Source organism: Streptomyces sp. NPDC059787 (genome assembly GCF_042732315.1).
GTDB lineage: Bacteria > Actinomycetota > Actinomycetes > Streptomycetales > Streptomycetaceae > Streptomyces > Streptomyces atrovirens.
Map to the genome: position 1 here is coordinate 54,431 of NZ_JBHWHX010000017.1, position 57,089 is coordinate 111,519.

Below are 57,089 nucleotides of genomic sequence, written 5' to 3' on the forward strand. Positions count from 1 at the left end.
ATCTCGTTGGCCTTCTGCAGAGCGGTGCTGTAGGCGCGGGTCTGGAGAAGGCCTGGGACGTAGACGCAGGAGAAGTGGTCCTCGCGTACGGCCTCGTCCTCAAGGGTGAGCAGGAGGTTCATGCTTTCCGGGATGGAGTCGGCGAACGAACTCCACCAACCCTGCTGTTTGGCGTCCTTCGCCAGGCGCACCACGGCTTCCCGCTCGGCATCCGTGGCTCCGTACTCACGGCACAGTGCGTCCACGACGATCCACTTCACCGGTCCCGCCTGCGTCTCGTACCGGCTGACCGTTGCCTTCGATACGCCGACCAGCCCGCCGGCCTCCTCCAGGGTCATCCCTTTGCGGGCGCGCAACTTGCGCAGCATCGCTCCGAGTTGACGGCGGCGTGTGGTGGTCCGTACGGACATGGAACTCCTCAAGCGCTCACCCGGGCAGGCGCTCGGGGTGTGAACAGGCTAGGTAGCGCGGCTGTCGACCCACCATGCGATTCACTCGATAGAGGTTTATGAGAAGTTACACAGTGAGAGTTCTCTGTGTCATTCTCGGTGACGGATAGCTACGCAATGCAGCCGTTCGGACACGGCAGGCGCAGCATGCGCGTGGCACGGGAGGGAGAACCGCTTATGCCCGGTACCGACATCGAGAACCGTCAGCGCCGTTGTGTCCTGCCTTTTGAGGCGCTGCCGGCGGAAGTGCGCCTGCTACGGCGGGCCGCCGCCACGCAGCTCGGCCAGTGGGGCGTGCCGACCGCTGGTGACGCGACGCAGCTCGTCGTGACGGAGCTGGCGACGAACGTCATCAAGCACGTTGGCGAGGGTTCGCCGGCGACCCTGATCATGGAGTGGAAGCGCGAGCGACTGCGCGTCGAGATGCACGACAAGAGCAGCGCGCTGCCCGCACTGCGCACCGCCGACTGCGAGGCGGAGTGCGGCCGCGGCCTGCACATGCTCGCCGCCATGGCCGTGGACTGGGGGACCGCCGTCACTGCGCTGGGTAAAGCAGTGTGGTGCGAGATCGAGCTGGGCTCGGACGCCGTGTGCCTGCGCATGGAGCGGGCCATCGACGTGCTGGAGAGCTACCGGGAGCGCGGCGGGTCCGTCCTGCACGGGCGGTGCGAAACAGTCCTGGAAGAGACAGCGGTCGAGCTGATCGCCGACCTGCTGCACTGGACGTCCGCACGGGGCCTGGACCCGGACGACGTGCTGGATCGGGCGCAGATGCACTACGAGGCTGAAGCGGACGCTGCCTAGTGAGTGGTCGTCTCGACGGGCTTTCGTATCAGCTCCCGGATGGCCGACGGCGTGCGCCAGGATTCTCCTGGGCGGGTCCTGTGACACATGCGGTGACAGTTGGCGCAGAGACAGGCAAGGTCCGCGAGCCTGGTTTCTCTGGGGCCGGAAACGTAGAGAGGGGTGATGTGATGCACCTCTATGTACCCATCACCGAGTTCACCGTAGGTGAGGGCGAAGTCGAAGCCGCAGGCTTCGCACCTGAGTGGCTGTCCGCTGTCCCTGACCTGCTTGATCTTCAGCTTGCGCAGGTGAGGGTCCCGTTCCCGGGCGAGCGCCCAGCGGGTGAGGAGCCGTCCCTCAATGGCCATCGAACCATCGTCATTGACTTCGTCGGGCTGGTGGGGGAGGAGATGCAGTTCACCGGAACTAATGCCGCCCCTGAGCGCCTCGACTGCCTGAAGCATCTCCGTCTCGCGCTCGGTGAACGCTTTGATCATCCGGAGTGTGGGGCTGCCGCAGCGGGTGCGTTTCCCCCGATAAGGGCCGTAATTGGTGGCGAAGTCCGATGTCTTGCGGCTCACGCTGCCGGGCGAGCGGAACCCAGGAAGCTCCAGGATCGCTGGGTCGTGCAGAGGCAGCGAGCGCAACAGCTCGGACAGCTCCTGCACTTCTTGATCGCTAGTTCTCAGCTCGTGCCAGTCGTTCTTCACGACCAGCGCTCCAACCAGCACGAGTTCGTCTTCGGTCCATGCAGGGCTGCGACGCACAGGCCATATCGTATGCGTGTTCGGCGTGTGTTCGGTGACTGCCGGTGCATTGCTGCACACTTAATCAGTCTGTCAGTGAGTTGTGTCACCCTCAGTGACGGTGGATAGCACAGCGTTTCTGCCGCAGTGCGATGGTAAGGAGGGGCATGGCCCACATGGACGAGGCTCTGGTGGCCACGGAGGAGACTCAGGAACCTGAGTTCACCTCGATCGAAATTTGCGCTGGAGCTGGAGGTCAGGCGCTCGGTCTGCACCAAGCGGGCTTCGGACACCTCGCCCTGGTGGAGTTCGATCCGTACGCGGTGGCGACTCTCAGGAAGAATCTCGCGGAGCGGAAGTCGTGGGCCTGGGAGAGGCGGCATTGTGATCTGCTGCCGCCAACGGACGTACGCCAGTTTGTTCCTGGAAAGCATCTGGCCAGAAGCGGAGCGCTACTCAAAGAGCGTGGCCTGGATCTTCTTGCAGGCGGTGTCCCATGCCCCCCGTTCTCACGTGCCGGTAAGCAGCTAGGCAGGGACGATGAACGAGACCTCTTCCCGCGCATGCTGGAACTGGTGGGAGAGCTGAACCCCCGCGCGGTGATGATCGAGAATGTGCGAGGAATTATGGACCGTAAGTTCTCGGATTACCGGTCGTGGATCGTGTCCGAGCTCAAGCGGCGCAAGTACGGTTCGGAGACGAGGCCCGGCTACACCGTCTGCAAGTGGGGTCTTCTAGAGGCCAGTAAGTTCGGCGTACCCCAGCTTCGTCCTCGCGCTGTCCTGGTGGCGGTCCGTAACGACATCCTTGATGGGCTCAGCTATAAGTGGCCGGAGGCTACCCACAAGAAACCGGTGACCGTGGCCGACCGCCTGAAGCTTTCCATGTACGAACGCTTTGAGCCGTACTTTGAGGGTGAGTACGCCGACCTGGCGCACGAATGTCACGACCGCTGGCTTGACAAGGATGGGACACGAGCTAAGAAGATAAAGGAACTCAAGATTCAGTTCAGCGGCATTGCGCCGACTCTTGTAGGCGGCTCCAAGAAGCACGGTGGCGCTGATCTAGGACCGAGTCGTGCCAAAGCGGCCTGGGAGCTGCTGGGCATCTCCGGAATGGGAGTCGCTAATGACATCAAAACATGCCGTGAGAAGGGGACTGAAGGCCGGGACTTGTTCGGGCCTAGCGGACCCATGCTCACGGTAAGCCAGGCGGCCCTCATCCAGGGTTTTCCGTCAGAGTGGGATTTCTCCGGAGGAAAAACAGCCCAATATCGACAGGTCGGCAATGCCTTCCCGCCGCCTGTCGCCAAGGCAGTGGGCGAGTCCATTGCCAATGTGCTAAGGGCAGCCCGCGAACGTGACCGGGCGAAGGAGTGATCAGTCGCTACTGTCCGCCGTGTGAGCAGGTTTCGCTCTGCGCTTTTGTACCTCAGCCATGATGCGAGCTGCGCAGTCAGCTGAAGGTTCATGCTCCCAGAACCTGAGTACGGTCCAGCCGGCCTCTGCCAGCCTCCGATCGGTGTCACGGTCCCGAGCCATGTTCCGGGCAACTTTGTCCGACCAGTAACCGGGGTTGGTCTTCGGCGGAACGTAGTGTTCGGGGCAGCCGTGCCAGTAACAGCCATCGACGAAGACGGCGACCTTCGCTGGGCGGAAGACCATGTCAGCCGTCCGGCGAAGATCAGGCAGTGGCTTGGCCGCGACCCGGTATCGCAGCCCTTGCGCATGGACAAGTCTCCGGATCAGCCACTCCGGCTTCGTATCCCGGCTGCGGATTGCCTGCATGTTCCTGCGGCGGGCAGCGGAGGACGCCCAGGAACCAGTCGGCGGAGACCAGCTCTCCGCGGAGTTGGACGGCTGAGCTGGGGAAGTACTCATCACCATGCGTGACTACCAGATTTCCAGGGCCGGGCGAGTTCCCAGGGGCTGAGGCGCCCCGACCAATACCTTCATGCGCTGGGTCGTTCTGCTGCTTGTGGCTACTCCAAGGGTAGGGATGGCGGTGCGGCAGCATCGGCTTCGCTGACCCAGCGGATGACGGTTGTGATCCGCCTTAGCAGCGGCCTTCGCCGACTGGAGGCAGACGCTCCCTCTCACGACGGGTTCACCGGGATCGTGGCGTCGTTGATGTAGCGCGAGTCCTTGGCTCGGAAGCGCACCAAGCGGCGGTCCGCGCTAGTGGCTGACTTCGGCGGGATGAGAGTGAAGGCCATCACGATCTTCGACGGATCTGCGGTACCGTTACGGACGGCTGCCCGGACGCTGTCCGGGTTGTTTCCCTCCACTACCGGATAGACCAGCGCGACTCCGGTCCTAGGACCGATCTTCGCTTCTGTTCCAGCGGCAGCCTCGTTGATAAGCCGTTGCGCCGCAGTGCGGTGCTCGACGCTGGCGATCCGGCCGAAGGAACTTTTGCCGGCCTGAATGCTTCGTCGGACCAAGGACAACGGGGCTGAACCGAGGACGCTGGCGTCGATACGGTTGTCCGAGACGAGTCGGGGCGAGATGAGCAGCCAGTCATCGACCTGTGCAAGGGTGCCGTCAAGCTGACGGAGGTAGGTCAGGTGGGGGTCGAAGTACCGGGGACGTTCCCATTCGAGCTGGGACAGCACGCTGACAAGCTCACCATGTGTAGCGGTGCCGGTGAGTGCCGTAAAGGTCCGTGTGAGCGTGCTTGAGTTGTCCGGAGGGTTGCTGAACGACACGGGGGCGGTACTCAGGGCGTGCAGCAGCGGTCGCCAGCGCTCGGTGTTGCGCTTGGTGACGGTGCTGTTCAGCGGATACGAGGCGGGCTCGATGGGACGGCCTGGAGACCTTATCTCGACGAGTTCCGCATTGAACATCTTGTTGCGGGCCGAGGGCTTGAGCCAGGGCAAGTGCTGCGCCACCAGAGGTGGGATCTGCACAGGGGTGACCTGAGGCTCCCCGTCGACCATCACGGAGTACTGGGCCAACTGCTCCCGGAAGGTTTCTTCGTCGCGGCAGACGGCTTCGTACGCTTCGTAGAGGTCGACGAACTTGTCACGGCCGAACGGCTCCTCCCGGCCGATGTACAGCCGGACCAGATCCCGGTATCCGGGACGGAAGCCGAACCACCGCCCCATCTGCATCAGTGTGTCGCCCTGTTGGGTGGTGCGGCGGTAGTAAGTGACGGTCAGACCTTCGACGGTGAAGCCGCGGGAGAGTTTCGTGCCGCCCACGAGGATCTTCCAGACGTTCGGTGTCCGGTCGAAATCTAGGTCGAGCTGGGCGAAGTAGCGGTCGGTGTCACCGTTCACGACGATGACCGGCTGGCCTCCGCTGCCGATGCGCTGGCGTGCGGAATGGACGTAGGGCCGTAGTTCGTCGTAGGAGGACGGCGACGGGAGGCTACTGGCTTGTGCCTCACTCACTGGTGTGAAATCTGCCTCCCAGAGCGCCGCGAGACGCGCATGCCCCACAGCGGAGCTGTAACCGGCTTGGTGCCACATGGAGTTGATGCGTAGAGCCAGATCAGCGTGGTCATCCTGGCGTACGGACTCGTGGGCGAGCATCGTGTGATGCCGGAAGGCAGCCTCGGCTACGCCGTGGTCAGCCCGGTAGAGCTTCAGAGCACCAGACAGGACAAAGGCGTCCATTGCCTCCTGGAGCCTGTCTCCCGTGGAGTCGTAGATTCCCCGCACGTGAGCCTTCTCCTGGGAATTGGCGTACGTACGCTCCTTCACCGGGACAGGCGAGTTCAGGTCGTGGAAATCCTGGACGCCCATGTAGCCGGCCGGGCGGGGAAGGGAAATCAGGAAGTCGGTGGGGAAGAGGTCCATGTCGTCACCGGGATCGATGAAGACGTTGGCGAAGGGAGTCGCCGTGTAGCCCACGTACTGGGCTCGCGGCAGCAGACCCAGGAGCTTCGAGATCAAGCCGTTGATGGCCGTGCGCTCGGTGCTTCCCCGTTCCCACTTCTTCGGGTCCGAGGTGTTCACGGAAGCCTGGTCGGACTCGTCGTCGATGATGAGCGTCGGCAGCTCGCCCAGGATCCCATGGATCTGCTTGAGGTCCTTGACGAGCTTCGTGAGGACGGCCTTGTTCTTCTTTACCACGAGGATGCGTGCCGCGGCGTGGTGGAGGTTCGCCGGATCGTGCAACGGGCGGGTGGGGACGCGCTTCTCGAACTCCAGCGCCCGGATGCCCTGGGCCAGGCTCTTGTAGTCGTTGTCGCGTGTCGTCAGGCGCTCGATGTCGAACGCGCCGAGAGTGGAGGGACGGCCGCCGTGCCGGACGAATTCCGGCCAGTCCTCGTCGTCACCCACGTAGTCCACACCGACCAGGGAGTCGATGTCCGTGACGTCGGCCCCCCGCAGGATGTTCTCCTGGCCGATCAGCTCCATGTCCAGACGCCGCTGGGTCTGGGCGCGCAGCAGGTTGAGGGTGCCTCCCAGCACGATGACGAGACGGTAGCCGGCATCGATAGCCTTGGCGGCCACGCCCGTGAAGTTCGCCGTCTTGCCGGACTGGACGTAGCCAACGACCAGGCCCTTCGCCTGGCGGGCCGAGGGCTGTTCCGGGTCGGTGAGACGTTCGACCACTGCCCGGCTCGCCTGGTCGAGGCCGGCTATGGCGGCCTCGGACCACCCCTTGTCACGGAGTTTCTGCTCGTACGCCGTCCAGTAGAAGGGCCGGGCGGCCGCACGCTCAGCGGTGTACCACGGGGTGAAGTCCCGTGTGATCACCGTCGCGCCGGGCACCTGTGCCACGGGTACGGCCTCGTCCAGGGCTTTGCGGAGTTCGGTCCCGAACCGGAGCCGTTCGTACACCACGGCGCGCCGCTCGTCGGTGCGAGCTCGAGAGCCCGCTCCCCAAGGCGGGTCCTCCGCGAAGTCCCAGGCGGTCAGGTGGCGGCTCCAGAGAGCGGCCAGCGAGTCGTCACCACCGACGAGGAGGGAGCGGAACAGTTCCTCGCTCAGGTCCGCGTCCGGGTGGTAGTCATCCGCGGCGAGCGCCGCCCAGCGTTCGAAGTGACGCGGCATGCTGCCCATCCCCGCCAGCGCGGAGGTGTGTATGTCGAGGAGCACACCGGACGGAGTGATGGTCATCTCTTGTCCTCGGTCAGGGGCCGGAGTGAGTGCGGTACGGGGTCAGTCGGCTGTCTGCGTACGGCGGTCGCGGTGCACTCCTGCCGATGCCAGGAGGATGGTGTTCCAGTAGTCCACCCGGTCCTGGCGGCTGCGCTCCCAGCGTCCGAGGCCGAAGCAGTCCTCCAGCAGCAGGTACAGCAAGGCCTTCGTCACGGGCGCGTCGTTGCTCCCGCCGCGCCTTCCGTCGTTGAAGTCGTTGCGGAAGGCCTTGTTGAGGAGGACGACGTTGTTCTCGCGGTCCAGGTCGAAGAACTTGTCCTGGGGCAGCGTGGCCCAGGTGAAGGCGATCGGCTCCTCGCCGGGCTTCTCGGGCAGCTCCTCCTTGATGACCCGCTTGATCTTCGGGTCCATGCCCTTCCCCGGAGGCGTCACCGGCTTGCGCACGATCTCCGTACGCTTCGCGCCTTCCCGGTACGTGACCTCGGCGTCACCGAGGTACTGGTGGAAGGCGTGTCCGGAGGCGTCCACGGCCTGCTCGACGCCGAGCGTGAAGGCGGGCGTGACGGTGACGCTCTCCTTCTTGACGTCGAGGCTCAGGACGCTGTTCCCGTGAGCCGGCAGGTCCACGGCCACACGGGCCAGGGCCAGGTGCCCCTCGGGGTTGCGGAGACCGTTCCAGCCGCCGGCCTGGACGAGGCGGTCGTTGCGGTAGAAGTAGAAGCCCTGGCGGTCGGCCAGGGAACCGATCTGCCGGAACCCGGCCTGCTTCGACTTGGCGGGCCAGATGTGCGCGGTCAGCCGGACGTCTCCGAGTCCCTCCACGGGGGCCGTGAACGTCCGGGGGTAGCGCGCCTTCCCGGGCACCTTGTAGCCGAAGGGGTCGAGCGCCTCGACAGCGATGTGGTCCACCTCCTCGCCGAGCTCGCCTTCAGCGCTGCTCACATCCCATACGGCGATGTCGAGCTTGAGGCCGTTCTGAAGGAACCGGTGCAGGTAGAGGCCGAGGTGCGTCTCCAGGCGGGCGATCGCCTTCGACAGGTAGTGGTCGCTCTGGCCGGTCGTCACGGTCTCGAAGGCCCGTACCTGGTCCCACCGCACGATCGTGCCGTGCCACTCGATGACACCGTCGTACCGGTCCACGAGTTCCTGTGCGTAGCGGTGATCGACCGTGTCGCAGCGGAAGCCGTCCTCGATGCCCTCCGCCGTGAGACGGCGTCCCGCGGCGCGGCTGCGCTTGGTGCGGCTGACCACGGTCAGCGAGGAGGCGTGGGAGAGCGAGGCGGCCTTCAGGCCCGTGCCGTACATGCCGAGGGCGCTGTCGCCGTAGTCGCGGCGCCGCCCCACCGTCATCGCGGCGTCCAGGCCGGCGTCGTCCATGCCCTTGCCGTTGTCGATGACCAGCAGGGTGAGGATGCGCTTGGCGTCCCGCAGGAAGTGCACGACGATCTTGTCGGCGCCGGCGTCGATCGAGTTGTCGACCAGGTCGGCGATGGCGACCTCGAAGCCGTACCCCTGATTCGTCAGAGCCTTGGCGTAGCCGGCGTCCGGTGGCAGGTGGGTGCTGCCGGTCGTGGGGACTTCGTACTGCCAGACAGTGCCGGGCTCGTAAGGCATGTGCTTCCTTTAGACACGGGTTTGGGCCTGCTGCATGAGCGGCGGCCCTGCGGATCGATTGGCCTGTGTGACGGTACTGCAAAGGTCGGACAAAGGGGTGGCTAGCTTATAGGATGGAATTTTTTATCCAAAAATGTCCTGAAAGTGAACTGGTTGCTGTACGGAGCGGATAGTCCCGTGTCCTCTGCGCAACGCAGAGGCGGGGCGCCCCTGCCCCGCCAAGCCTTCGGCGTTATCCGGCGTACTACGTGCTACTCCGTATCAAAATCGAAGAGCAGCGCTGTGACTCTCATAGGAGCCTTGTCGAGCAGGAAGTCGTCGACGAACACCACATCTGTGACGTCGGGGCTGTGTTCTGCGACAGCGGCGCGGACTTGGGAAAGGCGCTCAGCCTCCATGCCCGTGTCTGCGGCCTCGAACGGGCTCTTGGCCGCTACCCATACCCGATCCTCGAAGAGGACTACTGGTCCCGCGCCCCCGAGGTCGTCAATGAACTCGCTGTCTTCAGCGTCAGAGGCCCAGTTCTCCAGCAGACCGGCGGCTGCGCGGGGCTGGATCAGGCCCGGTTCCTCACGCTGAAGAATCGACAGCAAGTCACCGGCGAGGCGCCAGTCGAGCAGGCTGTGGTAAGCCATGTTCGTGTAGTCGCGGAGACACTCGTAGCAAGAACCGCGGCACTCCCGGCTGTGCGTGCCTGATCCGTATGCATTGAGCAAGTCATGGGCGGTGTCGATAAGTTCGTTGAAGACGCCCGGCTCAGCGAGGTGTGTGCAGTAGCCGGCGCCGTTGTCGAGGGTGTCAGAGAGGAACGCGAACGTGCGGGCTTCCCTGTGGGACGACCCCGCCCCGTGGATACCAGAAGCGATCTCGGTGGGCTGAACCTGGAGAAGTGATCCCGCGGCAGTCCGGAGAAGGGCGGCGAGCGAGTACCAAGCGGCGCGTCGGCCTGAGCGGTCGTCGGGGAACCCCGTCTTCTGCGGTACTGACGCGAGATTCAGGCGCAGTCCGGCCTCGGGCAGCTCACCAGCCCTGGGGCCGAGGAGGAACAGATCCGTGTGCTGCGAAGCGCCGATGGCAGTCACCACAGCGTCAGACCCGGAGGAGATGTCCTTGGCAAGCCACGGGAACTGCTCTACCGCCCCTGCTTCCAGGTACGCCCCCGACCAGCGGGCCGCCGGGCTCACCTTTGAGAAGGTGAAAAGCCGACCGCCGTTGTCATTGACGGCGTAGCGTCGGCCCTTCCCTGAGTGAACGACCAGACCTCGTTCTGCGAGTCGCTCCGGGGCACCGTGTTCCAGGTCAGCCGCTGTCCTAGGGGCGAGTGACCGAGCACGCCAGGCGAAGTTGCCGTCGAAGTCACGTGCTTTGCCTGCGCAGAAGAAGCCGGCCGGCTCCCGCAGTCCGATCTCTCGGTATGAACCGTCAACGGCCCCACAAGCCGGACACGGCTGGGATGGGCTGTCCTCGGCCTGAGGCGGTTGTGGCTGAACGTGCTCGGCCAAGTGGCCACAGGCGCGGCAGATGCCGATGAGGGCATCCGGGCCAAGCGGGTTGTCCACCGTCCGGGGACGGTGCCCTGTGGGTTCGAAAGCCACAACCCCCGTCGCCGTGTGGACCTGCCCGTCCTTGACGGTCTCCGCACCGGGAGCGAACTGTGAGATGGCGATGTCCAGGGACCGGTCGACCACACCCTTTGGAGGCCACGGGTACGAGTCGTAGGGACGTTTGGTGTACAGATACCGGGCCGATGTGGGAAACCCGAACATGGGCAGCAGACCTGCTTCGGCCAGCCGCTGACTGAGCTCGGGGTGCCCATGCGAGGCTTCGGCGATCTCGGACACTCGCAGGATGAGCTTCTCCGTCACCCATGCCGTCATCTCGTCCGGAGACCATGTACCGCGAGTGCGCTGAGCAAGAGCTTCCGCGAGTGCCCTGACTTCTGACTGGTGAGAAGTAATCCACTTATCCACCGCTCCACTGACAGCGGACCAGTCTGCACAGCGTCCGAACTGGCCGTGGACGTTGCGGGTTGGATCGAGTTCTTCACCGTCGTTCTTGTCCGGACGTACGTCGGAAAATGCTTGCCGAAGTACCTCAGCAGCGAGGACCCGCTCGTAGATGTCCCGCATCTCGGTGGACAGGTAGGGCGGCGGTGTCGCGTCGTTGGTGATGCGCTGGGGGTCCTGGAAGTAGTGCTCGTCGTGACTGCGACCCCGGCACACGGTCAGTGCGAGCGCGACTGGTGAGGTGCGCCGGCCGGCCCGTCCGACGCGCTGCTGATAGTTGAACCGGGTCGGCGGCATGTTAGCCATCAAGACCGCGGAGAGCGGGCCGATGTCGACGCCGGCCTCCATGGTCGTGGTGACGGAGAGCACGTCGAGCGTATCGGGCTTCTTGTGTTCTTTGCCGTCGAGGAAGATTCCCTGGAAACGGGCTTGGCGGTTCTGCGCGTCAATCCGGTCGGTCTGTCCGGTCAGCTCGGCGGTGTTCAGCCGGAAAGCACCCAGTTGCCTGCGGGCCATCCACGCGTAGTAGTCACTGTCGGTGTTGTCGAACGGTGCCGACTCTGCGGGGAGGAGAGCACCGCACTTCGTGCAGAGACCCACGCCCGGATGAAGGTGACGCCGACGGCACTTGGGGCACGTCCATGAGGCGGCGTGGCCATGCCGCAGAGCCACCTGTTCTGGTTGAATCAGGTACTTGATGACCGCGTTTCCCCAAGTCCGCTCCACTGCCGACCGGATGTCATCGCTGTCCTGGCCCAGATGCTGCGCGGCCACTTCCCAGAAGGCTCGGAGCTTGCGCGGAGGTTCGTCGGCAGGGCTGCGGAGGCCGGCGAAGCGGCGCATGTGGCCTAGGACGCGCAGACTGGCTCGGGCCAGGGCGACATGGGACGCACGGTCGGCTTTCAGTGGAGCCTGGTCTGAGGTCTGCGTAAGCCAGCCCAGCCCGAGCGACTCGAAATCGCGTCCGGCACTGCCGAAGAGTCCGCCGAGCAGTTCGACGCGAAGGGTTTCCTGGATTTCCCCACGCAGATGTTCCTGGCGTTCGTTTAGCTGCAGTCCTGAGGTTTCCCTGACTGGACCATCGCCATCAGGCCACTGATACAACGTGGTCCAGGGCTCTGGGTCTGTGTCCTTGGGGTGATTGGCTGTCTCCTGAAGCGATGCCTTGGGGCCGCCGGGATTGACGCCTTCCTGCACGAGACGCTCGGCGATGGTCGACGCGTGACTGTCGAGGCTGGGCACACGGCTGAGGATGGCGCGCAGCTCAGCCTCTTCCTCTGGGTCCGGCTTGGCCTCGTGCAAGTCGGAGAGGCTCAGTCCCGTAGAAGGCTTGTGGTGCTTCTCCCACCGGTCGTACGTCTCGGGGTCCCGCGCGCGAAGACGCTTGTGTGCGGCCATGGCGGCGGCGGGATCAACCTGGTCGCCAACCGCTGTGCGGGCGTAGTAGTGGGTTACGGCCTCAAGATCCTTGACGGGATCACCTTGATTCGTCACCTCGTCGGCAAGCAGGAGACGGAGCAGGTCTTGGTAGTGACGCAAACCCAGACCCGCGGAGAGCTTTGCCGCGTCCTGTCGGCTGTCCGAGAAGACGACAGCTTGCCGGTGCGGCAGCAAGGAGAGCAGCCCTGTGGTGAGCACCTGATTGATCTTCTCGAAACCCGTTCGCATACTGCGGACAGGGGTACGCATGCGACGCGAATCGCTCAGGCTGAGCTTTTCAGTACCCAGCTGGCGTACCTCCCAGTCATCGCCGCATGAAGGGCACTGAGTGGGAGCCGCAGGGAGGTTTTCGAGTTTGAGTCGGTTGCTGCCTCGTTTGGACTGCGGGACGCTGACATGGAACGACCAGCCGGTGTAATCACGGTGGTTACGGAGAATGCCGGTGCGCGGATCGTACTTGCTTCGCTTGAACTCGAAGCTAGCGCTGAGAGACCCCTTGTCTGAGGTAGGGGACCAAGCAAGCTGGTTTATGGCGGGCTTGTCCCGCCTGGGCCAGTAGACGACATAGTTAGCCGCGCTGGGGCCGAGGGCGGCAGCGTCCGGGAGTGCATCGAGATCCGGCAAGTCCGCTAGCAGACCTGCTTCAAACGCGCCCTTGGAATCTGTGAAGGCTGACTCGGGCGCGTATCCGCCGAGGTAGACGTCACCGCAGCTTTGGCAGTAGAGCAGTTCGAGCACGCGCGCTCCGCAGTCGCACCGTGGAGTCGGGCGGGAGTACAGCTTGCCGACGGTCCGTTCGTGGCCCTCCGGGCGCTTGGCCTCACGGCAGGTAGGGTCTGAACAAGCCCATACACCCGGAATATTACGGAAGAAGAGGTGCCCGCGAAGCTTGGGAGTAGCTGCGTCCTTCGAAGTGCGCAGAGCGGCCAGAACACCTCGCAGGGCCTTCATGCGGAGAGGCGGTTCGGCTGCGGGGAAGAGCCGAGCAGCTACGTTCCGGTCGAAATCCGCGATCAGCCGGTCACCCTCACGAAGCGCGTTGACGAAGGCTTCGCGCCCTCCGCTTTCCGTGAGTGTCTTGTCAGCCGTGGACGAATCAGGAGCCGTCTCGTCGAAACGTGCGTAGGTGTCAGCAGAGGAAGAAATATCAGTGTGCGTGTGTGCAGGCAGGAGGAGTTGCCCGCCCAGGACCTCGAAACGATCGCGATCCGTACCGAAGAACTCTTGGAGGAAATCCAGGTCTCGCGGAGCTTCTAGGGACGCCGAAGCGGCCAGGATTCGGAACTTTTCCGGCTTGTCGTCCAGCCCCAGTCGGTGCCGGAGGTTGCGCAGAAGGTAGGCGATCTCGGTGCCGGCGGTTCCGCGGTACATGTGCAGCTCGTCGACGACCAGGGTGAAGCAGGCCTCGGGCACCTCCTCCAGCCAGCGACGCGTCTTCTCGAAGATGCTTCCTTCGCGCGACCGCATCAGCATCACGTTGAGCATGCTGTAGTTCGTGATCATGATGTCTGGCGGAGCCTGAATCATGTCCCAGCGGCAGCGCATCTCCGCACCGTCAAGTCTGGGAATGAAGAACCGGCCGTCTCCGCCCGCCTTGTGCGCCTGCCGCGAGCGTTCCTCAGTAGAAGCGAACTCCTTGCGCAGCGTTTTCACTCCAGACCGGGAGCCGATGTCCCCCGGCACTGGTGTGGCGCCCGTGTATCGCCCGAAGTAGAAGCGGTGGCCAGGACGGTTCCGGGCGAACCAGTCCCGTACCTCGTCACTGTCCAGCGCCTTGCGCAGACGCATCATCTGGTCGTCAACCAGAGCGTTCATGGGGTAGAGCACGAGAGCCCGGACAGCGGCATGACGTCCGCGTTCTCCGGCCCGCTGCGGCTGGTACTCACCGTGTGGTGAGCTCCACCAGCGATTCACCGGGAGACTCGTAGCTGTCCAGTCCGCTGACTCCTGGACCAGGCCAGCCAGGATCGGAAGCATGAAGGACTCGGTCTTGCCGGAGCCTGTTCCCGCGGTGACGACCACATTCCGGCCGTCGCGAATGGCTGAGACGAGAGCCTGGTGCTGGTGCTGGTATAGCGATGGAACGCCGCGGAGCAGACCGAGCTGTGCCAGTTCCGACAAATCCGGATGGGCGCCCGCCTCGCGGACGGAGCCAGCGAGATCGGTGCCTACCGAGGCGTACTGAGGTCGAACCTCAAGGAGGGGGTCACGCCATGCGCCCCCATCGATGTCAAAGAGCTGCTTTCGCTCCCTCTCCAGGAGTTCGTTAGCAAGACCGAACGGGGTGTTGTAGTAACGGAACAGCGCATCCTTGAGGTGGTCAAAGGTCCCCAGGATATCGAGTTCCCGTCCGGCGGCTTCGGGATGGTCCGCGGCCGTATCAGTCATCGTTCTCCCCGAGGCTTTGTCCCAGTGACTCTGCGATCTTCATGGCTACTGTTTTGGGCACGTTGTCATATGCCAGGTTCTGGGCCGGTTCGTTGATGCGCGGTGCGAGCCCGGAGCACATGACCGCTACACGTCGGTGGAGATCCGGCAGCGGATAGCCCCAGTCGACGAAAAGAGTGCCGAACCGCTCCCGCCCGCTGTCCTTCTCAGGCCGCCAGCGCAGAACATCCGCGTCTGTGCTCTGGAGCGCGAGTGCGGAGTAGACCCCTGCCTCGTGTCCTGTTTCATACCATTTGCCGTCCCGCAGGATCTGGCATACCCGCTTACCTTCTCGCTGCTTGAACCGGTACAAGCCGTCGGACTGCGGCCGGACCACGGGTTGGTACTCACCTCTCTCCAGGTCGTACTGCTCCAGCGGTTTGCCGTACTCCGGAGCGGAACCCCGTGCCCCGAACTCAAGAGACGGCAGCAGGGCAGCGGCCTGTAGAGCGAAACAGGGCGTATAGGTGATGCCGAGGTCTGCTGCCCAGGCTTCAAGGTCATGCTCATCGTTGAACTGCGCGATCAACGAGACCGGCAGCGGAATATCCCGGGGAGGCCGGACACTCGGCACCCGGAACAGTTCAACCGGGCTGTCCTCCATGGTCTGCTCAAGCCGCCGCTCAAATGCTGCTGTCCTGCTGCCAGTCAGTACGGCCAGCCCTCGAGCTTGCGGAAGCTGGGTCAGCACGGGAGGTGCGGCGCACCAGCGCCTGTTGCGCCAGTCGATATCCAGCATCGCGAGAGAAACAGCATCCCGGAGCCACCGGCCCGGAGCGCCGGGCTCGACTTCCTGGCAACGGGCGCCGGCGAGCCACCATGCCCCCTGCTTGGCTTCAGAGAGCGACCCCGCGCCCTGCTCACTGACCCAGCGCAAGAGCAGGTCTCCTGGCTCGATCATCGGTTGTTCCTCTTTCCGGTGATGGCCTCAGCCGCTGTTACGTAGTCCTGCCATACCGGCAGCTGCGACCGCTGGGCTGCGCTGATCACGGCGTACGCCCACGAGAAGTCGGTGCCAGAAGGACGAGGTGCGGGAATATCCGCCGCTTCCAGCAGGGGGCGGACTGACCACCGCGAGGGCGTTCTGTAGATCAGCCAGACGTATCCGGCGGGTGCTTGGACCTCAAGGCAAGGGCCGAGGGTCCCTGCCGGTAGACGTGACGTCATCCAGGCAGGCGGCGCGCTCTGTCTGATCTTGCGTACGCCCCCGTCCGGGGTGATCAGCATGGCTTCCAGAACCGTGCAGCGCAGGATTGTGGTCCGCGGAAGCCGGATACTCTCGGGGGCGTACGCGCCACGGATCGTCGGCTGGCTGTCCTCGGTCTCCAGAGGTTCACTCCGTGCGGTTCCATTGCAGGGATACCCGAGCGTCCCGGTCTGGGGCGGCAGCCCTTCGTGCAAACCATCGTGCACAGTGAAAGTCTGACTGCTGAGCGTGGTTCCGACGGTGTGCTTGCCCTCTTCCAGAGGGACGACCCATAGAGGGAAGGGAATCCGCGGATCTGTCCGAAGAGACTGTGTATGACCGTCAAGGACAACGTCGACCTTACGGTCAGGGGTGTCACCGGGAGGCAGAAGCAAGTCCGGTGCTGCGTGCCGCAGATAGTGGCCGACGACGCCGGCACCAGCCCGGTACTCGGGAGCTATCCGAAGGCCTCCGGAGAGCTTCGTCTCCTGCCTGATCTGAGGTTCCAGCACATGCGTGTGCTTTCCCCCCTGGTCCAGGGTGCGGGTGAAGGCCGCTCCGTTGACCGCTCGTACCCCCTTGAAGAGCTTCCAGCCCGGTACGGGAGATGGTGTCTCCCGGATGGTGCGGCCGCCCAGCGTTCCGACCATGGCACGGACTTCACTCACGGCTGAGTCGGCCGCGAGGAGCCAGTGCTGCTCTCCGGGCTCGAAGTACTCGGTGCTTACCCAGTCGCCCAGATGCGGATGCTTGCGGAGCAGTACAACTTCCTGGGGAGCCCATTCGATGACGAGGTCCTTGCCCCCTAGACGGACGCCGTTGGACAGCTGTTGGGCCGAGGGATGCAGTGTCTCCAGCCCGCTGTAGGTGTTGGCGTAGTCGTGGTGGAGCTTGAACGTCCGGCCGTCAGGCAGCAGGCTCACTTCCGTCTCGGGAAGTTCTTCGACCGACTCTGCCAGCCATTCCAGCCGCTTACCGCGATCTGCTACTACGAGGCGGAGGCCGAGGGCTCGGCGCCTGTGCTCGTGCTCTGGTTCGTGGAGCCTGCCGTCCCATTCATCGGCGAGTCGTTTCAGGAGACTGACGATGAGCGTGTCACCGCTGTCACCCGCGTTGGCCAGTTCATCCATGAGCCGGGGCGAAAGCCGCCGGTCCCTGCCAGCGGTCCAGACACGAAGCCGCCGAAGCAGCTCTCGGCCGGATACCTGAGCCGGGTTGTTCGGCCGTAGGCGGGTAGCAGCGAAGAACCTGGTGAGAATCTGCCGGTCTGAACCTCTCACCAAGGCCTGGGAGATGGGGTAGCCGATCTTCCAGTAGTGCTCGTCCGTGCTCACTGTGCTGGTGCCACAGAGGCCGCCTGTGCTGTCGAGCCACCGGTCAAGCTGCTCCCACATGGTGGCAACGTCCTCGAAGGCGCTCTTGAGCCTGTTCGCGCGGTAGGTTCCTGACTCCTCGCCGAACAGTTGAACCCAACGGCCGTAGAAGTTGGACTTCAGCATGCCGTCAGAGGACGTCATGCGAGTCGCGGCGAGTACCGAAAGTGCCAGGAGGGGCAAGCTGGGAGGGGGCCCAGAACTACCGCCGTTCTCCCACGCAAAACATGCGTTCTTGATCCGATGGAGCAGCGGTCTGTCTGGGTCCCAGTTCAGTTCTCCAGCGACGGCGTGGGCAAGCGTCGTGTTGAGATTGTTGTCCTTCGCCAGGTCCCGGGCTACCTCGTCATCGACGTACAGGACCGCACTGTGAAAAGCCTGGCCTGCTCCGAAGAACTCCCCACCGAGAACTTCCTGCCAGCGCTCGTATGCCCCCCTCATTGCCCTGCCTGATCCCCTTCCGTGCAACGCGCGCCCTGTTGATGCTGGGCATGCTCGCTCAGCGGGCAGGCCTATGGCTGGTCGCCCAGGCGGGCGGCAGCCGATCTCCGCGAAGCAGGGCAGGCGGAACGAACGCACATGGTGCGTATACAGCAGAATCACAATACTCAGGAAGTAGTTGGTAAGACAGGTGTAGACCGAAGGTATTTGATCTAGCAACCTAAGCGGGCTCTTGTTGGCCGGCCTGGTGATCGAGCCTGGTAAGCGCGGTTCTGCCCCAACTACCGCAATACCCTCCCCACATGGTGCAAAGCGCGGCGAAGGACGCCGACGTCTACCTGGTCGAGGCGCCTGGGGAGCGCCGGGACGTACTGGCCAGTCTGTGCCGCCTGTGCCAGGCCAAGCTCAAGAGGGTCGGTGAGGCCGTGACGTACGGCATGCCCGTGTACCAACGGGACGGGACTTCAGAGATCGCCTTCGCGAGTCAACGGGACGTGTGATGTCGGCGGCGGTGCCGCCGACATCCGTGTGGAGGCCGTCGGGACCGGCGTCAGTGGACCGGTTCGGGGCGGTCGGCGCCCAGGTGGGCGGTGAGGAAGCGGGCGGCGCGGTCGAGTGCGGCGTCCGCCTCGTCGAGGCGACCGTAGTGGTGCTGGAAGACGTGGGGGAGGCCGGGCCCGATTTCGAGCGTGACCTCGACGTCGTCGGCGCCCGCGCGGCCGGCCAGCCGGACCGCGTCGTCGAGCAGTATCTCGTTCGCCCCGACCTGTACGAGGAGTGGGGGCAGTCCGGTGAGGTCGGCGAAGACCGGGCTGGCCAGGGGATGCGCCCGGTCGCCCGCGCCGACGTAGAGATCGGCGTAGACGCGTATGTCGGCCTCGGTGAAGATGGGGTCGGCGTCCTCCTTGGACCGGATGCTTTCTCCGGAGAGGGTGAGGTCGGTCCAGGGGGAGAAGACGACCACGGCGGCCGGTTGCGGCAGTCCCGCCTTCCGGGCCGCGAGCAGCGTGGCGATGCTCAGGCCGCCACCGGCGGAGTCGCCGGCCAGGACGAGGTCCCGGGGGTCGGTGCCCGCCGCCAGCAGCTCGCGGTAGGCCGCGAGCCCGTCGTCGACGGCCGCGGGGAAGGGGTGCTCGGGCGCCAGCCGGTAGTCCACCGACAGCGCTCGCAGCCCGGCACGGCGGGCCAGTTCGCCGACCAGTCCCGCATGGGTGTCCGGTGAGCCGATGACGTAGCCGCCGCCGTGCAGGTAGAGCAGCCGACCGCGGCCGGAGGCTTCGGCCGGCTCCAGCTCCAGGGTCGGCCGCCCGCCCAGGACGGTCCTGCGGGTGACCACGCCTTCCGGCGCGGGGCGGGTGATCGCCGCGCTGAAATCGCCGCGCTGCTCCTCGGGAGTGGGCTGCTTCTCGCTGCGAGGGGCGGAACGGAGTACGGCGTCCAGGGCGTCGCGCTGCTGTCGGGACATGCGTGGCCTCCACGAGTCGGGTGCGAGGATGGATTCCTGGGAATCCATCTGTCCGAGCCCAACCGGATTCCGAGGAAGATGATTCCCAGGAATCTACTGGAGGCTGGCGTGAGCCACATCACTTCGATCTTCACCGATCTGGTCCGCGTCGAGACCCGGCTCTACAACGCGGTGAACGCCCGGCTGCGCGCCGAACGGGGACTGGGGCTGGGGCAGTTCGAATTCCTGGAAATCATCGACCGCGTGCCGGGGTGCCGCGTGCTCGACATCGTCGGCGAACTGGCGATCACCGTGGGAGCCGTCAGCAAGGCGGTCGACCGACTGGTGGCCGCGGGCTGGTGCCTGCGGGTCGCGCACCCCCAGGACCGTCGCTCGTCCGTCCTCCGCCTTACGCCCGAGGGCGAGGAGCAGCTGGCCGCTTCCCGGCCCGTCGTCGAGAGCGAACTCGTCTCACTGACCGGGGTGGTTCCCCCTGACGACCTGACCCGCGTCGCCTCGGCCCTGGCCGCCCTTCGCGCGACCCTCGAGGCGGGCTCCCACGGCCGGCCGGGCTGAGAGTCGCGAGGTCGACTGCGTTCAGGAGGCGACGAGGAAGAGGGCGGCGTCAGGGGAGAATGAGGGCATGGCGAAGTGCAAGAAGTGCGGTGCGCGAAAGCGCAGTTGGCCCCGTTCCTGTTCCCGCTGCCGCTCCGGGGCGGACTGGACGCAGCCTGCCGCGGACGCCGCTGACCTTGCTTCGGCGGGAGGGCTGTTCGGTTGGCTCTGGCGAGGGGTCAAGGGGGTCGTGCGGCTGGTGCTGCGTACGGGCGACTGACCGGACCCGGCGGACGCGTTCGGGGCAGGAGGCATCTGCCGGAACGAACCTGGTGGAAGCGGCCTCCGGGTGACTCCCGAAGTCGTCGACATGGATCATGGCACGGGACGCGCAGCGACCCGGGAGTCGGTGGCAGACGGCCCCGTGCTCGCGAACGGAGCCGGTGCCGGGCCGTGGCCTGCTTCGGCGGCAGTCAGCCGGGGCCGCGTCCTGGATGCCTCGCCCCGAAGCCACTGCGGGAACGCCGCCACCCGCGTCCCCACCCTGACCACGGGGCGGGCCCGGACCGCACGCCCCGGGAGGTGTAGAACCGCCCCCACCGCTCACCCGGCCCCCACGGAACCCGCGTACGACGGAGGGAGCCGGCCGTGCGGCAGCATCCGCCCGAGGGCACCGCGGAGATCCTTTTCATCGGCAACGCCACCCTGCTGATCCGCTACGGGGAGCTGACGTTGCTGACCGATCCGAACTTCCTGCACCGCGGGCAGTTCGCCCACCTCGGCTACGGGCTCCGCTCGCGACGGCTGACCGAGCCCGCCGTCGACGTGGCGGAGCTGCCCCACGGGGACCTGGACGCCGTCGTGCTGTCGCACCTGCACGGCGACCACTTCGACCGGGTGGCCCGGCGCGGGCTGGACCGGGGGCTGCCGTTCGTCACCACCCCGCACGGTGCCCGCCTGCTGAAAGGGCTGTACGGGTTCCGGCGCGCCACCGGGCTGCGCACCTGGCAGAGCCGCACCCTGCGGCACGGGGACTCCTCCGTGCGCGTCACCTCGCTGCCCGGCCGTCACGCGCCCGGGCCGCTGCGGGTCCTGCTGCCGCCCGTGATGGGCAGCCTGCTGGAGTTCGGCGACCGCTCGGGGGAGGTCCGGCTGGTCCTCTACCTGTCCGGCGACACCCTGATGTACGACGGGCTGCGTGAGATCGCCGTGCGGTACCCGGACATCCACCTGGCCGTCCTGCACCTCGGCGGTACGACCCTGCCCGGGGGCCTGGTGGTCACCATGGACGCCGGGCAGGGCGCCGACCTGCTCGACCTGCTGCGCCCGCGACGCGCGCTGCCCGTGCACCACAGCGACTACACGGTCTTCCGTTCCCCGCTGGAGGACTTCCTCGCGGAGGCGGGGCGCCGGGGGCACGGCGCGCGCCTGGTGCGGTGCGCCCCGGGTGAGCGGGTGACCGTCGGCGACCGGGCGGCGGCCTGACCCGCACGCCCCGCGGTCGCTACAGGAACGCCCCCACCCCCATGGCCAGCCCGAAGAGCACGAAGAAGATCCCCCAGGTCATGTTGGCCGTGGCCGAGTACGACACCTTCCCCGGGCGTCCGTCCTTGGTGTGGACGACCACCACCCTGCGCGGGTCCCCGGGGTCGTAGCGCAGGACGACCGGGATGCCGGCGTGAAGGGGGTGGGACTCGTGGTTGAGGGGGGTGCGGCGGTAGGTCTGGGTGGGTGGGGCGTCGAGGTTGTTCACGGGTGGGGCCTGGTAGCGAACCTGCGGGGGGTGGACGGTCGGTCCCTCGCGGCGGGCGCCGCGGGCGACCTCGCCGCGGATGCGGACGCCGCGGACGCCGAGGCGGCGCAGGGCGCGGCGCTGGGTCAGGGCGCCGCGCAGGATCGCGATGCCCAGGGCCAGCGCGCCGGCGGCCATGACGAGCGTGATCGTGAGCCATGGCTGGTCCATGTGGCCTCCCCCGGGGCCGACTTCAGGTCTTCACGGAGACGGACGCGGTCGTGCGGCGGTTCCCCGTCGTGGGCGTACTGGGCGTGCCGGCCTCGCCCGGCGACGGAACTTCGCCGTCCGTTTAAGTTGCGTACAACTTAGTTGTGCACAATCAAATTACGAGCTATGTTTTCCGCAGTGCTCGACACCACCGGAACACGGAAGGCAGCAACCACCATGCCGTTCATCACCGTCGGCCAGGAGAACTCCACCGACATCGAGCTCTACTACGAGGACCACGGCACCGGGCAGCCGGTCGTGCTGATCCACGGCTACCCGCTCGACGGCCACTCCTGGGAGAAGCAGTCCGCCGCCCTGCTGGAGGCCGGCTACCGCGTCGTCACCTACGACCGGCGCGGCTTCGGCCGCTCCTCCCAGCCCACCACCGGCTACGACTACGACACCTTCGCCGCCGACCTGAACACCGTCCTGACCACCCTCGACCTGCGCGACGCGGTCCTGGTCGGGTTCTCCATGGGCACCGGCGAAGTCGGCCGCTACCTGGGCACCTACGGCTCCGCCCGCATCGCCAAGGCCGCCTTCCTCGCCTCCCTGGAGCCCTTCCTGCTCAAGACCGACGACAACCCCACCGGCGTCGACGGCAGCGTCTTCGCCGGCATCAAGCAGGCCGTCACCGCCGACCGCTACGCCTACTTCACCGCGTTCTACCAGGACTTCTACAACCTGGACGAGAACCTCGGCACCCGCATCAGCGAGGAGGCCCTGCGCAACAGCTGGAACGTCGCCGCCGGTTCCTCCTGGTACGCCTCCCTGGCCGCGGTGGACACCTGGACCACCGACTTCCGCACCGACATCGAGAAGATCGACGTCCCCGCGCTGATCCTGCACGGCACCGCCGACCGCATCCTGCCCATCGAGTCCACCGGCGAGCCCTTCCACCGGGCGCTCCCGCAGGCCGACTACGTCGTCGTCGAGGGCGCCCCGCACGGCCTGCTGTGGACCCACGCCCAGGAGGTCACCGACGCCCTCCTCGCCTTCCTCGCCAAGTAGACGAGCCCCGCTCCGTCAGGCGCCCGGAGCACCTGTGAGCCGTACGCCGAGGACCGGCGTACGGCGCACAGCCGTGTTCGTCAGTCCGCGCCGTGGCACTCCCCGTACGCCCGACCCGACCCGCACCAGCACGCCGCCGACCGCTCCGGGGGCCACGCCACCGCACGGCCCCGGGCCGCCAGCGTCGTGGCGTACTGCGGGAGCAGGGCCGGGTCGGCGGGGGAGGCGAGCTCCGAGGCGGCGAAGGCCTCGTACGACGGGACCGTGCCCGTGACGATGCCCAGGTTCGGGGTGCCGGACGCGGCCAGTTCGCGCAGGGCCGCCTCTATCGAGGCCAGGTGCTCCTCGTGCGACGGGTACTCCTCCGCGAGCGCCGGGTACGCCGACAGCAGTTCCGTCAGCTCGCCGGCCGGCCAGTGCAGCACCGCCACCGGGAACGGGCGGGACAGCGCCTCCCGGTACGCGCCCAGCTCCGCGCGCAGGCGGATGATCTCCGCCTCCAGCTCCACCGGGTTCTCCGAGCCGAGCGACCACACCCGCTTCGGGTCGTGGAGCTCGTCCAGGGTGATCGGGAGGGTGTGGACGGTGTCCGCGAGCGCGTCCCACTCGTCGTGGGCCGCGCCGAGCATCCTGCGCACGCGGTGGCGGCCGAAGAGAAGCGGGTGGGTGGCGCGCGGGGGCTTCTCGGCACCGGTCAGGAGGAGGAGCACCGCCTGTGTGAACGTCTCGTGCGCCTGTTCCAGCTCGTCGTGCGCCTCCAGGGACTCCGCGACGATCACCCAGGGGGCCGCGACGCGCGGGGCCGCCGTGCGGATGCCTGTGATGATCGCGCGGGCCTCCGCCTCGTGGCCGTACTCCCAGAGGTTCGAGGCCTTCAGGGCGCGGACCAGGTACGGGTCGTCCAGCTCCTGGGAGGAGGTCAGCAGGCGGTCGTAGAGGGCGGTCGCGGTGGGGCGGTCGCCGGAGAGTTCGCGGTGGGCGGCGGCTCGCAGGAGCAGGGCCTCGGCGTCCTCGGGGTAGAGGTCGGCGGTCCGCTCCAGGCGGTCGGCTTCGGCGGCGTGGTCGACGTTTTCGGCAGGCGTGTCGGGGCGCATGGGGGACACCGTACTGCCGGTGGGTGACAAAGGGTGAGACGGCCACGGGCCGGTACGGGGTGCGGGGCGGGGAGGCGAGGGGGGTGGCGGAAGGCCGGTGACCGTCGCCGCGTGGCCGGCCGCCAGTCGGTGACCGGCCAGAAGTTGGCGCGTTCGGACGGGTTCCTTCATATCGTTCTCACAGAGAACGCCGTTAGCGTCGCGGGCATGACAAATCCATTACATGAGGAGCCCGACAACGCCGTCGTCTCCCGCCTCCTGCCCCGCCGCCGCATGCTCGCCCTCGGCGGAGCCGGGGCCGTGGCCCTCACCGGGCTCGGGGCGGCGCACGCCCTCGCCCGCGACGCCTCCACCGGTGCCGACGCCGTCGAGCGGGCCAAGGCCGCGGCACTGGCCGCCGGCGCGTGCATGGAGCTGACCACCGAGCAGATGGAAGGCCCCTACTACCTCGACTACGAGCTCTTCCGCGCGAACGTCGTCGAGGACCGCACCGGCATCCCCCTCCTCCTCGTCCTGCGCGTGGTGGACACCGTGACCTGCGCGCCCATCCGCGACTCGGCCATCGAGATCTGGCACTGCGACGCCTCCGGCGTCTACTCCGGCTACACCGAGAACGGCAACGGAGGCGGCGGCACGCCCCCGACCGAGCCGCCGGGCACCCCGCCCACCGACGCGCCGACCGGTCCGCCCGGCGGCGGGGGCGGCGGCCACGCCACCCCGACCGACGACCTCACCTGGCTGCGCGGCATCCAGATGACCGACCGCCACGGCTTCGTCACCTTCCGGACCGTCTTCCCCGGCTGGTACGCCGGACGCGCCGTCCACGTCCACACCAAGGTGCACACCGGCGGCACCCGCACCGCCGACGGCTACACCGGCGGACGCACCTGCCACACCGGCCAGTTCTACTTCGCCGAGGAGTCGGTGGAGGCCACCGAGACCGTCGCCCCCTACTCGGCGAACACCGCGACCCGGGTCACCCTCGACCAGGACGGCATCTACCCGGGGACCGGCACGCAGGGCGGCCTGCTCGAGCTCGTCCACGACCGGCGGCACATCGAACGCGGTGTCGTCGGTCACATCACGATGGCCGTGGATCCCGAAGCCACCAACGACGGCGACCTGCCGCCCGGCGGCCCCGCTCCCACCGCCTCGCCCTCCCCCTCTCCGTCCTCCGGCGCCTGACGCCCCGGAGTCCGGGTTCCCCGGGCCGGGCGCCAGGCCCGGGGAACCATCGTGGCGGTGCCGGACGTTGAAGGGGCGCCGGGACCGGTCCGGCACGAGAGGGACAGAAGACAGAGGAAGACGAGCGGGGAGGGGAGAGCGATGCGCGGACGGACGGTCCGGCTCGTCGCCGTGCTCCTGCCCCTCGTCCAGGCCGTTCTGCTCCTGCTCCTCCTGCCCGCCGCCGGTGGGCTATCCGTGGTCGACGTCGCGCTCGCCGCGACCGCCGCGGCCGGTACCGCGCTCGCCGTCTGCGTGCTCCTCGCCGCCCGCTGCGCGCCCGCCGTGGCGCCCACACGGGTGCGTACGGCCATACGCGACCGTGACCGGCGTACGGCCTTCCTGCCCCAGCGCGACCCCGACGCCAAGGGGCGCACCAGACCCCGGGCACCCGGACACGCCCTCCCGGCGACCGCCGCGTAGGGCGCTTCTTCCGTACCTTCACCACGCCCCGCTGCGGGTCGTCATGCCGTCCTTTCCGTACTTCCGGCACGACGAGACCCCCGGAGGGCTCACCCATGTCCGTCTTCGCCAGCCTGGTCGAGCACCTGGCCGACCTGCTCCGGCCGCTGTTCGGCGTCTCCGCGGCGGCTGCCGCGATCGTTCTGTTCACCGCCTTCGTACGACTCCTCGTCCACCCCCTGTCCCGGGCCGCCGCGCGTGGACAGAAGGCCCGGGCGGCGCTCCAGCCGCGCATCGCCGAGCTGCGGCGCAAGCACGGCCGCGACCCCGAGAAGCTCCAGCGCGCCGTACTGGAACTGCACGCGCGGGAGAAGGTGTCGCCGCTGTCCGGGTGCCTGCCGAGCCTGCTCCAGCTGCCCGCGTTCTTCCTGCTGTACCACCTGTTCTCCAGCGAGACGATCGGCGGGCGGGCCAACGAGCTGCTCGGGCACCGGCTGTTCGAGGCGCCGCTCGGCGGCCGGTGGGCGGACGCGCTCGGGGACGGCGGGGTGTTCGGCGGGCCCGGACTCGTGTACGTCGGGCTGTTCGCGGTCGTCACCGTGGTCGCCTGGTTCGGGTACCGGCTGTCCCGGCGGATGATGGCCGTCAATTCCGTGACGGCCGGTGAGGGGGAGCAGGTGCCGGGGCTGGGGGCGGTGACCAAGGTGATGCCGTTCATGTCGTTCTTCACGCTCGTCACCGTCGCCGTCATGCCGCTGGCGGCCGCGCTGTACATGGTGACCAGTACGACGTGGAGCGTGGTGGAGCGGGCCGTGCTGTACCGCTAGCGCGGGGCGGGCCGGAGACGGGGTGCCGTTGGCCGGTAGCCGGGGGTGTGGGGGCTGGGTGCGCGGTTCCCCGCGCCCCTGGGAGTCGGGATTGCCGTTGGCTGTGGGGCTGTGGGGCTGTGGGGCTGTCGAGGTTGAGTGCGCGGTTCCTCGCGCCCCTGAGGAGTGAGGGCTGTTGGAGCTGGGTGCGCGGTTCCCCGTGGTCCAGTACGTGAACCGGGTCTTGCGGAGTGGAGCGCGGGATCGGAGGATCGACCAGTCCTCCGATGACTGTGCCCCGCCGCATCCGGGCCGTGCTCATCGGAAGGGCCCGCGATCGAGGGAGACGGGAATCATGAAGCTGCTGCGAGTCGGTACGGCGGGACAGGAGCGGCCGGCGCTGCTCGACGACGAGGGGACCCTGCGCGACCTGTCGGGTCTCGTCGCCGACATCGACGGGGCGCTGCTCGCCGACGAGGCCGCGCTCGGGCGGATCCGGGCCGCCGCCGACAGCGGGGAACTGCCCGCGCTGGACGGGGAGGGGCTGCGGGTCGGGCCACCGGTGGCGCGGATCGGGAAGATCGTCTGCATCGGGCTGAACTACCACGACCACGCCCGCGAGACGGGGGCCGAGCCGCCCGCCGAGCCGGTGATCTTCTTCAAGGCGGCGGACACGGTCGTCGGGCCGGACGACACGGTGCTGGTGCCACGCGGATCGGTGAAGACCGACTGGGAGGTCGAACTGGCGGTCGTGATCGGGCGTACGGCGCGGTACCTGGAGTCGGCGGAGGAGGGGCTCGCGCACGTCGCCGGGTACGCCGTCGCGCACGACGTCTCCGAGCGGGAGTTCCAGATCGAGCGGGGCGGGACCTGGGACAAGGGGAAGAACTGCGAGACGTTCAACCCGCTGGGGCCGTGGCTGGTGACCGCCGACGAGGTCGGCGATCCGCAGGACCTGTCGCTGCGGCTGTGGGTGAACGGGGAGCTGAAGCAGGACGGGACGACCGCCGAGCAGATCTTCCCGGTGGGGGAAGTCGTGCGGTACGTCAGTCACTTCATGACGCTCTATCCCGGTGACGTCATCAACACCGGGACGCCGGCGGGGGTGGCGCTGGGGGAGCCGGAGCCGAAGCCGTTCCTGCGGGCGGGGGACGTGGTGGAGCTGGAGATCTCCGGGCTCGGGCGGCAGCGGCAGGAGTTCAAGGACGCGTAGCGCTCCGCTGGGGGAGCAGGGCGACTACGGGGTGGGGAGTTGTGGTTCGTTGTCGGCTGCGGGTTTGTCGTGGCTGGTCGCGCAGTTCCCCGCGCCCCTTTCGGTGGGGCGGTGCCTGGCTTCCCGCGTCCCCTCTTTCCGCATCCATAGCACGGTGTTATCGCCAAGTGTTAGTACCCCTGTTCGGGGTTCCTCCGGGATTCTGGGCGTGCTCATGGCGAACTTGCCGCCGACGGGCGGCGGTTCGTCGTGGGCGCGGTCCATGGGGCCGTCGACCCCCACACGTACACGTCCAGGTGACGTGTCTCCCCGAATCGAGGAACCTTGCGCATAACAAGGCTCGTTCCCGCTCTCGCCGCAGCGGCGGTCTCCGTCCTCGCGCTTCTCGTCCCCACCGCCACCGCGGCACCGGCACCCCCGACCACCGAGGCCCCGCGGCCCATCATCGGCGGCGGGTACGCCTCCAGCGGTCCCTGGGCCGCCCGGCTGTTCTCCAACGGCAGGGAGACCTGTTCGGCCACGATCATCGCCCCGACCTGGATCCTCACCGCCAAGCACTGCGTCACCGGCGGCGGACTGTCGTTCCGCATCGGCAGCCTGGACCAGCACAGCGGCGGCACCGTGGCCAACGGCGTCCAGACCTACACCCACAGCGCGGACCTGGCGCTCGTCCGCCTCGACCGTTCCGTGTCGGCGACCTACGCCGGACTCGGGCAGCCGGGCACCGTGCGCGTCGGACAGAACGTGCAGGTGTACGGCTGGGGCGCCACCTCCCGGTGCGGCTCGGAGGCCAACTGCCAGTCCCGCTACCTGAAGGTCGCCAACGTCACGGTCACCAGCGGCTGCAGCGATGCCTACGGCGGCTCCGCCATCTGTGCCCGCCGGGGCGACGGCATCACCGCCGGCGGCGACTCCGGCGGCCCGATGATGGCGAACGGCGTCCAGGTGGGCGTCGCCTCCACCAGCGACCGCCAGACGACCACGGCGTACACCAACGTGACGGCGTACCGCTCCTGGATCCAGTCGATCGCCGGCGTCTGAGCCGTCCCCGTCCCGGGCGGACACCGGGCCCTCACCGCGTCGCGGCGAGGGCCCTTCACGGCGGGGCGGGCCTCAGCCCGACGCGGCGGGCCCGCGGTCGGCCAGGAACCGCTCCAGGACCTCCACCACCAGCTCGTGGTCCTGGAGTTGGGGGAGGCCCGAGACCGTCACCGCGCCGATGACGCCCACGCCCTCCACCGTGATGGGGAAGGAGCCGCCGTGGGCCGCGTAGGTGTCGGGGTCCAGGCGGGAGGACGCCTCGAACGTCGTGCCCTTGGCCCGGTGGCGGGCGCCCACCAGGTAGGAGGCGGAGCCGTAGCGTTCGACGACCCGGCGCTTGCGGGCGATCCAGGCGTCGTTGTCGGGGGCGGAGCCGGGCAGGGCGGCGTGGAAGAGCTGCTGGCCCGCGCGGTGGATGTCGACGGCGACGGGGGCCTGGCGCTCGCGCGCCGTCTCCACCAGCAGGGAGCCGAGCGCCCACGCGTCGTCGTACGTGAACCGCCGGAAGACCAGGCGGCGTTCCTGCGCCTCCAGCTCCTCCACGCTCGGGGTGGGTTCCGGGGTCTGCTTCGGGGCGGTCACAGCGTCACCGTCACCTTCTCCAGGGCCGAGCGCCGCGCGGCCTCCAGCACGTCCAGGGCGGCGGCCGCCTCCCGTGCGGTCACCGGGTTGGGTGCGCCCTCCAGCAGGGCCTTCGCCACGGCCGCGTAGTAGGCGGGGTAGTCACCCGGGAGGGTCGGCACGGGGTGTCCGCCGCCGGTCACCGGGGACTCCCCGGCACCGATGCGGCCCCACAGCTCCTCGGGTTCCATGCCCCAGCCGGTGCCGGGGCGCAGGCCGTCGCGCAGGGCGGCCTCCTGGGGGTCCAGGCCGTGCTTGACGTAGCCGGCCTTCGAGCCCAGGACGCGGAAGCGCGGGCCGAGCTGGGCCGTGGTCGCCGAGACGTAGAGGTGGGAGCGGACGCCGCCGGCGTGCGTCAGTGCGATGAACGTGTCGTCGTCGGTCTGCGCGCCGTCGCGCCGGATGTCCGCCTCGGCGTGGACGGCGGTCACCGGGCCGAAGAGGACCAGCGCCTGGTCGACGACATGGCTGCCGAGGTCGTAGAGCAGACCTCCGATCTCTGTGGGGTCGCCGGACTCCCGCCAGCCGCCCTTGAGCTGCGGGCGCCAGCGCTCGAAGCGGGACTCGAAGCGGTACACGTCGCCGAGTTCGCCCTCGTCGATCAGCTTGCGCAGGGTGAGGAAGTCGTTGTCCCAGCGGCGGTTCTGGAAGACGGAGAGGAGCAGGCCGCGCTCCTCGGCGAGGTCCGCCAGCTCGCGCGCCTCGGCCGCCGTGCCGGAGAGCGGCTTGTCGACGACGACCGGCAGACCGGCCTTCAGGGCGGTCGTGGCGAGCGGGACGTGCGTCTTGTTCGGGGACGCGACGACGATCAGGTCCAGTTCGCCGGCGCGGGCGAACAGCTCGTCCGGGGTCGCGGCGACGCGGACGTCCGGGAACCCGTCGCGGGCCTGTTGCTGCCGCTCGGGGTTCGAGGTGACCACCGTGTCGAGCGCGAGGCCCTCGGTCGCGGCGATCAGCGGGGCGTGGAACACGGAGCCCGCGAGGCCGTAGCCGACGAGGCCGACGCGGAGGGGAGTGCCAGTCATGCTCTCTACTTTCGCAACGCTGTTGCCAAAGTGCAAGCAGCGGAGAGAATGGCCGGGTGAACAGGACGAACGACGGCATCGGCGGGGCGCACGGGGCGTACGGGGCGCACGGGGCCCCGCTGGGGGTGAACCTGCTCGCCCTGCGCAGCCACAACACCGCGCTCGTGCTCGACCTGCTGCGGACCGCGGGAGCGGAGGGGATCAGCCGGCTGGAACTCGCCGAGCGGACCGGGCTCACCCCGCAGGCGGTCAGCAAGATCACGGCCCGGCTGCGGGCGGACGGGCTCGCGGCCGAGGCGGGGCGCCGGGCGTCCACGGGCGGCAAGCCGCGCACGGTACTGCGACTGGTCCCGGAGGCGGGGCACGCGGTGGGCGTTCACCTGGACCGGGACGAGGTGCGGGCGGTGCTGGTCGACCTGGACGGGACGGTGGTGGACCGGAGGCGGGCACCGCTGGACCTGGGCGCGGGGGAGGAGGCGGTACTGGCGCGGGTGGCCGGGGTCGTCGAGGCGCTCCGGGTACCGGGGGCGGACGGGGCGGACCGGGCTCCGCTCGGGGTGGCGGGCGGGGCGGGCCGGGCTCCGCTCGGCGTCGGGGTCGCGCTGCCCGGACCGCTCGACCACGAGAAGGGTGTGCTGCACCGGGTCACCGGCTTCCCCGAGTGGGACGGCTTCCCGCTCCGGGACGCGCTGGCACGGCGGCTCGGCGTGCCGGTGGTCGTCGACAAGGACACCAACGCGGCGGCGCTGGGGCTGGCGGTCGGCGGCGAGGGCGGCTCCTTCGCCTATCTGCACCTCGGTACGGGGCTGGGGGCGGGGCTGGTGATGGGCGGGAGCGTGTACCGGGGGGCCAGGACCGGCGCCGGTGAGTTCGGGCACCAGGTCATCCAGCTGGACGGGCGGCCGTGCACCTGCGGTGCTCGTGGGTGCGTCGAGGCGCTGTGCCTGGACGCTGTCGCCCGCGGCGATGTCGCCGAGGCGGCCAGGGTGCTGGGGGCGGGGGCGGCGAACCTCGTCGGGCTGCTCGACATCGATCTGGTGCTTCTCGGGGGGCGTACCGTGGCCGCCGCGCCCGAGGAGTTCGTGCGGGGGGTCGGTGCGGTTCTCGCCGCGCGGGCCCGGCGTGAGGGCGGGGGCGACGGGGGTGTGCCGGTGCGGGTCGCGCCCGGTGGGGTGCAGGGGGTCGCGGAGGGGGCGGCCCAGTTGCTCCTCGCCCCGCTGTTCGGCCGGGGCGATGCCTGACCGGGAGGCACCGCCCTCGTGCGGCTGACGGGCGCGGGTGTCGCTCGGCGGCGTTGCCCCCGGGTGCCTCCCAGGCCCTTACCGGCCGTTTCGGACTCGGTCTGCTCCGACTCGCTCGCGGCGACATCCGCCCGCGACGACTCCGGACGTCATGCCGAAACGATCAGCAGGCCACGAGAACGCCACGGCCCGCCCCTTCCGGAGACCGTGATCGACGCCGTCTCCGTGAACCACACGCGCACGGGGGCCGTTGTACGACCGATGCCCTCGAGAAACGACAGCTGGACGCGGCGGCCATGACCGCGCTTTCTCGGGCAACGACGGGAAGAGTACTCATGAAACTGACAGTCAAGACCGCGGTGGCAGGGGCAGTCCTCGCCTCCACCGCCGTACTGGCGGCTCCGGGAACCGCATCGGCCGATGAACCCGTGACCCGCTGTGAAGAAGGCCAGATCTGCCTCTACGACGGCCACAACCTCACCGGGAGCAACCTGCAGCTCCAGTACCGGGTGGACGTCCCCAACATCGGCTGGACGTGGAACGACCGGGCCAGCTCGGTGTGGAACCGCGGCGCGGGGTTCGTCTGCATCTACACCGATGCCGACTACCGGGGCTACCACTACACCATCGAGCCGGGTGAGAAGCAGGAACTCCTGTTCCTCTACGACAACGCGGTGTCCTCCCTCGAGTACGGCGGCTGCGGGGCCCCCTGAGCCGGCTGACCGACCGGACCCGCCGTCCGCCCGCGCTTCGGGGGTGGACGGCGGGATGCGGCCGGGTGGCGTCCCGCGTGGGACTCCGCCGCGAAGCCGGCGGTGGCCGCCGGACGACCTTCACGAGACACGCGCCGGCCTTCACCTCGGTCTCCTCCGACTCGCGTACGGCATCGTCTGCCTGCGACGACTCCGAACCCCATGCCGAAACGACCGGTCGAGGCGCTGGGGAAGGCACGACTGCCCGCAGTCATCTCCCCACCGCGCAGGCGTCCCCGTTCAGCATGAACCTCGGCGGTGGTGTCGCGTCGCCCTCGTGTTCCGCGAGGTAGCCCAGGGTGATGCTCGCGCCCGGTGCGATCACGGCGTTGTGGGTGGCGTCGGACGCCGTGATCACGTTGCTTCCCTGGGTCAGGTCCGTGTTCCAGTCGGAGACGACCGTCTGGCCCGGGGCCAGCGGGAATTCGAGCGTCCAGCCGTTCACCGGGGTGCCGCCGGTGTTGGTGACGGTGAGGTCGACCGTCATGCCGGTGCCCCAGGCCGTCACCGTACGGTCCACCCGGCAGGTGGGCTCCTCCCGCGAGAAGGACACCTTGTGCAGGCCGCCGGGCAGGTCGTTGACCACGTAGAACTCCCCGTCGACGGTCGTGCCGACCGACGTCACCTGCGTGGGCATCTCACCGATCTCGGCCTGCTCGTAGCCGCCCCGCCCGTCGGGCCGCAGCGCCCAGACCGTGGACGAGCAGTAGTCGGTGGCGATGTACGTGCCGCCCACCAGGTCGGCGTACTCCCGGCCCCGGTACACGTGCCCGCCGATGACCGAACAGCCGCCGGTGTAGGGGGAGTAGGTGAAGACCGGCTCGGTGTACTCCCCGCCGGGGCCGCAGTCCCCGCCCGTGAACCTCTCCAGGCCCTCGTAGCAGGACCAGCCGAGGTTCAGTCCGCCCCGGCCGGGGGCGAGGTGGTTGATCTCCTCCCAGCGGCCCTGGCCGACGTCGCCGATCCACATCGATCCGTCGGCCCGGTCGAAGGAGAACCGCCACGGGTTGCGCAGTCCGTACAGCCAGATCTCCGCGCGGGCGCCGGGCGTGTCCACGAAGGGGTTGTCGGAGGGGACGCAGTACGCGAGTGAGCCGCACGCGCGGCTCACGTCGATCCGCATGATCTTGCCCAGCAGGGTGTCCAGCCGCTGTCCGGAACGGAAGGGGTCCCCGGAGCCGCCGCCGTCGCCGATGCTCCAGTACAGGTCGCCGTCGGGGCCGAAGGCGAGCTGGCCGCCGTTGTGGTTGCTGTACTCGGCGTGCTCCTGGGAGAGCAGGGGCTCCAGGCGGGAGTCGTCGAGCCGGTAGCGGGCGAGGGTGACCGCGCCGTCGGGCAGCGCCGTGTACGCCAGGTACAGGTCCTGGCTGTCGGCGAAGTCGGGCGGGAGGGCGATGCCGAGCAGGCCGCGCTCGTTGCCGGACTCGTCGACGGACGGGGTGATGTCGATCAGCGGGGTCCGCTCCAGGCCGGTGTCCGGGTGGTAGACGCGGACGGTGCCGGACTTCTCGGTGATGAACAGCCGGTCCGTGCCGTCGTCGGGGGCGGCGATGGCGGTGGGCCGTCTCAGCCCGGAGGCGACCTGGGTGGTGGTCGCGCCGATCGAGGGCAGGGGGACGGCGGACGCGTCCTCCTTCTCCGCCGCCGCGGTGGCGGACGGGACGAGGGCCGACAGCACCGCGAGCAGGGCGCACAGAACGAATGCCGGACGGAGCCGCACCCTAAGGGCATGTATATGACAAGCCACGATCTCCTTCTTTCCGCGTGCTGTCGGCGGCCGATGAACGGGGCTGTGGGGGCGCGGGCGGTCGTGGGAGCGCTCCCGCCACCTCAGGCTGCGACGCACACGACACAGCGGCAACACATGTTCGCGCCACTTTCGCGCCGCCTGACGCGAACACCGTCCCCGCCCCGCCGCCACCGAACCGCCCGCCCACCCGCCGGCCGAGCCGTATCCGGCGTTCCCTCAAGATCCGGGTCTGTCTAGGCTGGGGCGCACGCAGGACCGCGCACGGCAGGAGATCCCGCACATGGCAGACCGCAAGCCGATCGAATCGTGGCTCACCGACATGGACGGGGTGCTGATCCACGAGGGCGTACCGATCCCCGGCGCCGACGCCTTCATCAAGAAGCTGCGCGACTCCGGGAAGCCCTTCCTGGTCCTCACCAACAACTCGATCTACACCCCGCGCGACCTGCACGCCCGGCTTCGCCGCATGGGCCTGGAGGTACCGATCGAGAACATCTGGACCTCCGCCCTCGCCACCGCCAAGTTCCTGGACGACCAACGCCCCAGCGGCTCGGCGTACGTCATCGGCGAGGCCGGTCTGACCACCGCGCTGCACGACATCGGCTACATCCTCACCGACCACGAGCCCGACTACGTGGTCCTCGGGGAGACCCGGACGTACTCCTTCGAGGCCATGACGAAGGCGGTCCGCCTGATCAACGACGGCGCCCGCTTCATCTGCACCAACCCCGACGAGACCGGCCCCTCCACCGAGGGCCCGCTCCCGGCGACCGGCGCGGTGGCCGCGCTCATCACCAAGGCGACCGGCAAGCAGCCCTACTTCGCGGGCAAGCCCAACCCGCTGATGATGCGCACCGGCCTCAACACCATCGGGGCCCACTCCGAGAGCAGCGCGATGATCGGCGACCGGATGGACACCGACGTGCTGGCCGGCATCGAGGCCGGGATGCAGACGTTCCTGGTGCTCACCGGGCTGACCCGGACCGAGCAGGTGGAGAACTGGCCGTACCGGCCGTCCAAGGTCGTGGACTCCATCGCGGACCTCGTCGATCTGATCTGACACCGACGTTCACCCGTACGGAGTAATCGCCGCGCTCGCGAGGATGCGGCCCCGGACCCCGCGCGGGACCCTCCAGATGTCTGGAGGTGCACGATGGGTTCCGACGAGGAACGCTGCCCGTCCGGCACCGGGCGGCTGCTCGCCGGTGTGGCCTGGGCGGTGCTGCTGCTCGGGCTGTGGCTGTGGGGCCGTGAGCGAAGTGACGTACCCGCCGGGATGTCCGGGACCGCCACCGGTGACATGGCGGCGGCCGGACGGCCTCCCCGGATCGAACTGCCGCCCGCGCACCGCCCCTTGACCGCCGCGGTGCCGCGGCGCCTCGACATCCCGGACCTGGGCCTCCACGTACCGGTGGTGGCCGACGGGTACGGCCGGCCGGACACGGTCGGCCGGCCCGCGGACGGGGTGACACCGGGGGAGCCCGGCACCGCGCTGCTGGTGGGGTCGGCCGCCCTCCGTTCCGTGGACGCGCTCGAACCCGGCCAGGAGATCCGGGTGACCCGCGCGGATGCCGCAGGGACCGCCGAGTTCACCGTGGAGGACGTCCGGGTCCTCTCCCACTCCCCCGAACGGTTCGACACCCGGCGGACCCCCGAGCCGCGCCGCGCGGGACGGGCCGAACTCCGGCTGGTCGCCTGCGCCGGGACCCCCGACCGGACCACCGGCGGCTGCACGGCCGACGTCGTCGTCTCGGCGTATCTGACCGCGACCGGACCCTGAGCACCGGTGCCCGTCCACCTGGCCGGTCCTCGACCGCGCGGGGTCCGGGCCGCGGGAGTGACCCGGCGACCGGTGCGGGAGGCCGCGGCGGTCCGTGGCGCGCACGACTCCGGAACGGAGGACGTGCCGGGCCCAGGGGCGGACCGACGCCGAGTCCGGCCCGGTCCCGGTCCGTGATCCCCGCAGGTGACCCCCGCCGGCGGCCTCGCCGCCGGCCCGTACGGCACGACCGGGAGCGCCTGTGCCACCACGCTGTAACAGCCGGCGGACAAGGTCGGGTTCGGCCTCGTGGGCGTCGCGGGACGTATGTCAGGATTGGGGCTCGGAGCACATGGAACAAGTGCACCCAAGGGGGGCTTGATGTACGGCAGCAGGGGGGTCGGGGCGTTCACCGGGGGGCGGGCGTCCGCGGTGGTGCTGGGGGCGGCGCTACTGATGACCGGGTGTTCGTCCTCGGACGACAAGGGGGGTGCGGACGCCGGCGCGGGGATCACCCAGCAGCCGAAGGAGTCCGACCCGTTCTGGGTCAACCCGGACGGCAACGCCGCACGGCAGGTCGCCCGACTGGTGGAGGACGGCAAGAAGTCGGAGGCCGACCGGATCCGCAGGATCGCCCAGCAGCCCGTCGCCGAGTGGATCAGCCCGGAGAACCCCGAGGAACAGGCCCGCGGCTTCACCGAGGGCGCGGAGAAGGCGGACCGCACCGCGCTGCTGGTCCTCTACAACATCCCGCACCGCGACTGCGGCCAGTACTCGCAGGGCGGCGCCGCCGACGGCGACACCTACCGCGACTTCGTCGACAGCGTCGCCAAGGGCATCGGCGACCGCCCGGCGACCGTGATCCTCGAACCCGACGCGGTACTGCACCTGGTGGACGGCTGCACCCCGGACGAGTTCCACGAGGAGCGCTACGACCTCCTCAAGGGCGCCGTCGCCAAGCTGAAGGGCCTGAAGAACACCAAGGTCTACCTGGACGCGGGCAACGCCGGCTGGGGCGAACCCGACCAGATCCACGAGCCGCTCAAGTGGGCCGGCGTCGACCAGGCCGACGGCTTCTCGGTGAACGTCTCCAACTACTACTCCACCGAGGAGTCCATCGCCTACGGCAAGCAGCTCTCCGCCAAGATCGGAGACAAGCACTTCGTCATCGACACCAGCCGCAACGGCAACGGGCCCTACACCGAGGGCGCGGCGGACGAACGCTGGTGCAACCCCCCCGGCCGGGCCCTCGGCGAAACCCCGACGACGAAGACGTCCGACCCCCTGGTCGACGCCTACCTGTGGGTGAAGCGCCCCGGAGAGTCGGACGGCGAGTGCAAGGGCGGCCCGAAGGCGGGCGAGTGGTGGCCGGAGTACGCCCTGAAACTGGCCGAAGGATCTGAGTAACGGCGAGTTCCCCGTGCCCAAGGGGCGCGGGGAACTGCGCGACCAGCCACGACGGACCTGCGGACGAAGAGACGGCCGAGCCGCGCAGCGCTACGGCACCTGCACCCACTGCGCCTTACTGGGCACACCCTCCCCGTCATTGACGAACAGCATGTACCACCCCGACTGAACCAGGTTCTTGTCCTCCGGCACCGTCACAGTGATCTTGTCCCCGTCCGCCTTGAAGTCCAACGCGATCGACCGCTGGTCCACATCAGTGACGTGCGTCGACGCACTCGGCCGGATCAGCCGCACGCTCTTGACCGACGCCGCGTCCGCGGAGGTGAACGTGCCGGACCCACCGCGTTCGACGGTCTTCGGCCCGCCCGACAGGTCGGGCTGCTCGTCGTCCCCGTACAGGTACGGCGGCGTGTAGATCTCGATGCGCTGTTCGAACTCGCCCGGCTTGGTGTTGGCCTTGTCGGCGTAGAGCGAGTCGGAGCCGAAGACCATCACGCGGCCGTCGGGCAGCAGGATCGAGCCCGAGTGGTAGTTGCGGCCCACCAGCGGGTCGGCGACCTGCCTGAACTCGTTCTTCTCCGTGTCGTAGATCCGCGCCTCGAGGATGTTGGAGTCGCCGCGGCCCCGGTAGTCCTCCGAGCCGCCCGTGACCAGCACCTCGTCGTTCGGCAGGACCGACGCCTGCGGATAGCGGGTGCCCTTGTCCAGTGACGGCCCGTCGACGAACTTAGGGTCGTCCGCCTTGAGGTCGACGATGCGGGTCTTCTCGCTGGAGAGCTGGGACTCGCCGACCCCGCCGCCGCCGATCACCATGTACTTCTCGTCCTGTGCCGGCGGCAGCAGCACCGTGCCGGACGTCTCCATCATGTTCGGGTCGCTCAGCCCGGGGATCTTCTCGAACTTGTTGGTCTCCACGTCCCAGACGCCCGGGTCGCGGCCCACGTCGTCCGGTCCGTAGCCGGCGTTGGAACCCGAGTAGAAGACCTTGCCGTTCTGCATCAGGAACAGCGCCGGGTACGTCGGGAACTGGCGGACCTTGTCGGTGTAGGTCCACTCCTTGGTCTCGGGGTCGTAGACCTCGTTCTTGCCCGGGACGAGCTGGCCGATGTCGTCGAGGCCGGAGACGCTGAGGATCCTGCCGTCGCTCAGGGTGGTGAGCGTCGGGTACCAGCGGGCCTCCTTCATCGGGTCGACCTTGATGTACTTCTCGGCGACCGGGTCGAACTCGTAGGCGTCCCGGATGCCCTGGAAGTCCTTCTTGTCCAGGGCGAGCTTCTCGGCGATGCCGTACGTGTTGCGCGCGTCGGCGCCGGACAGGCCCTGCACCTTGTAGTTGTCCTGGGTGCCGGTCTCGTACGTGGCGCCTTCCTTCTGCGCCTCGACGTAGATGCGGCCGACGCCCGGGGTGTTGCCCAGGAACTCGCCGGTCTCCGGATCGAAGTTCTTCTCGGCGCGCGGCACGAGCACCGGGTCCTTCGAGACGAAGGTCTTGCCGTTCTCCTTGCCGGTGAACTTCGTCCCGGCGGGCAGGGTGATCGGCTCGTCCGGGTTCTCGTTGTGGACGATCATCAGGCCGCCGGCCTTCTTCACGTCACCCTTGAGCTTCTCGTACCGCTTGGTGCCGCCCGCGATCAGCAGGTTGCCGTTGGCGAGCTGGGTGTGGCCGGTGCAGAACAGGTCGGTGGGCGTCGGCACCTTCTTGACGGTCTTCTTGACGGGGTCCCAGATCCGGGTGTCGTACTTCTTCGCGTCGAAGTTGTCCTGGTCGTTGCCCGACCCCGCGACGAGCAGCACCTTGCCGGTGCGCAGCAGCGCCGCGTGGATGGTGTTCTGCCGGTACTCCTCGGGGAACTCGACGATCTCCCACTTGCCGTTCTCGGCCTTGTACTCGGGCTGGTCGATCTTGTACTGGTGGTATTTCTCGGTGCTGAAGCGGTACAGCCACGGCCCGTTCATTCCGGCCAGCGCCAGCACCACCGCCGTGCCTATCGCGATCCGACGGGCGCGACGGCGGCCTGCACGGTCCTTCATTCCTTACGTCCCCCAAGTCCACCAAGGGCGATCTGCATGGTCTGGTCGTTCCCGGGGGCCGCGCCCCCGGTGTCCGCGGCGGGCCCACCGTGCGAGGCGGCCCACTGGGGCCGGTCCTGCGGGGCGTGCTGCTGCTGCGGCATCTGCGGCGGCAGGGCCTGCGTCCGGGGCTCCTGCCCGGCGTCCGGCTGCCCGCCCCCGGCGTGGGCGCCGGGCTTCTTCCGGTCCTGCCGCATGCCGTGCCGCCAGGCGAACATCGGCGCGGCGGTGATCAGCAGGGCGAAGGTCGCCCAGATCACCATCGCCGGGTGAGAGTGCCCGTAGACGAAGCCCGCGGTGATGGAACCGGCGAAGATCAGGATGAAGTACCAGTGGTACCGGAAGGTTCCGAACCAGGTGTCGGGGCTGGCCGAGTCACCCTTGGGCGTGACCACGAACTTGCTCTTCTTGCGCAGGACGGAGTCGATCAGCGCCTTCGCGTACAGCGGCGCCGACAGCGCGGACATCACCATGCCGGCCACACCGCCGGAGCCCTCCGGCTCGTGCGGCGAGACGTTGTGCCGGCGGTTCCAGACGTACAGGCCGATCTGCAGGGCGGAGGCGTTGCCGTAGAGCATCAGCCAGACCACCGGGTCGATGTTCACACCCGAGGCGCCCAGGCCCAGGAACAGCGCGCAGCTGATCGCCGCGAGGATCCAGTTCAGGGCCGACATCGGATAGAAGATGATCATCATCGTGTAGTTGAAGAGCTTGCTCGGCGGGAGCGAGTAGAAGCCCTTCCAGTACTGCCCGATGATCGTCTCGTACGTACCGCGCGACCAGCGCATCTGCTGGGTGAAGAAGTCGGTCCAGGCGTTGGGGCCCTCGCCGACCGCGAGCACGTCCGGGGTGTAGACCGAGCGCCACTTCTTCCCCGTCGCCGGGTTCTTGTGGCGGTGCATCTCGAAGCCGGTCGCCATGTCCTCGGTGATCGAGTCGTACAGACCGCCGATCTGCTTCAGCGCCTTGATGCGCACGGCGTTGGAGGTGCCCACGAACATCGGCGAGCCGTAGCGGTTGCCGGCGCGCTGGATCAGCGCGTGGAAGAGGAACTGCTGGGACTCGGCGGCCTTGGTGACGAAGTTGTCGTAGTTGCCGTACACCTGCGGGCCGATGACGAAGCCGACGTCCGGGTCGCGGAAGAAGCCGAGCATCCGCTCCAGGTAGTTCGGCAGCGGCACGTGGTCGGTGTCGACCGAGGCGAAGAAGTCGTAGTCGTCGCCGTGCGCGTCCAGCCAGGCGTTGTAGTTGCCGTGCTTGGTCTTCGCGCGGTGCGCGCCCTTCTTCTGGTTCCACTTCGCGACGCCCTTGCGGGAGAAGTGGTGCACGCCCAGGCGCGCGCAGACCTCCTTCACCTCCGGGTCGTCGCCCTCGTCGAGCAGCCAGACGTGCATCAGGCCCCGGTGGCGGATCCTGACGGCCGCCTCCAGGGTCTTCGTCACCATCTCCAGCGGCTCCTTGCCGGGCACGAAGGAGGTGAGGAAGGCGACCCGGGTGCCGGTCTCGGGCACCACCGGGATCGGATCGCGGGCGACCAGCGTGGCGTGCGCGTTCGACAGCACGTTCATACAGCGGAAGAACTCGATCAGACCGATCGAGACGAGCATGACGATGTCGAGGGCGGGCAGCCACTCGAACTCCACGTAGTCCCGCTCGGTCCAGTGGGAGGGCTGGAGCAGCCAGAACAGCAGCACCAGCGACAGCACCGGGGCGGCGGCCAGCATCAGCGCGATCCGGATGCGGTGCGGTTCCTGGCCGATCAGCGAGCGGTACTGCACCTTGTACGGTCTGTTCGGATCGGGCTGGGTGAGGGGGCCCGCGAGCCGGCTGTAGTGCTCGTAGTCGTATCTCGGCAGCGTCTTCCTGATCCGGCGGAACGCTCCCGTGTTCCAGTTCCGATGGCCGGGCACCCTGAGCTGGGTGGTCTGGGACGGGTCGTCGTCCCTCTGGGCGCCCGTCGGCGTCGACGTCATGAGTCATCCCCCCAACACGCGGCGGTCACCGCGTGCTTCGTCGCTTCCTTACGTGCGGTCCGGTCCCCCTCGACCGTCACGGACGTATCAGTGGTAGACCGCTGTCACCACGTCACCCACACCTTATAGACACGGCACAGCGCTGTTCCGGTTGCATGATGCCCCCCTCGGCACCACTTCATGAAGCGGGACCCCTCGCCCCGCATCACCAGCAACCGGTTTCTTGCCCCCCAACCGCCGCGAATCCGCAGCAAACCGAAGAACCCAGGTTCTACGGTGCCCATCATGATCGCAAGATATGAAACATGGTGTTCACCGGTCATACGGGATCATTGTGAACGGTGGGGGGAAGCCGTGGGGCCGATGTTGCATACGTGCGCCGAGTGTGCTGCGTTCAACGGTCGCGAGGCGGTATCCGGCCAAAAACCGACGGGCCCCTCGTCTGCACGAGGAGCCCGTCGGGTCGGTGCGCCGCCAGGGACTCGAACCCCGGACCCGCTGATTAAGAGTCAGCTGCTCTAACCAACTGAGCTAGCGGCGCGCGCTGACGGCGTAACTCTACAGGACCCCGGCGGGTGCTCCCGACCACCGGTGGCCGGGCGTGGGCCGTGGATCACCGCCGGTCCCGTCGCCCGTACATCATTCGGACCGTCAACATGCGCGTGCGGGGGACAGTTGCGAAACTGACCGTCGTGCACGGACGTGACGAAATCGACCGGGAGTGTGAGGGGAATCGCATGGAGTCTCCGGTATTCGAGGAAATCGATCCGGGGGACGACTGCGACTGCCCCGGCTGCGCGCACTGGCGACGCGTTCTGCCGCATTCCCGGACCGGCCGCTTTCCGGGCCATCCGGCGGCGGCGCACCGGACCGCTCTCGTCGCGGCCGTCGCGGCGTCGGCCGCGATCGCCGCGCCCGCGGTCGCCGTCCCCCAGGTCCAGCGGCCCACCGGTCCGGACGTTCCCGCAGGTGAAGAGCCGGGCACCCCGCAGGGGACGCGGGCTCCGCTGCACGGTCCCGGCGGTCAGGCGGCCCGGCCCGCGAGCCCCGCGCGGGTGCCCGCGACCACCCGCGCGGACATCGTCGAGCGGGCCCGGAACTGGGTCACCCGGAAGGTTCCGTACGGCGTGGGCTCCTACTGGTCCGACGGTTACCGGCAGGACTGTTCGGGTTATGTCTCGATGGCCTGGCGACTGCCCGGGAACGAATGGACCGGCAGCCTCGGGAAATACGCCGAGAGAATCACCAAGGACGAACTCCGGCCGGGCGACATGCTGCTGTTCCACAATGCGGCCGACCCGTACGGCGGATCACATGTGGTCCTTTTCGGCGGCTGGACGGACACCACCCGTTCCCAGTACGTCGCCTACGAACAGACCGCGCCGCACACCCGCCGGAAGACCACCCCGTACGCCTACTGGAACAACTCCGCGCGCTATGTCCCGTACCGCTACAAGGGGGTGACCGACGGCGTGGCGGGGGCGGGGGCGTCCCTCCCGACGGGCCGGATCCCGTTCCCCGGAGCGACGTATTTCGGCCCCGGCGCGGAGAACGAGTACGTCGCCGAGCTCGGCCGGATGCTCGCCGCCCGCGGTGCCGGACGCTTCTACCCCACTCCTTCCGGACCGCGCTGGACGGACGCGGACCGCAGGGCGACCCGGGCCTTCCAGGAGGCCCAGGGGTGGCGGGACGCGGCGGCGGACGGTCTGCCGGGCCCGCTGACCTGGGAGCTGCTGGTGACCGGCGGGGGCCGGGACGTCCAAAACGGAGGTTCCGCTTCCGTCGGCGCCGGCCCCTCGGCGGCATCCTCCTCGCACGGGGTGCCGGGCTATCCGGGCCGGGCGTCGTTCCGGCCGGGCGCCGTCAACGACCATGTCACGCGGCTCGGAAGACAACTGGTGAAGAAGGGGTTCGGCCGGTACTACACGAAGGGCCCGGGACCGCGCTGGAGCGAGGCCGACCGCCGCAATGTGGAGGCCTTCCAGCGGGCCCAGGGCTGGCGCGGCGGAGCGGCGGACGGCTTTCCTGGCCCGGAGACCTGGCGTCGGCTTTTCCTTTCATGACGTCCCATGACGTCCCATGACGTCCTACTTACGTTGCATGACGTCCCACGGCGTCCCTGGAAGTGACCGATGTGACGCATCTGGCGCGGAGGCTGGAGGCAGGCGTGACCACGACGACATCCCCCGTCCCCGAGAACGTTCCCGAACACATCCCCGAACGCGTTCCCGAGTCCGGGGGGCCGGTGGACGACGCCCCGGTGGGCGGCAGGTCGGTGGGCGTCGCGGTGGACGGTGGCCCCGGGGCCGGCAGGCCGGCGGGTGACGGCCCGGTGGGTGGTGGTCCGGCGGACGGCGGCTCGGCGGCCGTCCGGCCGGTCCGGCTGATCCACACCGAGTCCACCACCGAGATCCCCGTCCACCTGCTGTTCCGCGACGCCCCCGAGCCGGCGCCGGTGCGGCTGCGGCCGGCGGTCGTCGCCCGCCGGGCGGACGCGGACGGAAAGGTCCCCCAGGGGCAGGGGCAGGGGCAGGGGCAGGGGCAGGGCACGGGTACGGGTACGGGTACGGGAAAGCGGGTCCGGTCGGTCGTCCCGGAGGTCGACCCCGAGCTGGTGGAGCGGCCCGCGCGGGTGCTGCCCGGCCTCGCGGGGGTGCTCGCCGGGGTGTGCGGGGTGGCCGGCTGTGCGGTCACCTCGTGGTGGGCGGGCGTGCTGCCGCCGCTGGTGGCTCAGGCGCTCGGACCGGCGGCGCGTGCCGGTGCGGCGGGGCTCGGCCCCGCGCAGTGGGCGGCGTACGCGGGGGCCGGGGCGCTCGGCCTGGTCGGGTTCGGCGGGCTGGCCCGCGGGCGGACCGGGCGGGCCTGGGTGCTCGGCCTGTTCGGCCGTTACCGGGGGACCGTCCGGCGGACCGGGCTGATGTGGGTCAACCCGCTGCTGCTGCGCCGCCGGGTCGACGTACGGCTGCGGCACTGGCGCGGTGAGCCGGTGCGGGCGGCCGACCGCAGCGGGGTCGCGCTGCGGGTGGCCGTACTGGTGGTGTGGCGGGTGCGGGACACCGCGCGGGCGACGCTGGGCGTCGAGGACCACGAGGCGTACCTGCGCGCGTGCGTCGAGGCGGCGCTGGTGCGGGTGCCGGTGGCGGCGCCGGGCGCGGGCAAGGGCGCGGTGGAGGCGGCGCAGGACGCGCTGACCCGGCTGGTGGCGGCGGACACCGCACCGGTGGGGGTGGAGGTGTTCGCGGTGCGGCCGGTCCGGGTGGAGTACGCGCCCGAGGTGGCCGCCGCGATGCACCGGCGCCGGATCGCCGCGCTGGACGCCCAGCACCGGGCGAGCGTGCTCGGCTCGGTCGTGGACTCGGTGGAGGACACGGTGACCCGGCTGACCATGCGGGGGCTGGTGGAACTGGACGACTACGAACGCAAGGTGCTGGTGAAGGACCTGACGGTGGCGTTCTGCGCGGGACGGGGGGAGACGGGGCCGTGAACGGCGGGGGAACGGACCCTGCGATTGGTATGGACATGTTCAGTCCGCGCCCATAATCTCAGACTTGGTCTAGACCTACCTGCACGGCTCACGGAAACTCCCCCACGTTCACCAGGAGCAGCAGCATGCGCACAAGGACCAAGACGTACGCAGCCGCGGTGGGGCTGGCCACGACCGGAGCACTCGTGCTCTCCTCCGGTGGTGCCAGCGGCCACGGCTACACGGATCTGCCGGTCAGCCGGCAGAAGCTCTGTCAGAACGGCTCGGTGGCCAACTGCGGATCCATCCAGTGGGAGCCGCAGAGCGTCGAGGGCCCGAAGGGCTTCCCCGCCTCGGGTCCCGCCGACGGACGGCTCTGTTCCGCGGGCAACGCGCCGTTCGCCCAGCTCGACAGCCCGAAGACCCCCTCGGGGGGCGCCTGGCCCACGACCCGGGTGTCCGGCGGCCAGAACTACACCTTCCGGTGGCAGTTCACGGCGATGCACGCCACCACCGACTTCAAGTACTACGTCACCAAGCCGGGCTGGAACCAGAACCACGGGCTGTCCCGGTCCGACCTCAACCTCACCCCGTTCCTCACCGTGCCCTACAACGGACAGCGTCCGCCGCAGACCCTGTCGCACAGCGGCCGGCTGCCGTCCGGGCTCAGCGGGCACCACGTGATCCTCGCGGTGTGGACGGTCCATGACACGGGCAACGCGTTCTACGCCTGCTCGGACGTGACGTTCTGATCCCTGCACACGTCAAAGGGCCTCTCGCTCCCACGAGAGGCCCTTCCAGGTGCGCCGCCAGGGACTCGAACCCCGGACCCGCTGATTAAGAGTCAGCTGCTCTAACCAACTGAGCTAGCGGCGCATGACTCCCGCCGTCCGCTTTCGCGGGCGGCGACAGAGAAAATACTACCCGGTCCACGGGGGTGGTCCGTACCACCGCCCGGGCGCGCTAGATCGTCAGCGACAGCAGCACCGGGGCCGCGTTCCGGTTGAGCGTGTCGGCGGCCTGGCGCAGGCGGTGGGCGTGCGCGAGGGGCAGGGACAGCGCCAGACAGCCCACCGAGGAGCCGGCCGTGATCGGGACGGCCGCGCAGACCGTGCCGACCGCGTACTCCTGGAGGTCGAGGACCGGCACGGTGGGCGGCTGCGCCGCCAGCCGGGAGAGCAGCAGCGTGTCACTGGTGATGGTGCGCGAGGTGAGCCGGGCCATCCGGTGCCGGGCGAGGTGGTCGCGCCGGCCGTCGTGGTCGAGCTGGGTGAGCAGGCTCTTGCCCACCGCGGTGGCGTGCGCGGAGTGACGGAAGTCCACCCACTCGTTGACCTTCGGGGTGGCCGGGCCGTCGGCGTACTGGGTGACCTTGACCTCGCCGTCGACGTACCGGCTGAGGTAGACGGCGGCGCCCACCCGGTCGCGGAGCCGGTCCAGGGTGCGCTGGAGCTTCTCGCGCAGCGCCTCCTCGTGTCCCTCGGCGGCGCCCAGGCGGGCGAAGGCCACTCCGGTGACGTACGCGCCGTCGGTGATCTGCTCGACGTAGGCCTCGCGGCGCAGCATCCGCAGCAGCGTGGTCAGCCGCTCCGCGGTGAGGCCGGTCCCGCGGGCGATGTCGGTGTCGGTGACTCCTGTGGTGTGCCGCGCCACCGCCTCCAGGACGCGCAGCGCGTCCTGGACCGAGTGGTACGACGCGGTCGGCTCGTGCCTCAGCGCCACGGTTTCCCCCTGCGCTCGCTCTGAGGTCCTGTCGTCACATTCCCGTCGTCCGCCCGGAGGGCGGGAATGCGACGACAGGGCCTGGGGCCGCAATCCGGTCAGCGAATCGCTTCCACGATAGCCGTCGAACGGCCTCGGGGAAGCGGGGGTTGACAAGAACGCGGCCCCCTCATCTGCGGCGCCGACCCTCTGGCATATGCCAGAGGGATGACCCGGGCTGCCGACCTCGGGTGTCGCCCCGCTCGCGGCCCGTGGCTACAGCACCGCGCTGAGGAACTCCCGTGTCCGGTCGTGCTCCGGCTCGCTGAAGATCTTCTCCGGCGCGCCCGCCTCGATGATCCGGCCCTGGTCGAACATCAGCACCTGGTCGGAGATGTCCCGGGCGAAGTTCATCTCGTGGGTCACGCAGAGCATGGTGATGTCGGTGGAGCGGGCGATGTCCCGCAGCACGTCCAGCACGCCCGCGACCAGCTCCGGGTCGAGCGCCGAGGTCACCTCGTCGAGCAGCAGCACCTGCGGCCGCATCGCCAGCGCCCGCGCGATCGCCACCCGCTGCTGCTGACCGCCGGACAGCTGCCCGGGGCGCTTGCCGAGGTGGTCGGTCAGCCCGACCATCTCCAGCAGCTCCCGCGCCCGCTCCTCGGCCGCGTCCTTGGACATGCCGAGCACGGTGACCGGGGCCTCGGTGATGTTCCGCAGCACCGTCATGTTCGGGAACAGGTTGAACTGCTGGAACACCATCCCGATCTTCTTGCGGATCTCGCGGACCTGCTTCTCCGGCGCCGGGAACAGCTGCTCCCCGTCGACGGTGATCGTGCCCTCGTCCGGCTTCAGCAGCGTCATCAGCAGCCGCAGGATCGTGGTCTTGCCCGAACCGGACGGACCGATCAGCGTGACGTGCTTGCCGGCGTCCACGGAGAAGTCCAGGTGGTCCAGGACCGTGTGGTTCCCGAACCGCTTGGTGACCTGCTCGAGCCGGATCAGCTCGCCGTTGCCCCTCGGGCTCTCGGGCTTCTTGTCGAACGGGGCGTGGGTGTCAGTGGACAAGGCGTCGCTCCAGGGCTCGCAGGGCAAGGGAGGCCAGGTAGGAGATGACGATGAAGGCGAAGCCGATCACCGTCAGGGGCTCGGTGAACTGGAAGTTCTGCTGCGAGAACAGCCGCGCCTCACCGAGCATCTCCAGCACGGTGATGGCCATCAGCAGTGGCGTGTCCTTCAGCATCGAGATGACGTAGTTGCCGAGCGCGGGCACCACCCTGCGCACGGCCTGCGGCAGGATCACCGCGGTCCACGTCCGGCGCAGCGGCAGGTTCAGCGCCGTCGCCGCCTCCCACTGGCCCACCGGCACGGCCTCGATGCCCGCGCGGTAGACCTGCATCGTGTACGTCGAGTAGTGCAGCCCGATGGCGAAGACACCGGTGGTCAGCGCCGAGAAGGTGACCCCCCACTCGGGCAGCACGTAGAACAGGAAGAACAGCTGCACCAGCAGCGGGGTGTTGCGGACGAACTCCGTCACCGCCCCGACCGGCCAGGTCACCCAGCGCGTCGGCACCCGCATCAGCAGCGCCCACACCAGGCCCAGCGCGAACGAGATCAGCGAACCGAGGGCCAGGATCTGCAGGGTGACCAGCAGACCGTCCCAGAAGTGCGGCATGAAGTCGGAGACCGCGCTCCAGTCCCACTCCATCAGACGGCACCTCCCACGTTGGTCGTCTCGGGCCGCTTCAGCTCCACGTCCGGTTCACGGACCGCGGCCTTGCCGACCCCCGCCTTCAGCTTCTTCTCCAGACCGCGCATCAGGCGGGTCAGCAGGAAGGCGATCACGAAGTAGATCAGCAGGACGTACGTGTAGATCTCCGCGCTCTCCTGCAGTGCCAGGCGCACCAGGTTGGCGCTGAACGCCAGGTCGCCCATGCCCATGACCGACACCAGGGCGGTGCCCTTGAGCAGCTCGATCAGCAGGTTGGAGAACGGCGGGATCATCTCCGGCACCGCCTGCGGCAGCAGGATCAGCTTCATCCGCTGCCAGGGCGTGAAGCTGAGCGCGATACCGCCCTCACGCTGGGCCGGGTCGACCGCGGCGAGGGCGCCGCGCACGATCTCCGAGCCGTACGCCCCGTAGGTCAGACCGAGTGCCAGCGTGCCCGCCCACAGCGGCACCAGCTGCCAGCCGAAGGCCGGGGGCAGCACGAAGAACACCCAGAAGATCATCACAAGGGCCGAGGTCCCGCGGAACACCTCGGTGTAGAAACCGGCGAGGAAGCGGACGATCCACAGCCGGTGGGTGCGCGCGACGCCCACGACGAAGGAGACCGCCGTCGCCAGCAGCGCGCTGAGCACGAGCAGTTGGACGGTGACCCAGACACCCTCGAGTACGCGTTCCCAGAGTCCCGGTGTCATCCGCCGCAGAGCTCCTTCGCGGTCATGTCCGTCATCTCGTCCTCGGTGAAACCGAAGGGCTTGAGGATCCGGAGGAGCTCGCCGCTGTCCTTCAGCTTGCGCAGTTCGGCGTTGAAGGCGTCCCGCAGGCCGGTCTCGTTCGGCCGGAAGGCGAAGCCGCCGCCGTCGACGTGCGGCTTCCCGCCGACGATCGGCTTGAAGGCCTCCGTCACCTCGGCCTTGCTGGACTTCTTCACCACTTCGCGGGTGGTGAGGGCGGTTCCGGCGAAGACGTCGGCACGTCCGGCCTCGACGGCGTTCAGGCCGGCGACCTGATCGGGGACGATCAGGATGTCGCTCTCCGCGTACCCGGCCTCGACGGCGTACGCGATCTCCGCGTACCCGGTGCCGGTGGCGAACTTCGCCTTCTTCTCGACGACGTCCTGGTAGTCGTGCAGGCCCTTCGGGTTGCCCTTGCGCACGATGAACGAGTCGAGCATCTGGTAGTCGGGGTCGGAGAAGATGACCTGCTGACAGCGGTCCGGGTTGATGTACATCCCGGCGGCCACGACGTCGAACTGCTGCGAGTTCAGCCCGGGTATGAGCGAGCCGAACTCGGTGGGCACGGGCTGCACCCGCTCCACGCCGAGCCGTTGGAAGACGACCCTGGCCAGCTCCGGTGCCTCGCCGGTCAGATCACCGTTCCTGTCGATGTAACCGAACGGGATCTCGCCGGCTATGCCCAGACGGACGACGCCCGCGGCCTTGAGCCGGCCGAGCAGGTCACCGCCGCCCGTGGCCGCCGCCGTGGGCACGCGGGAACAGCCCGCGGCACCCAGCGCGCCGAGCGCCGCGACCCCCGCGAGCAGCGACCGACGTGAGGGCCCGGAGGCTTCTCGGAATCGTCTCAGTGGTTGTAGTGGTGGAGCCATGGCGGCGCGGCTACCCGAAGCGATGCGAATTATTCCGGCCGGTTTCGGCCCCGTTCGACGGTCGGGCGGTCTTGACCGGCGCGGGACGATGGGGGACATGGCAGACCGATATCTCGAGATCTCCCTGGTCAAGCGTGACATCAGCTGCACGGCCCGACTGCTCGACGACCGGGCGCCGATCACCTGCGAAGCCGTCTGGAAATCTCTCCCGTTGTCCGGCGACGTCTACCACGCCAAGTACGCGCGCAACGAGATCTACGCCCTCTTCCCGCCCTTCGCGGACGCGGAACCGCCCCTGGAGAACCCGACGGTCACCCCCATTCCGGGCGACCTGTGCTGTTTCTCCTTCGCGGGCGCCGAGTTGGGCACGAAGTCCTACGGCTACGACCGCGAGGTCCGCCCCGGTACGACGGTCGTGGACCTGGCCCTGTTCTACGAACGCAACAACCTCCTCCTCAACGGCGACGTGGGCTGGGTCCCCGGCACCGTCTGGGGCCAGGTGGTGGAGGGCCTGGACACCATGGCCACCGCCTGCAACGACCTGTGGCGCACGGGCGCGGCGGGGGAGACCCTCAGCTTCCGCAGAGCGCCGTAACTGCGGGCACTCGCACCGCCGCAACTGCGGGCAGTCGTGCCTCCCCCAGTGCCTTAAGGGCCTGGGAGGTACCCCCAGGGCGGCACGGGTGGGCGCGACGGCACCCGTAAGCGCCGGGCAGCGCGACCCACCTCCGCCCAGCCCCCACACAGGGCACTACTCGGCCGACGCCCCCGCCCCGTACAGCGCGTGCGCACCCCGCAGCACCAGATCGTCCCGGTGCCGGGCGGCCACCAGCTGCAGCCCGATGGGCAGCCCGTCCCCGTCCACCCCCACCGGCACGGTCGCCGCGGGCTGCTGAGTCATGTTGAACGGGTACGTGAACGGCGTCCACCCCGTCCACCGCCGATGCCCGGACCCCTTCGGCACCTCCGCCCCCGCCTCGAACGCCGTGACCGGCACGGTCGGGGTGACCAGCAGGTCGTAGCGGTCGTGGAAGCGGCCCATCCGCCGGCCCAGGCCCATCCGGACGTCCACCGCGGCCAGATACTCCAGCGCCGAGTACCGGGAACCGGTGCCGCGGATCTCCCGCAGCCCCGGATCGAGTCGTTCCCGCTGCTCCCGCGTGAGGTGCTGGGTCACCCGCGCCGCACCGGCGAACCACAGGGTGTGGAAGGCCTCCACCGGGTCGGTGAGATCGGGGTCGGTCTCCTCGACGTACGCGCCGAGCCCGGCCAGCCGCTCCACCGCCCGCCGCACCGCCGCCGCGACCTCGGGCCGCACCCGCACCTGCCCGCCCAGCGACGGCGAGTACGCCACCCGCAGCCCGCGCACCCCGCCCGCGAGCCCCTCCGAGAACGAGCCGGACGCCGGCCCGAGCGCCGACCAGTCACGGGAGTCCGGACCGCCGATCACATCCATCAGCAGCGCCGCGTCCGCCGCGTCCCGGGTCATCGGACCGACGTGCGCCAGCGTGCCGAACGCGCTCGCCGGATACAGCGGCACCCTCCCGTACGTGGGCTTCAGCCCGAAGATCCCGCAGAACGCGGCCGGGATCCGGACACTGCCCCCGCCGTCCGTGCCCAGTGCGAGGGGCCCCGCGCCCAGCGCCACGGCCGCCGCCGCGCCCCCACTGGACCCGCCCGCCGTGCGCGTCGGATCGTGCGGGTTGCGCGTGACACCGCTCAGCGGCGAGTCCGTCACGCCCTTCCAGCCGAACTCGGGGGTCGTCGTCTTGCCCAGGAACACCGCGCCGTGCTCCCGCAGCCGGGCCACCGAGGGCGCGTCCTCGTCCCAGCGGCCCGCCGCCGGGTCGATGGTCAGCGAGCCCTTCAGGGTCGGGGCGCCGTGCAGCAGCAGGATGTCCTTCACCGTGACCGGCACCCCGTCCAGCAGCCCGCACGGCTCACCGCGCCGCCACCGCTCCTCCGACGCCCGTGCCTGCTCCAGCGCCTCCTCGGCGAACAGCCGGACGAACGCGTTCACCTCCGGCTGGATCTCCTCGGCCCGCTCCAGCGCCGCCCGGACCGCCTCCACCGGGCTGAACTCACCCCCGCGGTAACCGTCGAGGAGTCGTACGGCGGTCAGCTCGGTGAGCTCGGACATCCGGCCTCCTGGATACGTCAGTGACCCGGTACATACCCGCGCTGCTTGTCGACCACGTTCTCCAGCGGCCGGCCCGCCGCCCACAGCTCGAACAACTCCACGAACTGTTCGCCGAGTTCGTCCCGCCAGCCGACCGTGTCCCCGCTCATGTGCGGCGACACGATCAGCCCCGGGAGCCGCCACAGGGGGCTGTCCGGGGGGAGCGGCTCGGTCTCGAAGACGTCCAGCGCGGCGCCCGCGATCCAGCGCCGCCGCACCGCCTCGGCCAGGGCGTCCTCCACGACGAGCTGTCCCCGGCCGACGTTGACGAAGTGTGCGGACGGCTGCATCACGCCGAAGCGGCGGGCGTCGAACATGCCGCGCGTCGACTCCGTCAGCGGCGCCGCGGCGATCACCCAGTCCGCGCGGGCCAGCAGCCGGTCGAGATCGTCCGGGCCGTGCACACCGGCCCGCGCGGTGCGCCCGACCAGGGCCGCTTCGACGCCGAGCGCGGTGAGCGTGCCGGCGATCGCCCGGCCGATGGGTCCGGAGCCGACCACGACGGCACGGGTCCCGGCGACCGGGCGGGACTCCCGGTGCCGCCAGGTCCGCTCCCGCTGGAGGTCCAGCGTCCGCGGCAGGTCCTTGGCGAAGGCGAGGACGAGCGCGGCGACGTACTCGGCGATCGGCCGGTCGAAGACGCCGCGCGCGTTGGTGACCACGGTGTCGGAGGCGGCGAGTTCCGGACAGAGCAGATGGTCCACGCCCGCGCTCGCCGTGTGCACCCAGCGCGGCCGGGGCCCCTCGCCCGGCCACGCCTCGCGCACCGCGTGCGAGGTGAAGTCCCACACCAGCAGCACGTCCGCGGACGGCAGACGCTCGGCGAGCGTCGAGGCGTCCGCGTGCTCCACCCGCACCCGGCCGGTGAGCCTGCCGAGGCGGGGGAGCGGGTCGGCGTCGAGCACGAGCAGCGTGGGGGTGGTCATGAGCCGCCGTTTCTCCGGGCTGGCCGGGGTTCTCGGGAGGTGGTGCCGATGTTCTCGGGAGGGTGGTGCGGAGTGTCCGGGAGCCGGGCGGCCGGGTCCTCGGGAAGGAAATGGCCGGAGTCCGGGATGCGTGGATTGACCACGCTCGCACCCCAACCTACCTTCGTCAACACGGGCGTTCCCGCGATCCGTTGTGTGCTCGTCTCCCAGCGTGAGGCCGGTGCTGACATGGACGTCTCCTTTCTCGGCGGCCCCGGCCCGCAACGCGGTGTCGGTGTCGTCGCCCCCTTCGACTTCGCGCTGGACCGCGAGCTGTGGCGCTGGGTGCCGGACGAGGTGTCCCTGCACCTCACCCGCACGCCGTACGTGCCGGTCGAGGTGAGCCTCGACCTGGCCCGGCTGATCAGCGAGCACGAGACGCTCGGCGACGCGGTGCGCACCCTCACCGCGGTCGCGCCCGAGGTCGTCGCCTACGCCTGTACGTCGGGCAGCTTCGTCGGCGGGATCGTCGGTGAGCGCGCGATGTGCGAGGCGATGAGCAGGGCCGGCGCGGTCCCGGCCGTCACCACCTCCGGCGCGCTCCTGGAAGCCCTGGTGGAACTGGACGTACGCCGGGTCGCCCTGGTCACGCCGTACACCGTGTCGGTCACCCGGGTGCTGGAGAGCTATGTCGCGCGGGCCGGCGTCACGGTCACCGGGTGCGCGTACATGGGTCTGACCCGGCAGATCTGGAAGGTCACCTACCGCGAGGTGGCGGACATGGCGCGGCGGGCCGCGGTGCGCGGCCGGCTCGGCGCGGCGGACGCGCTGTTCCTCTCCTGCACCAATCTGCCGACCTACGACGTCATCCCGCAGCTCGAAGCCGAACTGCGCATACCGGTCATCTCGGCCAACCAGGTGACCATGTGGGCGGCGTTGCGCCGATTGGGTACCCGGGCGGTGGGACCGTATCAGGCGCTGATCGACGCGTCGGCACGCTCCGGGACCGTACTGCCGGGCCAGGCGTCCGGCTCCGTACTTCCGGATGTGCCGGACGTGCCGGGCGTGCCGGAAGAGAAGCAGCAGGAAGGCTGGACATGACCGCACTGGGATTCCTCTACCCGGGCCACTCCGCAGAGGACGACTATCCGCGTATCGAGCAGTTGCTGGGCAGCGACATCCGGGTGGACCTGGTGCACACCGACATCGGTGAGGACGCGCACCGGGTGGACGCGCTGTTGCAGATGGGCGCGCCCGAGCGGCTGGCGGCGGGCCTGCAGCAGTTGCGCCTCTCGGGCGCCGAGGCGGTGGTGTGGGCCTGCACCAGCGGCAGTTTCGTGCACGGCTGGGAGGGCGCCCACGAGCAGGTGCGGGGCCTCGCCCGGGCGGCGGGCATGCCGGCGTCGTCGACGTCGTTCGCCTTCACGCACGCGGCGCGGGAGGTCGGGGCGCGGCGGGTCGCCGTCGGTGCGACCTACCCGGACGACGTGGCCGTGCTCTTCGCCGAGTTCCTGCGGGCCGGCGGAGTGGAGGTGACCGGGGTGCGCAGCTCCGGGATCGTCACGGCGACGGAGGTCGGCACCTGGGGCGAGGAGGAGCTGTTCGCCCTGGCCCGCGCGGCCGACACCCCGGACGCGGACGCGCTGCTGCTGCCGGACACGGCCCTGCACACGGTGGCGCACATCCCCGCCCTGGAGAAGGAGCTGGGCAAGCCGGTCCTGACCGCCAACCAGGTCACGGTCTGGGAGGCCCTGAGGCTGGCGGACCGCAGGGTGAACGCCCCGGAACTGGGCGCGTTGTTCACCCGGGAGCCGATCGTCCAGGTCTGACCGTTCGTCCCGCACACGCGAGAACCCCGGTCCCGCTTCCGCGGGCCGGGGTTCCGGTCGAGCGCCGGGCAGGCCTTGCACCTGCATCTCCCCACAGGAAGTGGGGCGTCTTTCCTTGGACCACCAACGCATGTCCGCTTTCCGGGGGCGACCCCCTCAGCGAGCAAGATGATCGTATCGCATGATCGCCGGGCGCGCACATCGCCGGATGCCGGAGAAGGGGAGGGAATAACCGGGGACCGTCTCCTGTTAGGTCGCGCAGCGAACGTCACACCCCACAGGAGGCACCCCACCATGGCCGCAGACGCCGCAGAGGAGATCCGGGGCACCGCCCACGGCACCGCACCCGTCCCGCTCTCCGTGCTGGACCTGGTGACCGTCGGCGCGGGCCGGACCGCCACCGACGCCCTGCGGACCAGCGTGGACATCGTCCGCCTCGCCGAGTCCCGCGGCTTCCACCGCTACTGGGTCGCCGAGCACCACTCCATGCCCGGGGTGGCCTCCTCCTCGCCCGCCGTGATCCTGGCGCACCTCGCCGCGCACACCGGGCGCATCCGCCTGGGCTCCGGCGGGGTGATGCTGCCCAACCACGCGCCGCTGGTCATCGCCGAGCAGTTCGGCACCCTGGAGGCCATGGCGCCGGGCCGCGTCGACCTCGGTCTCGGCCGCGCCCCCGGCACCGACGGCGCCACCGCGGCGGCCCTGCGCCGCTCCGACCGGCTGAACGAGGGCGCCGACGACTTCCCCCAGCAGCTCGCCGAGCTCACCCGCTTCCTCGACGACGACTTCCCCGACGGCCACCCCTACCGCCGCATCCACGCCGTCCCCGGCCCGGTCCAGGCGACGTCACCCGGTGGCGTGCAGTCCCCGCACCGCCCGCCGATCTGGCTGCTCGGCTCCTCCGGCTTCAGCGCCCGGCTGGCCGGCATGCTCGGCCTGCCCTTCGCCTTCGCCCACCACTTCTCGGCCCAGAACACCGTCCCCGCCCTGGACCTCTACCGCGAGACCTTCCGCCCCAGCGAGGTCCTCGACGAGCCCTACGCCCTCATCGGTGTCTCCGCGCTCGCCACGGACGACGAGAAGGAGGCCCGCCGCCAGGTGCTGGCCGCCGCGCTCAACATGGTCCGGCTGCGCACCGGCCGCCCCGGCCTGGTCCCCACCCCCCAGGAGGCGGAGGCGTACGACTTCAGCCCCATGGAGCGGGAGTTCGTCGACTCCTGGAACGCCAACGTCATCCACGGCACCCCCGACGAGGTCCGCACCGGCCTGGACGACCTGCAGAAGCGCACCGGCGCCGACGAGCTGATGCTCACCGCCAACGCCCACGGCGGCGACGTACGCCTGCGCTCCTACGAACTGATAGCCGACGCCTACGGATTGCCCACGCCCGCCTGAACCCCGGGCGTGCCCAGCAGCTCGGAGATGCGGTCCGGCGGCACCGGACGGGAGTACAGCCACCCCTGACCGGTGTCGCACCCGATCCGGCGCAGTCTCGTCGCCTGCGCCGACGTCTCCACGCACTCCGCGGTGACCGTCAGACCGAGCCGGTGGGCGAGCTGCACCATCGCCTCGACGATGACCTCGTCCGCCGGGTTCGGCGGGGCGGCGGCGCGCTCCTCGTACTGGAAGCCCCGTACGAAGGAGCCGTCCAGCTTCAGCACCGACACCGGCAGCCGGCTGAGATAGGCCAGGTTCGAGTAGCCGGTGCCGAAGTCGTCGATGGCGATGCGTACGCCCATGTCGCTGAGCGCCTTCAGGGCCTGGATCGGCCGGCCGGACGACCCCATCACCGCCGACTCGGTCAGCTCCAGTTGCAGCAGCTCCGGCGCGAGGCCCGTCTCCTTCAGGGTGTCGGCGACGTCCGCCACCAAGTCGGAGTCCCACACCTGCCGGACCGCCACGTTCACGCTGACGAAGATCGGCGGCTCGTCCGGGTGCTCCACCTGCCAGTCGCGGGCCTGCCGGCAGGCGGTGCGCAGCACCCAGCGGCCGAGCGGCACGATCGAGCCGTCCTCCTCCGCCAGTGAGATGAACCGATTCGGCGTCAATGTGCCGAACCGCGGATGGTGCCAGCGGATCAGCGCCTCCACGCCGTGCACCCGGTCGTCCTCCATGCCCACCAGCGGCTGGTACTCCAGCGCGAACTCACCCCGGTCGATGGCCGGGCGCAGCGTGGAGGCGAGGGCCTGGCGGGTCACGCGGGAGGCGTTGCGCTCCGGGTCGAACAGCGTCCAGCGGGCCTTGCCGTCGGCCTTCGCCCAGTACAGCGTCGTATCGGCGGCCTGCATCAGCGCGGTGGGCGTGGTCCCGGCGGCATGCCGCTCGACCACCCCGATCGACGCCGACACCGACAGCCTGCGCCCGGAGAGGTCGAAGGGCGCCTGGATCGCGTCGAGCAGCGACTCGGCGAGGTCGGCGAGCTGCTCGGTGCCGGTGGAGTCCTCGACCAGCAGCGCGAACTCGTCCCCGCCGAGCCGGGCGACCAGCGGGGTGCCGGTCCTGGCGGCGTCCTTCGCGCATTGTCTGAGCCGCTCGGCGACGGCGGCGAGGAGTTGGTCGCCGACGCGGTGGCCCAGGGTGTCGTTGATCGCCTTGAACCCGTCCAGGTCGAGGTAGCACAGTCCGATCCGGCCGGTGCCGCCCTCCTCGTACGACTCCGTCTCCAGCGCGGCCGTCAGCCGTTCGAAGAACAGGGTGCGGTTGGGCAGCCGGGTCACCGGGTCGTGCATCCGCAGGTGGCGCAGCTGCGCCTGGAGCTCGTGGTGGTCG

47 protein-coding genes and 2 tRNA genes (2 of these 49 running past the window's edge) are annotated in these 57,089 nt (G+C 69.2%); 23 read left to right on the plus strand and 26 right to left on the minus strand.

Annotation, left to right across the window (positions count from 1 at the left end; genetic code table 11):
* Positions 1–410, minus strand: partial view of a helix-turn-helix transcriptional regulator gene (locus tag ACFV5H_RS18355; protein WP_361740563.1) — the 5' end (the start) only. It extends 436 nt beyond the left edge of the window; only the first 410 of its 846 coding nucleotides appear in the window; it begins with the start codon at positions 408–410; its stop codon lies beyond the left edge, outside the window.
* 216 nt (positions 411–626) lie between these two features.
* Here ACFV5H_RS18355 and ACFV5H_RS18360 point away from each other — a divergent pair, with 216 nt between their 5' ends.
* The gene (locus ACFV5H_RS18360) at positions 627–1,253 is read left to right on the plus strand and encodes an ATP-binding protein (protein WP_385195790.1); all 627 of its coding nucleotides are present in this window, start codon (positions 627–629) and stop codon (positions 1,251–1,253) included.
* Here ACFV5H_RS18360 and ACFV5H_RS18365 read toward each other — a convergent pair.
* Positions 1,250–2,002, minus strand: a complete 753-nt coding sequence (locus ACFV5H_RS18365; protein WP_385195793.1) for an HNH endonuclease — start codon at positions 2,000–2,002, stop codon at positions 1,250–1,252. The genes ACFV5H_RS18360 and ACFV5H_RS18365 overlap by 4 nt on opposite strands.
* A gap of 146 nt (positions 2,003–2,148) precedes the next feature.
* Between ACFV5H_RS18365 and ACFV5H_RS18370 the strand changes: the two genes are divergently transcribed.
* Positions 2,149–3,360, plus strand: coding sequence for a DNA cytosine methyltransferase (locus ACFV5H_RS18370; RefSeq protein ID WP_385195795.1), 1,212 nt, complete (start codon positions 2,149–2,151; stop codon positions 3,358–3,360).
* On the opposite strand, the gene ACFV5H_RS18375 is transcribed toward ACFV5H_RS18370, so the two are convergent.
* From ACFV5H_RS18375 to ACFV5H_RS18400, 6 genes are all read right to left on the minus strand, one after another.
* On the minus strand, positions 3,361–3,861 hold the full coding sequence (locus ACFV5H_RS18375; protein ID WP_385195902.1) for a very short patch repair endonuclease: 501 nt from the start codon (positions 3,859–3,861) through the stop codon (positions 3,361–3,363).
* Between the two features lie 215 nt (positions 3,862–4,076).
* The gene (locus ACFV5H_RS18380) at positions 4,077–7,052 is read right to left on the minus strand and encodes a Z1 domain-containing protein (protein WP_385195798.1); all 2,976 of its coding nucleotides are present in this window, start codon (positions 7,050–7,052) and stop codon (positions 4,077–4,079) included.
* Between the two features lie 42 nt (positions 7,053–7,094).
* Positions 7,095–8,648 carry an ATP-binding protein gene (locus tag ACFV5H_RS18385; RefSeq protein ID WP_385195800.1) on the minus strand — a complete coding sequence of 518 codons (1,554 nt, stop codon included), beginning with the start codon at positions 8,646–8,648 and terminating at the stop codon, positions 7,095–7,097.
* A gap of 251 nt (positions 8,649–8,899) precedes the next feature.
* Positions 8,900–14,482 (minus strand): DEAD/DEAH box helicase, encoded by a 5,583-nt coding sequence (locus tag ACFV5H_RS18390; RefSeq protein WP_385195802.1) that lies wholly within the window; start codon positions 14,480–14,482, stop codon positions 8,900–8,902.
* Positions 14,475–15,422: a hypothetical protein gene (locus ACFV5H_RS18395; RefSeq protein ID WP_385195805.1), complete on the minus strand. Its 948-nt coding sequence runs from the start codon at positions 15,420–15,422 to the stop codon at positions 14,475–14,477. Before ACFV5H_RS18395 ends, ACFV5H_RS18390 begins: the two co-directional genes overlap by 8 nt.
* Entirely contained in the window at positions 15,419–17,521 is a 2,103-nt protein-coding gene (locus tag ACFV5H_RS18400) for a hypothetical protein (RefSeq protein WP_385195807.1), read from the minus strand. The genes ACFV5H_RS18395 and ACFV5H_RS18400 overlap by 4 nt, the downstream gene beginning before the upstream one ends.
* A gap of 302 nt (positions 17,522–17,823) precedes the next feature.
* Here ACFV5H_RS18400 and ACFV5H_RS18405 point away from each other — a divergent pair, with 302 nt between their 5' ends.
* Positions 17,824–18,021: a hypothetical protein gene (locus tag ACFV5H_RS18405; protein ID WP_385195810.1), complete on the plus strand. Its 198-nt coding sequence runs from the start codon at positions 17,824–17,826 to the stop codon at positions 18,019–18,021.
* A 50-nt stretch (positions 18,022–18,071) separates the two neighbouring features.
* Here the strand turns inward: ACFV5H_RS18405 and ACFV5H_RS18410 are convergent, their stop codons facing one another.
* Positions 18,072–18,986: an alpha/beta hydrolase gene (locus ACFV5H_RS18410; RefSeq protein WP_385195813.1), complete on the minus strand. Its 915-nt coding sequence runs from the start codon at positions 18,984–18,986 to the stop codon at positions 18,072–18,074.
* A 108-nt stretch (positions 18,987–19,094) separates the two neighbouring features.
* On the opposite strand from ACFV5H_RS18410, the gene ACFV5H_RS18415 reads away from it, so the two are divergent.
* Positions 19,095–19,541 carry a MarR family winged helix-turn-helix transcriptional regulator gene (locus ACFV5H_RS18415; protein WP_385052646.1) on the plus strand — a complete coding sequence of 149 codons (447 nt, stop codon included), beginning with the start codon at positions 19,095–19,097 and terminating at the stop codon, positions 19,539–19,541.
* A 627-nt stretch (positions 19,542–20,168) separates the two neighbouring features.
* On the plus strand, positions 20,169–21,005 hold the full coding sequence (locus ACFV5H_RS18420; RefSeq protein ID WP_385195815.1) for an MBL fold metallo-hydrolase: 837 nt from the start codon (positions 20,169–20,171) through the stop codon (positions 21,003–21,005).
* 19 nt (positions 21,006–21,024) lie between these two features.
* Here the strand turns inward: ACFV5H_RS18420 and ACFV5H_RS18425 are convergent, their stop codons facing one another.
* Positions 21,025–21,483: a DUF3592 domain-containing protein gene (locus ACFV5H_RS18425; protein ID WP_385195817.1), complete on the minus strand. Its 459-nt coding sequence runs from the start codon at positions 21,481–21,483 to the stop codon at positions 21,025–21,027.
* A 216-nt stretch (positions 21,484–21,699) separates the two neighbouring features.
* Here ACFV5H_RS18425 and ACFV5H_RS18430 point away from each other — a divergent pair, with 216 nt between their 5' ends.
* The gene (locus ACFV5H_RS18430) at positions 21,700–22,533 is read left to right on the plus strand and encodes an alpha/beta fold hydrolase (RefSeq protein WP_385052716.1); all 834 of its coding nucleotides are present in this window, start codon (positions 21,700–21,702) and stop codon (positions 22,531–22,533) included.
* Positions 22,534–22,613: 80 nt separating this feature from the next.
* Here ACFV5H_RS18430 and ACFV5H_RS18435 read toward each other — a convergent pair whose 3' ends face one another.
* Positions 22,614–23,627, minus strand: a complete 1,014-nt coding sequence (locus ACFV5H_RS18435; protein WP_385195819.1) for an SEC-C metal-binding domain-containing protein — start codon at positions 23,625–23,627, stop codon at positions 22,614–22,616.
* Positions 23,628–23,834: 207 nt separating this feature from the next.
* Between ACFV5H_RS18435 and ACFV5H_RS18440 the strand changes: the two genes are divergently transcribed.
* The 5 genes from ACFV5H_RS18440 (at position 23,835) to ACFV5H_RS18460 (ending at position 28,313) form a co-directional block, all read left to right on the plus strand.
* Complete coding sequence (locus tag ACFV5H_RS18440; protein ID WP_385052633.1) at positions 23,835–24,812, plus strand: intradiol ring-cleavage dioxygenase; 978 nt, start codon at positions 23,835–23,837, stop codon at positions 24,810–24,812.
* Between the two features lie 141 nt (positions 24,813–24,953).
* Positions 24,954–25,274 carry a DUF6412 domain-containing protein gene (locus ACFV5H_RS18445; RefSeq protein ID WP_385052630.1) on the plus strand — a complete coding sequence of 107 codons (321 nt, stop codon included), beginning with the start codon at positions 24,954–24,956 and terminating at the stop codon, positions 25,272–25,274.
* Positions 25,275–25,369: 95 nt separating this feature from the next.
* Positions 25,370–26,080: a YidC/Oxa1 family membrane protein insertase gene (locus tag ACFV5H_RS18450; protein ID WP_385195822.1), complete on the plus strand. Its 711-nt coding sequence runs from the start codon at positions 25,370–25,372 to the stop codon at positions 26,078–26,080.
* A gap of 334 nt (positions 26,081–26,414) precedes the next feature.
* Complete coding sequence (locus ACFV5H_RS18455) at positions 26,415–27,272, plus strand: fumarylacetoacetate hydrolase family protein (protein ID WP_385052625.1); 858 nt, start codon at positions 26,415–26,417, stop codon at positions 27,270–27,272.
* A 324-nt stretch (positions 27,273–27,596) separates the two neighbouring features.
* Positions 27,597–28,313, plus strand: coding sequence for a S1 family peptidase (locus tag ACFV5H_RS18460; protein WP_385195824.1), 717 nt, complete (start codon positions 27,597–27,599; stop codon positions 28,311–28,313).
* Between the two features lie 72 nt (positions 28,314–28,385).
* Here ACFV5H_RS18460 and ACFV5H_RS18465 read toward each other — a convergent pair whose 3' ends face one another.
* Together ACFV5H_RS18465 and ACFV5H_RS18470 are read right to left on the minus strand one after the other, a co-directional pair.
* Positions 28,386–28,895, minus strand: a complete 510-nt coding sequence (locus ACFV5H_RS18465) for a heme-degrading domain-containing protein (protein ID WP_385052621.1) — start codon at positions 28,893–28,895, stop codon at positions 28,386–28,388.
* Complete coding sequence (locus tag ACFV5H_RS18470; RefSeq protein ID WP_385195826.1) at positions 28,892–29,959, minus strand: Gfo/Idh/MocA family oxidoreductase; 1,068 nt, start codon at positions 29,957–29,959, stop codon at positions 28,892–28,894. Before ACFV5H_RS18470 ends, ACFV5H_RS18465 begins: the two co-directional genes overlap by 4 nt.
* Positions 29,960–30,015: 56 nt before the next feature.
* Between ACFV5H_RS18470 and ACFV5H_RS18475 the strand changes: the two genes are divergently transcribed.
* Entirely contained in the window at positions 30,016–31,200 is a 1,185-nt protein-coding gene (locus ACFV5H_RS18475) for an ROK family protein (protein ID WP_385195829.1), read from the plus strand.
* Positions 31,201–31,535: 335 nt separating this feature from the next.
* A complete protein-coding gene (locus ACFV5H_RS18480; protein WP_385052613.1) occupies positions 31,536–31,913 on the plus strand; it encodes a peptidase inhibitor family I36 protein in 378 nt (125 codons plus the stop codon).
* 250 nt (positions 31,914–32,163) lie between these two features.
* On the opposite strand, the gene ACFV5H_RS18485 is transcribed toward ACFV5H_RS18480, so the two are convergent.
* Positions 32,164–33,672 (minus strand): PQQ-dependent sugar dehydrogenase, encoded by a 1,509-nt coding sequence (locus ACFV5H_RS18485; protein ID WP_385195832.1) that lies wholly within the window; start codon positions 33,670–33,672, stop codon positions 32,164–32,166.
* 310 nt (positions 33,673–33,982) lie between these two features.
* Here ACFV5H_RS18485 and ACFV5H_RS18490 point away from each other — a divergent pair, with 310 nt between their 5' ends.
* From ACFV5H_RS18490 to ACFV5H_RS18500, 3 genes are all read left to right on the plus strand, one after another.
* Complete coding sequence (locus tag ACFV5H_RS18490) at positions 33,983–34,762, plus strand: HAD-IIA family hydrolase (protein WP_385052608.1); 780 nt, start codon at positions 33,983–33,985, stop codon at positions 34,760–34,762.
* 93 nt (positions 34,763–34,855) lie between these two features.
* On the plus strand, positions 34,856–35,482 hold the full coding sequence (locus ACFV5H_RS18495) for a class F sortase (protein WP_385195835.1): 627 nt from the start codon (positions 34,856–34,858) through the stop codon (positions 35,480–35,482).
* A 360-nt stretch (positions 35,483–35,842) separates the two neighbouring features.
* Complete coding sequence (locus ACFV5H_RS18500; RefSeq protein WP_385052603.1) at positions 35,843–36,868, plus strand: glycoside hydrolase family 6 protein; 1,026 nt, start codon at positions 35,843–35,845, stop codon at positions 36,866–36,868.
* Between the two features lie 90 nt (positions 36,869–36,958).
* On the opposite strand, the gene ACFV5H_RS18505 is transcribed toward ACFV5H_RS18500, so the two are convergent.
* From ACFV5H_RS18505 to ACFV5H_RS18515, 3 genes are all read right to left on the minus strand, one after another.
* Positions 36,959–38,899 (minus strand): galactose oxidase-like domain-containing protein, encoded by a 1,941-nt coding sequence (locus tag ACFV5H_RS18505; RefSeq protein ID WP_385052601.1) that lies wholly within the window; start codon positions 38,897–38,899, stop codon positions 36,959–36,961.
* On the minus strand, positions 38,896–40,911 hold the full coding sequence (locus ACFV5H_RS18510; RefSeq protein ID WP_385052598.1) for a glycosyltransferase family 2 protein: 2,016 nt from the start codon (positions 40,909–40,911) through the stop codon (positions 38,896–38,898). Before ACFV5H_RS18510 ends, ACFV5H_RS18505 begins: the two co-directional genes overlap by 4 nt.
* A gap of 467 nt (positions 40,912–41,378) precedes the next feature.
* Positions 41,379–41,452: transfer RNA gene (locus ACFV5H_RS18515), tRNA-Lys, on the minus strand.
* Positions 41,453–41,648: 196 nt separating this feature from the next.
* Between ACFV5H_RS18515 and ACFV5H_RS18520 the strand changes: the two genes are divergently transcribed.
* From ACFV5H_RS18520 to ACFV5H_RS18530, 3 genes are all read left to right on the plus strand, one after another.
* Positions 41,649–42,974, plus strand: a complete 1,326-nt coding sequence (locus tag ACFV5H_RS18520) for a peptidoglycan-binding protein (RefSeq protein WP_385195839.1) — start codon at positions 41,649–41,651, stop codon at positions 42,972–42,974.
* 269 nt (positions 42,975–43,243) lie between these two features.
* The gene (locus ACFV5H_RS18525) at positions 43,244–44,395 is read left to right on the plus strand and encodes an SPFH domain-containing protein (RefSeq protein ID WP_385195905.1); all 1,152 of its coding nucleotides are present in this window, start codon (positions 43,244–43,246) and stop codon (positions 44,393–44,395) included.
* A 125-nt stretch (positions 44,396–44,520) separates the two neighbouring features.
* Positions 44,521–45,126, plus strand: a complete 606-nt coding sequence (locus ACFV5H_RS18530) for a lytic polysaccharide monooxygenase (protein ID WP_385195841.1) — start codon at positions 44,521–44,523, stop codon at positions 45,124–45,126.
* A 50-nt stretch (positions 45,127–45,176) separates the two neighbouring features.
* Here ACFV5H_RS18530 and ACFV5H_RS18535 read toward each other — a convergent pair.
* From ACFV5H_RS18535 to ehuB, 6 genes are all read right to left on the minus strand, one after another.
* Positions 45,177–45,250 (minus strand) — tRNA-Lys (locus tag ACFV5H_RS18535).
* An 87-nt stretch (positions 45,251–45,337) separates the two neighbouring features.
* Positions 45,338–46,096, minus strand: a complete 759-nt coding sequence (locus ACFV5H_RS18540; protein ID WP_385195844.1) for an IclR family transcriptional regulator — start codon at positions 46,094–46,096, stop codon at positions 45,338–45,340.
* 255 nt (positions 46,097–46,351) lie between these two features.
* The gene (ehuA, locus tag ACFV5H_RS18545; RefSeq protein ID WP_385053678.1) at positions 46,352–47,143 is read right to left on the minus strand and encodes an ectoine/hydroxyectoine ABC transporter ATP-binding protein EhuA; all 792 of its coding nucleotides are present in this window, start codon (positions 47,141–47,143) and stop codon (positions 46,352–46,354) included.
* Positions 47,133–47,783, minus strand: coding sequence for an ectoine/hydroxyectoine ABC transporter permease subunit EhuD (gene ehuD / locus ACFV5H_RS18550; RefSeq protein WP_385053682.1), 651 nt, complete (start codon positions 47,781–47,783; stop codon positions 47,133–47,135). The genes ehuA and ehuD overlap by 11 nt, the downstream gene beginning before the upstream one ends.
* Positions 47,783–48,496, minus strand: a complete 714-nt coding sequence (gene ehuC / locus ACFV5H_RS18555; RefSeq protein ID WP_385053684.1) for an ectoine/hydroxyectoine ABC transporter permease subunit EhuC — start codon at positions 48,494–48,496, stop codon at positions 47,783–47,785. Before ehuC ends, ehuD begins: the two co-directional genes overlap by 1 nt.
* Positions 48,493–49,407: an ectoine/hydroxyectoine ABC transporter substrate-binding protein EhuB gene (ehuB, locus tag ACFV5H_RS18560; RefSeq protein WP_385195847.1), complete on the minus strand. Its 915-nt coding sequence runs from the start codon at positions 49,405–49,407 to the stop codon at positions 48,493–48,495. The genes ehuC and ehuB overlap by 4 nt, the downstream gene beginning before the upstream one ends.
* Positions 49,408–49,504: 97 nt before the next feature.
* Here ehuB and ACFV5H_RS18565 point away from each other — a divergent pair, with 97 nt between their 5' ends.
* A complete protein-coding gene (locus ACFV5H_RS18565; RefSeq protein WP_385053690.1) occupies positions 49,505–50,002 on the plus strand; it encodes a DUF3830 family protein in 498 nt (165 codons plus the stop codon).
* Positions 50,003–50,158: 156 nt separating this feature from the next.
* Here the strand turns inward: ACFV5H_RS18565 and ACFV5H_RS18570 are convergent, their stop codons facing one another.
* Both ACFV5H_RS18570 and ACFV5H_RS18575 read right to left on the minus strand, forming a co-directional pair.
* Positions 50,159–51,547, minus strand: a complete 1,389-nt coding sequence (locus ACFV5H_RS18570) for an amidase (protein WP_385195850.1) — start codon at positions 51,545–51,547, stop codon at positions 50,159–50,161.
* A gap of 17 nt (positions 51,548–51,564) precedes the next feature.
* Entirely contained in the window at positions 51,565–52,512 is a 948-nt protein-coding gene (locus ACFV5H_RS18575) for a D-2-hydroxyacid dehydrogenase (protein WP_385195853.1), read from the minus strand.
* A gap of 228 nt (positions 52,513–52,740) precedes the next feature.
* Here ACFV5H_RS18575 and ACFV5H_RS18580 point away from each other — a divergent pair, with 228 nt between their 5' ends.
* The 3 genes from ACFV5H_RS18580 to ACFV5H_RS18590 all read left to right on the plus strand — a co-directional run bounded on the left by ACFV5H_RS18580 (position 52,741) and on the right by ACFV5H_RS18590 (position 55,715).
* Positions 52,741–53,592 (plus strand): aspartate/glutamate racemase family protein, encoded by an 852-nt coding sequence (locus ACFV5H_RS18580; protein WP_385053697.1) that lies wholly within the window; start codon positions 52,741–52,743, stop codon positions 53,590–53,592.
* On the plus strand, positions 53,589–54,320 hold the full coding sequence (locus ACFV5H_RS18585) for an aspartate/glutamate racemase family protein (protein WP_385053700.1): 732 nt from the start codon (positions 53,589–53,591) through the stop codon (positions 54,318–54,320). Before ACFV5H_RS18580 ends, ACFV5H_RS18585 begins: the two co-directional genes overlap by 4 nt.
* A 294-nt stretch (positions 54,321–54,614) precedes the next feature.
* Positions 54,615–55,715, plus strand: a complete 1,101-nt coding sequence (locus tag ACFV5H_RS18590; RefSeq protein ID WP_385053702.1) for an LLM class flavin-dependent oxidoreductase — start codon at positions 54,615–54,617, stop codon at positions 55,713–55,715.
* Here ACFV5H_RS18590 and ACFV5H_RS18595 read toward each other — a convergent pair.
* Positions 55,691–57,089 carry the 3' portion of a putative bifunctional diguanylate cyclase/phosphodiesterase gene (locus ACFV5H_RS18595; protein ID WP_385195855.1) on the minus strand. The gene runs 452 nt beyond the window's last position, so only the last 1,399 of its 1,851 coding nucleotides appear in the window; its start codon lies off the right edge, out of view; the stop codon is at positions 55,691–55,693. The genes ACFV5H_RS18590 and ACFV5H_RS18595 overlap by 25 nt on opposite strands.

Coding starts and splice junctions, on each gene's coding strand:
- ACFV5H_RS18500 (WP_385052603.1), top strand. CDS start 35,843: ATGTACGGCAGCAGGGGGGTCGGGGCGTTCACCGGGGGGCGGGCGTCC.
- ehuD (WP_385053682.1), bottom strand. CDS start 47,783: ATGGAGTGGGACTGGAGCGCGGTCTCCGACTTCATGCCGCACTTCTGG.
- ACFV5H_RS18510 (WP_385052598.1), bottom strand. CDS start 40,911: ATGACGTCGACGCCGACGGGCGCCCAGAGGGACGACGACCCGTCCCAG.
- ACFV5H_RS18580 (WP_385053697.1), top strand. CDS start 52,741: ATGGACGTCTCCTTTCTCGGCGGCCCCGGCCCGCAACGCGGTGTCGGT.
- ACFV5H_RS18495 (WP_385195835.1), top strand. CDS start 34,856: ATGGGTTCCGACGAGGAACGCTGCCCGTCCGGCACCGGGCGGCTGCTC.
- ehuC (WP_385053684.1), bottom strand. CDS start 48,496: ATGACACCGGGACTCTGGGAACGCGTACTCGAGGGTGTCTGGGTCACC.
- ACFV5H_RS18375 (WP_385195902.1), bottom strand. CDS start 3,861: ATGAGTACTTCCCCAGCTCAGCCGTCCAACTCCGCGGAGAGCTGGTCT.
- ACFV5H_RS18570 (WP_385195850.1), bottom strand. CDS start 51,547: ATGTCCGAGCTCACCGAGCTGACCGCCGTACGACTCCTCGACGGTTAC.
- ACFV5H_RS18565 (WP_385053690.1), top strand. CDS start 49,505: ATGGCAGACCGATATCTCGAGATCTCCCTGGTCAAGCGTGACATCAGC.
- ACFV5H_RS18470 (WP_385195826.1), bottom strand. CDS start 29,959: ATGACTGGCACTCCCCTCCGCGTCGGCCTCGTCGGCTACGGCCTCGCG.
- ACFV5H_RS18440 (WP_385052633.1), top strand. CDS start 23,835: ATGACAAATCCATTACATGAGGAGCCCGACAACGCCGTCGTCTCCCGC.
- ACFV5H_RS18575 (WP_385195853.1), bottom strand. CDS start 52,512: ATGACCACCCCCACGCTGCTCGTGCTCGACGCCGACCCGCTCCCCCGC.
- ACFV5H_RS18385 (WP_385195800.1), bottom strand. CDS start 8,648: ATGCCTTACGAGCCCGGCACTGTCTGGCAGTACGAAGTCCCCACGACC.
- ACFV5H_RS18395 (WP_385195805.1), bottom strand. CDS start 15,422: ATGATCGAGCCAGGAGACCTGCTCTTGCGCTGGGTCAGTGAGCAGGGC.
- ACFV5H_RS18450 (WP_385195822.1), top strand. CDS start 25,370: ATGTCCGTCTTCGCCAGCCTGGTCGAGCACCTGGCCGACCTGCTCCGG.
- ACFV5H_RS18445 (WP_385052630.1), top strand. CDS start 24,954: ATGCGCGGACGGACGGTCCGGCTCGTCGCCGTGCTCCTGCCCCTCGTC.
- ACFV5H_RS18455 (WP_385052625.1), top strand. CDS start 26,415: ATGAAGCTGCTGCGAGTCGGTACGGCGGGACAGGAGCGGCCGGCGCTG.
- ACFV5H_RS18480 (WP_385052613.1), top strand. CDS start 31,536: ATGAAACTGACAGTCAAGACCGCGGTGGCAGGGGCAGTCCTCGCCTCC.
- ACFV5H_RS18380 (WP_385195798.1), bottom strand. CDS start 7,052: ATGACCATCACTCCGTCCGGTGTGCTCCTCGACATACACACCTCCGCG.
- ACFV5H_RS18390 (WP_385195802.1), bottom strand. CDS start 14,482: ATGACTGATACGGCCGCGGACCATCCCGAAGCCGCCGGACGGGAACTC.
- ACFV5H_RS18520 (WP_385195839.1), top strand. CDS start 41,649: ATGGAGTCTCCGGTATTCGAGGAAATCGATCCGGGGGACGACTGCGAC.
- ACFV5H_RS18425 (WP_385195817.1), bottom strand. CDS start 21,483: ATGGACCAGCCATGGCTCACGATCACGCTCGTCATGGCCGCCGGCGCG.
- ACFV5H_RS18590 (WP_385053702.1), top strand. CDS start 54,615: ATGGCCGCAGACGCCGCAGAGGAGATCCGGGGCACCGCCCACGGCACC.
- ACFV5H_RS18360 (WP_385195790.1), top strand. CDS start 627: ATGCCCGGTACCGACATCGAGAACCGTCAGCGCCGTTGTGTCCTGCCT.
- ACFV5H_RS18530 (WP_385195841.1), top strand. CDS start 44,521: ATGCGCACAAGGACCAAGACGTACGCAGCCGCGGTGGGGCTGGCCACG.
- ACFV5H_RS18430 (WP_385052716.1), top strand. CDS start 21,700: ATGCCGTTCATCACCGTCGGCCAGGAGAACTCCACCGACATCGAGCTC.
- ACFV5H_RS18410 (WP_385195813.1), bottom strand. CDS start 18,986: ATGTCCCGACAGCAGCGCGACGCCCTGGACGCCGTACTCCGTTCCGCC.
- ACFV5H_RS18370 (WP_385195795.1), top strand. CDS start 2,149: ATGGCCCACATGGACGAGGCTCTGGTGGCCACGGAGGAGACTCAGGAA.
- ACFV5H_RS18435 (WP_385195819.1), bottom strand. CDS start 23,627: ATGCGCCCCGACACGCCTGCCGAAAACGTCGACCACGCCGCCGAAGCC.
- ACFV5H_RS18400 (WP_385195807.1), bottom strand. CDS start 17,521: ATGAGGGGGGCATACGAGCGCTGGCAGGAAGTTCTCGGTGGGGAGTTC.
- ACFV5H_RS18490 (WP_385052608.1), top strand. CDS start 33,983: ATGGCAGACCGCAAGCCGATCGAATCGTGGCTCACCGACATGGACGGG.
- ACFV5H_RS18585 (WP_385053700.1), top strand. CDS start 53,589: ATGACCGCACTGGGATTCCTCTACCCGGGCCACTCCGCAGAGGACGAC.
- ehuB (WP_385195847.1), bottom strand. CDS start 49,407: ATGGCTCCACCACTACAACCACTGAGACGATTCCGAGAAGCCTCCGGG.
- ACFV5H_RS18505 (WP_385052601.1), bottom strand. CDS start 38,899: ATGAAGGACCGTGCAGGCCGCCGTCGCGCCCGTCGGATCGCGATAGGC.
- ACFV5H_RS18405 (WP_385195810.1), top strand. CDS start 17,824: ATGGTGCAAAGCGCGGCGAAGGACGCCGACGTCTACCTGGTCGAGGCG.